Genomic DNA, 56,164 nt, shown 5'->3' with positions numbered 1-56,164 from the left:
GGGGATCGTCGTCATCGCGCCGCAGACCGCCGCCGTGGGCGCGCTGGCGAACGTGCCGTCCGACGTCCCCCTGGTCGCGGTCGGCTGCGGCACCCACACGGCGCTCGTCTCGGTCGCCGTGGACAACGAGTCGGGCGCCGAGCTGGCCACCTCCTACCTGCTCGACCTCGGCCACCCCACGGTGCACCACCTGGCCGGCCCGCGCACCTGGCTCGACGCCCAGGAACGCGAGACCGGCTGGCGCGCCACCCTGGAGAAGCGGGGGGCGCGCGTGCCCGAACCGCTGGCCGGCGCGGACTGGACGGCCCGTACCGGATACGAGCACGGCCGCCGGATCGCCGCGAACCCCGAGGTCACCGCGGTGTTCTGCGCCAACGACCACATGGCCCTCGGTCTGCTGCGGGCCCTGCAGCAGAACGGGCGCCGGGTGCCCGAGGACATCAGTGTCGTCGGCTTCGACGACATGCCGGAGACCGAGTACTTCGGCCCGTCGCTGACCACCGTCCGCCAGGACTTCGACGAACTCGGCCGCCGTGCCCTGCGCGCGCTGATCGAGATCGTCGGTGATCCGGACGCCGGGATCCCGGCGTCCGGCGAGAGACCCCACATCGTCATCCCGCCCAGTCTCGTCGTGCGGACCTCGGCGACCCGCCCGCGACCCCGAACAGAGAGCCCGACATGACAGACGCCCGGTAGTACCAGGTTCAGCAAGGCCCTGATCAGCAGGGACTGTCGTCAGCCCGTGCCGTACGGAGCACGAGGCTCGACCCCGGCCCACCGCTGCAAGCGGTCGGCGCCCCCCCGGTCCTGACAGACCGTCAGGCATACCTCCGGCGCCCCGCGCCCTCGCCGCGCTCACCCCGATGAGCCCCCCCGCCCGGCGACACCGCGCGCTCCGCCACGTACCGCTTCGAAGTGGCCCTCACCCGCACCCGTGCCCGCCTCCCCGGCACCGGCATGTCCGCGCACAGGTGTGCGTCCGGCCTCCCGGAAAACCCTCGAACTCATCGCATTCAGAAGGGCGTTGATCAGTCATGACCCGTACCAGAAGGTCCCGCGCCATCGCCGTCGCGACCGCCGTGCTCCTCTCGCTCGCCGCCGCCGGCTGCTCCAAGAACGCGGGCGGCTCCGACAGCTCGGGCTCGACAGACACGAAGGCCGCCGCCCCCGTCGCACTGGCCGGCTCGGTCACCTTCAACCAGGCGAACCTCGCCAAGCTCGACGCGTCGCTGAAGTCCGCGCTGGCCGGCAAGGACCTGTCCAAGGTCGACATCGCGATGGTCGTGAACGTGGCCGCCGACTACTGGAAGGCCGGCCAGGTCGGCTTCCTCAAGGGCTGCTCCGACCTCGGCATCGCGAAGAGCAAGTGCACCTACTTCGCCCCGCCGAACGGCAAGCTGACCGAGCAGAACTCCGAGCTGGAGACGCTGCGTTCGCAGGGCGTCACCGGCTACTCGATCTCGGCGATCGACCCGACCTCGGCCGCCGGGACCATCCACACCGACGTCCAGAAGGGCATCGGCGTCCTCGCGATCGACTCCCCGCTGCCCGGCACCGACGCCGCCTCCCTCTACCTCGGCACCCCGAACTACACGGCCGGCTTCCAGGCGGGCACCGCGATGAAGCAGGTCCTCGGCGGCAAGGGCAAGGTGGCCATCCTGGTCGGCTCGCTCACCGCGTCCAACGCCACCCAGCGCATCCAGGGCTTCGAGGACGCGCTCAAGGGCACCAAGATCACGGTCGCGCAGAAGGTCAACGACAACCTCCAGGCCAGCACGGCCACTTCGGACGCGGAGACCATCCTCGCGAACAACCCCGACGTCAACGGCCTCTACGGCGTCTACTCCTACGACGGCCCCGCGCTGGCCCAGGCGGTCACCTCGGCCGGCAAGACGGCCTCCGTGCACATCGTCTCCGACGACTCCGACGCCCAGACGCTCAAGTTCATCAAGTCCGGCGTGATCTCCGGGACGGTCGTGCAGATGCCGTACCAGCAGGGCTACACCGGGGCGTACATCCTGGCCGCGGAGAAGGTGCTGGGCAAGGACAGGACCATGGCGCTCGTCAAGCCGTACCTGGAGAAGGACGGTTCGACCCTGAGCTCCGGCGTCGGCCTGGTCACCAAGTCCGACCTGGGCGCCTACCAGGCCCTCGAGTCGCAGCTCGGGATCGGCTGAGCATGACGGCCACGAAGACCGCCCCGGACCGCGCGGTCACCGCGCGGCTGCGGGGGGTCCACAAGTCGTACGGTCCGGTACGCGTCCTCGACCTGCCCGAACTCGACCTCTACGCCGGTCAGGTGATCGGCGTGGTCGGCGAGAACGGCGCCGGTAAGTCCACGCTGATGGGCACGCTCGCCGGGTCGGTCCACCGGGACGGCGGCGAGATCCTGATCGGCGGCGAGCCCCTCGCCGCCGGGTCCACCGAGGCCGCGGGACAGCTCGGCATCGCCATGGTCTCCCAGGAGTTCCCGCTGGTCGGGCAGCTCTCGGTGGCCGAGAACCTGCTCCTCGGCCGCCGCCCGCGCGAGTCGAAGCGACGGCTCCTGGTGGACCGGGCGGCCCAGCGGGCCGAGGCGAAGGCGATGCTCGCGGAGATCGGCCTGTCCGCCGAGACCATCCCGGTGGGCAAGGAGGTCCGCACCCTCCCGGTGCCGACCCGGCAGATGATCGAGATCGCCAAGGCCTGGGGCCGGGAACCCAAGCTGCTGATCCTGGACGAGCCGACGTCCTCACTGGGCCCGGTCGAGGCCGCCATGGTGCTGGGCCTGGCCCGTCAACTCGCCGAGCGCGGTGGCACGGTGCTGTTCATCGGGCACCGCCTCGACGAGGTGCGGGACATCAGCGACCGCGTCCTGGTGCTGCGCAACGGCAGGCTCGTCGCCGACCTCGAACCGGCCGAGGCCACCGAGGAACGGCTGATCCGGGAGATGGTCGGCGGCGAGGTCGCCCAGGGCGCACCGAAGGCACCGCCCGCGACCAGCCCCGTCCTGCTCCGCGCCGAGGGCCTGACCGCGGACGGCCTCGGACCGGTCGACCTGGAGGTGCGCGAGGGCGAGATCCTGGGTGTGGCCGGGCTGATGGGCTCCGGCCGCAGCCGCCTGGTCCACACGATCGCCGGGGCACAGCCCTCCACCGGCGGCCGGATGCTGCTCGGCGGTGAGCCCTACCGGCCGCGCGGCGCGGGGGACGGCGTGGCGGCCGGGATCGCGCTGATCCCCGAGGACCGCAAGGAACAGTCGCTGGTGCTGTTCGCCTCGATCCGTTCCAACGTCGTCGTCTCGGTGCTCAAGCGGATCAGCACCCGGGGCCTGCTCGGACCGGGCCGCGAACGCGCCGAGGCACGGAAGATCACCGAGAACGTCAATGTGCGGATGCAGTCGGTGGAGCAGCCGATCGGCTCGCTGTCCGGCGGCAACCAGCAACGCGCCATCTTCGGCCGGGCGTTCGCCGCCGAACCCCGCCTGCTGCTGCTCGACGAACCGACCCGAGGCGTGGACGTCGGCGCCAAGGCGGAGATCTACAAGCTGATCGACCAGGCGGCGGAGCAGGGCATGGGGATCGTCGTGGCCTCCTCCGAACTGGAGGAACTGCTGTGGATCTGCCATCGCGTCGCCGTGATGAACCACGGGCGGGTGGTCGAGGTCATCGACCGGGCCGACGCCACCAAGGAACGGATCATGACGGCCGCGGCCGGCACCTCCGCCCTGCTTCCGCACCAGCCCGACCAGGAACACCTCACGAACGGAGCCCCAGCATGAGCGCGCAGAGCACGCTCGCCCCGAACGAGGTCGCGCCGCCGTCCCGTTCGGCCGTGTCGAACCTCGCCCGCAGACTCGCCGCCTCCCCGGAGGCCGGAGTCATCATCGCCTGCGTGGTGGTGTTCGTGGCGATCGCCGCCAACGCGGAGACGTACACGGCGGTGGGCAACCTCCAGGTGATGGGCCGCGATCTGTCCCAGGTCGGCATCCTCGCGATCGGCGAGTCGCTGGTCATCCTGACCGGTGGCATCGACCTGTCGGTGGGCGCGCTCGCCGGGCTGGCCGGCATCCTGGCCGCCTGGATGAACGTCAACGAGGGCCTGCCGGCGCCCCTCGCGATCCTGCTCACGCTGGTGATCACCGCCGGTGTCGGCCTGTGGCACGGCATCATGGTCACCCGCCTGAACGTGCCGCCCTTCGTGATCACCCTGGTCACCTACACCGTCGCGCAGGGCACCGCGCTCGCGATCACCAGCGGCTCGCCCATCAACAACCTCGACCCGATGTTCAGCAACCTGAGCCAGTACTACCTCGGCCAGGTGCCCGTCCCCGCCCTGTTCTTCGTCGGCGCGGCCGCCGTCGCCTGGTTCGTCCTGGAGCGCACCTACGTGGGCCGCCAGATCTACGCGGTCGGCGGCAACAAGGAGGCCGCCCGGCTCGCCGGCATCCCGACCGCCCGCCGGATCACCTCCACCTACGTCGCCAGCTCCGCCCTCGCCGGTCTGGTCGGCATCCTGGTGATCGGCCGTATGAACGTGGCCGACCCCTCGGTCGGCGCGGGCTGGGAACTGACCGCGATCGCCGCCGCGGTGGTCGGCGGCATGTCACTCTCGGGCGGTGAGGGCCGTATCGCGGGCATCGCGGCGGGCGCGATCCTGCTGGAGTTCATCACCAACGGTCTGCTCGCCCTCAAGGTCAGCCCCTACGACCAGCAGGTCGTGCAGGGAGCGGTCCTCGGCGTCGCCATCCTGCTCGACCGGGCGCGGGCCCGGTACTTCGGCAGGAGCCGCAGCTAGGGCACAGGGCGGGCTCGCACGCGTCCTCACACCTTCGAGTTCTCTCGAACGCCGATCGACATGTCGAACATCTCAGGAGGTCGCCGGTGAACGCCGGACACGACACAGCCGCCAACCCGGACCTTTGCGTCATCGGGGTCGACTACGGAACGCTGTCCGGCCGGGCCGTGGTGGTCCGCGTGCGGGACGGCGCGGAACTGGGCACGGCCGAGCACGCCTACCGGCACGCGGTCCTGGACCGGGAGCTGCCGGACGGCACCGGGCTGCCGCCGGACTGGGCCCTTCAGGTGCCCTCCGACTACATCGACGTGCTGCGGCACGCCGTGCCGGAGGCCCTGAGCCGGGCGGGCGTGCGGCCCGACCAGGTCATCGGCATCGGCACGGACTTCACCGCCTGCACGATGGTGCCGGTGCTGGCCGACGGCACCCCGCTGTGCGAACTGCCCGAGTACGCGGCCCGTCCGCACGCCTACGTCAAGCTGTGGCGCCACCACGCCGCCCAGGCGCAGGCCGACCGGATCACCGAACTGGCCGCCGAGCGCAAGGAGCCGTGGCTGAAGCGGTACGGCGGGAAGATCTCCTCCGAGTGGGAGTTCGCCAAGGCGCTGCAGCTGCTGGAGGAGGACCCCGAGATCTACGGCCGCACCGAGCGGTGGGTGGAGGCGGCGGACTGGATCGTGTGGCGGCTGTGCGGCACGTACGTCCGCAACGCCTGCACCGCCGGCTACAAGGGCCAGCTCCAGGACGGCACGTACCCCTCCCGCGAGTACCTCGCCGCCCTGAACCCCCGCTTCGCCGACTTCGTGAGCGACAAGCTGGAGCACCCGATCGGCCAACTCGGCTCCCGCGCAGGCGGGTTGACGGCCGAGGCGGCGGCGTGGACGGGACTGCCGGAGGGCATCGCGGTGTGCGTCGGCAACGTCGACGCGCATGTGACGGCGCCCGCGGCGGGCGCGGTGGAGCCCGGTCAGATGGTGGCCATCATGGGCACCTCGACCTGCCATGTGATGAGCTCCGACCGCGACGGCACGGTGCCGGGCATGTGCGGGGTCGTCGACGGCGGGATCCTGCCGGGCCTGTGGGGATACGAGGCCGGGCAGAGCGGCGTCGGTGACATCTTCGGCTGGTTCGTGCGCACCGGGTTCCCCGCCGCGTACGCCGAACAGGCCGCCGCCCTGGGCCGCGACGCGCACGAACACCTGACGGCCCTCGCGGCCGGGCAGCGCGTCGGCGAGCACGGGCTGATCGCCCTGGACTGGCACAGCGGCAACCGTTCCGTGCTGGTCGACCACGACCTCAGCGGTGTGATGGTGGGCCTGACCCTGTCGACCCGGCCGGAGGACGTCTACCGGGCGCTGCTGGAGGCCACCGCCTTCGGCACCCGCACCATCATCGAGGCGTTCGAGAGCTCCGGGGTGCCGGTCGACGAACTGATCATCGCGGGCGGTCTGACGAAGAACGCGCTGCTCATGCAGATCTATGCCGACGTCACCCGCCGTCCCCTCGGCGTCATCGCCTCCGCACAGGGACCCGCGCTCGGCGCGGCGATGCACGCGGCGGTCGCGGCCGGGGCCTACGCGGACATCCAGGCCGCCGCCCGGTCCATGGGCAAGGCCGACCGGGGCGTCCACCGGCCGGACCCGGAGCGGGCCGCGGCCTACGACCGCCTCTACGCCGAGTACCGGCTCCTGCACGACTACTTCGGCCGCGGCACCAACGAGGTCATGCACCGCCTGCGCGCCATCCGCGCCGACGCAGCCTGCCCTTCCTGACCCCTCCGATCCCTTCCGGCCCCTTCCGCCCCCTTCCGACCCTCCTGAGCTTCCTGATCCACCCGAGCCTCCGGATCTCCTGAAAGGCAGACCCTCATGGACACCGACGTCACCCCCTACCCCGATCAAGAGATCTGGTTCCTCACCGGCAGTCAGGGCCTGTACGGCGACGACGTGCTGCGTCAGGTGGCCGACCAGTCCAGGAGCATCTCCGAGACGCTGGGCCGGCCCGGCAAGGTCCCGGTGCGGATCGTGTGGAAGCCGGTCCTGACCGACGCCGACGCGATCCGCCGTATCTGCCAGGAAGCCAGCGCCTCCGACACCTGCGTGGGCGTCATCGCGTGGATGCACACCTTCTCCCCGGCCAAGATGTGGATCGCGGGCCTGAGCGCCCTGGACCGGCCGCTGCTGCACCTGCACACCCAGTACAACCTGTCCCTGCCCTGGCCGAGCATCGACATGGACTTCATGAACCTCAACCAGGCCGCGCACGGCGACCGGGAGTTCGGCCACATCGAGTCCCGGATCGGCGTCGAGCGCAAGATCGTCGCCGGACACGCCACCGATCCCAGAGTCGTACGACGGATCGCGGCCTGGGCCCGAGCCGCCGCCGGCCGGCACGCCGCCCGCACCCTGCGCCTGGCCCGCTTCGGCGACAACATGCGGGACGTGGCCGTCACCGAGGGCGACAAGGTCGAGGCCCAGCTGCGGTTCGGCTTCTCCGTGAACACCTACGCGGTCAACGACCTGGTCGCGGTCGTCGACGCCGTCGAGGACAAGGCCGCGGCCAAACTGGCGGACGAGTACTGCGAGTTGTACGACGTCGTCCCGTCCCTGCGCCCCGGCGGCATCCGTCACGACTCGCTCCTGTACGCCGCCCGCCAGGAACTGGGCCTGCGCGCCTTCCTCACCGAGGGCGACTTCACCGCGTTCACCACCAACTTCGAGGACCTGGGCGGCCTGCGCCAGCTGCCCGGTCTGGCCGTGCAGCGGCTGATGGCGGACGGCTACGGCTTCGGCGGCGAGGGCGACTGGAAGACCTCCGCCCTGCTGCGCACGATGAAGGTCATGGGCCAGGGACAGCCCGGCGGCACCACCTTCATGGAGGACTACACCTACCACCTCGGCCCCGGCACCCCCCGCATCCTCGGCGCCCACATGCTGGAGGTCTGCCCCTCCGTCGCCGCCGCCCGCCCGCGCTGCGAGATCCACCCCCTGTCCATCGGCGGCCGCGAGGACCCCGTCCGGCTCGTCTTCGACGCCGCCCCCGGACCCGCCGTCGTCGTCGGCCTCTCCGACCTCGGCGACCGCTTCCGGCTGACCGCCAACGAGGTCGACGTGGTCGGCCCCGGCGAGCCCCTGCCCCAGCTCCCCGTGGCCCGGGCCGTGTGGAAGCCGCGCCCCTCCCTCGCGGAGTCGGCCGAGAGCTGGCTGCTCGCCGGGGCCCCGCACCACACGGTGCTCAGCTCGGCCGTCGACCCCGAGACCCTGACCGACTACGCGTCCATGACCGGTGTCGAACTCCTCACCATCGACGAGCACACCACCACCGACCGGTTCGCCAAGGAGATCCGGTGGAACGCCGCGTATCACCGACTCGCCCAGGCCCTGTGAGCGTGACCGACGGCCGCGAAGGAGACGAGCGATGACCGTACGAGTCCGCGACGGCCTGCGGCAGGAGGTCCTCAAGGCCAACCTCGCCATCCCCCAGGTGGGCCTGGCGACCCTGACCTGGGGCAATGTGAGCGGAGTCGACCGCGAGGCCGGGGTGTTCGTCATCAAGCCGTCCGGCGTCCCCTACGAGGACCTCGCCCTGGACCACCTGGTGACGGTCCGGCTGTCCGACGGCAAGGTCGTCGACGGCGACCTGCGCCCCTCCACCGACACCGAGACCCACCGCTGCCTCTACCTGGCCTTCCCCTCCATCGGCGGCGTGACCCACACCCACTCCACCCACGCGGTCGCGTTCGCCCAGGCGCACCGGGACGTCCCCGTCCTCGGCACCACCCACGCCGACACCTTCAACGGACCCATCCCCGTCACCCGGGACCTCACCGCCGAGGAGTGCGCGAGCGACTACGAGTACAACACCGGCCGCGTCATCGTGGACCTGCTCAAGGAGGACGACCGCAGGGCGACCGAGGTGCCCGCCGCGCTGGTCGCCGGCCACGGCCCCTTCACCTGGGGCACCTCCGCCCGCAAGTCCCTGGAACACGCGATCATCTGCGAAGCCGTCGCCGACATCGCCCTGCACACCCTGTCCCTGTCCCCGGCCGCCCCACCGCCCCCGCACCTCCTCAACCGCCACTACACCCGCAAGCACGGCCCCGACGCCTACTACGGCAACCCGGAGGCGACCACGGCCTCCGGCTGACCGGGGCGTTCGGCCGGCGCCGGGCCCGGCGCCGAGGAGGTGACGGGGCCGGGTCTCACGCCACGATCGCCATCCCGCGATCCGTGCTGCCGAGCCGCCTCGCCCCGTCCTCCGTGCACGTCACGACGTCCGCGATCCGCATGCCGAAGCGGCCCGGCAGCCGCACCCCGGCGCCGATCGACAGGCACATGCCGGGAACGAGGAAGGTCTGCTCGCCCTCGGCGAGGTACGGCGGCTCGTGCGCGGTGACGCCGACGCCGTGGCCGGTGGGTTCGGCGCCGTACTCGCCGTACCCCGCGTCCTCGATCATCCGCCGGGCCCGGCGGTCGACGTCCTGGCAGGTCACGCCGGGGGCGGCCGCCTCCGAGGCCGCCTGCTGGGCCGCGAGGACGAGGTCGTGGACCGTGCGTTCGTCCTGGGTCGGTTCGCCCACGTGGAGCGTGCGGGTCGTGTGCGAGGCGTAGCCGTCCTTCAGACCGCCGAAGTCCAGGACCACCGTGTCGCCCTTCCTGAGCGTCCGGTCGCCCGCCCCGTGATGCGGGTTCGCGCTGTTCCGGCCGGACGCCACCGACGTGAAGACCTGGCTGTGGCCGCGCTCGCGCAGCAGCCGGGCGAGATCATTGGCCACGTCCGTCTCACGACGCCCGGTGAACCGTGCGGACAGGATCGCCTCGTACGCCGCGTCCCCGGCCGCTCCCGCCGCCGCGAGCCGGGCCACCTCGTGCTCGTCCTTCACCGCGTGCAGCGTCGGCAGTACGACGGTCAGGGGGCGGTAGGCCGTCAACGGCAGGGCCTCCTGCAGGCCCAGCAGGTGCAGCGCCCACGTGGTGTCGCAGACGCCGTAGCGGCCGTTCGGGAGGAGGAGCCCGGTGGCGGCGGCGTACGGGTCCTGGCCGTCGCGCCAGTCGGAGATCCGCACGGCGCCCGCGCCCGGGGCGGCCTCCGCGGCGGCACGGTCCAGGGCCGGGACCAGGAGACGGGGCTCGGAGCCGGGGGTGAGGACGAGGAGGGTCAGGCGGGTCGACGCCGGTGGGCGGTAGCCGCAGAGCCGGACCAGGTCGGGGCCGGGGGTGATGAGCAGTCCGGCCAGGCCCGCCACGGCCGCCTCTCCGGCCGCCCGGGTCATACGGGTCGCGTAGTCCTGTTCCGTGAAGGGGGCGGGGGTGTCGTTCATGGGGCTCCTCCGGCCGCTGCCGTCGTCCGGTTCATCGTCCGAGGAGCCGGGCGCGGGGTGCCCGGGGGCCTGGACCGACCGGGTGACACCTCGCCCCGCGGCACGCGGCCGGCGCGTCAGACGGCCCGGTGCCCCAGCGAACGCTCCGTCACCCGGGCCAGATGCGAGTGGAGGACCTCCCGCGTGTCCGGAGTCAGGGTGCGCAGGGCCACCAGCGCGGTGATCACCACGTCGCACAGCTCGGCCTGGACGTCCTCCCAGGTGTGGGTGACGCCCTTGCGGGGGTTCTGGCCGATCGCCCCGATGACGGCCTCGGAGACCTCTCCGACCTCCTCGGAGAGCTTCAGCATGCGCAGGAGCAGGCCCTCACGACCGCTCACCGGCTGATCCGTCTCCAGCCAGTCCCACAGGGCGTCGACGGACTTCCAGAGGTCGGGGGAGGGCGTGCCGTGATCACTCATGTGGAGGAGCTTGCCACGGCGTGGGGTCTCGCTCGCCCGCTCCGCGAACTACGCCTCTTCCTCCTCGAACAGCGACGCCTGCCCGTCGTCGCCCGCCCCCTCCTTCTCCCGCAGCCGCCGATTCCGCGCCCCCACGACCAGCGTCGTCACCAGCGCCGTCGCGCCGAGAGCCACCGGCACCATCCAGCTCCGGTCCACCGTGTGGCCGAGCGCATGGTCGAGGGAGAGCCGGCCGGGACCCGTCACCGCGAGACCCGCCGCCGTCAGGCCCAGCGACGCCGCGTACTCGTAGCCGCCGCCCGCGTTGAAGAACCCGTTGGGCGCGTGCACGGCGGACGCGCCGGCCATCGCGCCGGCCGCCGCCGCACCCGCGGCCGGGGTCGCGAGGCCCAGGGCCAGCAGGGTGCCGCCGCCCGCCTCGGCAAGGCCCGCCGCGGTGGCGCTCGCCTTGCCCGGCGCGTAGCCGACGGACTCCATGAACTGGCCGGTTCCCTCCAGACCGCCCCCGCCGAACCAGCCGAGCAGCTTCTGCGCGCCGTGGGCGGCCAGCACACCCCCGGTTCCCAGCCGGAGGAGGAGCAGGCCCAGATCACGTCGGTCGTATGCGGTCACGATGACTCCCAGCACAAGAAGTGGAATGAGACCCCCCTCGCGTTTCCACCGTCGCACCGCTCACACCCGCCCGGAAGACCCGCGCGGCCGTTCGGGTGGCGTCCCCCGTGGTGCGGTGTGAGTCCGGCTGGCATGACGATTCAGACCGCCAAGCTCAGCGACCCGGCCGTCCGCGCGTTCGTCTCCGCCGTCAACGCCCATGACCGCGAGGCCTTCCTGTCCTTGCTGGCGCCCGGCGCGACCATGGCGGACGACGGCAGCGACCGCGACCTCGACGAGTGGATCGACCGGGAGATCTTCTCCTCCCACGGCCACATCGACGTCGACAACGAGTCCAACGGCGGCCGTTCCCTCCTCGCCCACTACCGCAACGACACCTGGGGAGAGATGCGCACCCGCTGGGACTTCACGGTCGGCGAGGACGGCAGGATCTCCCGCTTCGAGACCGGCCAGGCGTAGAAATCCGCCACGGACCCTTGCCTTCGTGTGCGCTCCAACTCCTAGCGTTCTCAGGCATGGAGATCACACGCACTCTCGGCCGCTCCGGCATCGAGGTCAGCGCACTCGGCTTCGGCTGCTGGGCGATCGGCGGCGAATGGCAGGCCGCCGACGGGCAGCCGCTCGGCTGGGGCAAGGTCGACGACGACGAGTCCGTCCGGGCGGTCCGGCGCGCCCTCGACCTGGGCATCACCTTCTTCGACACGGCGGACACCTACGGCGCCGGGCACAGCGAGCGCGTCCTCGGCCGCGCCCTCGGCAAGCGGCGGGACGACATCGTGCTCGCCACCAAGTGGGGCAACGTCTTCGACGAGGACACCCGCACCCTCACCGGCGCCGACCCCACACCCGCGTACGCCCGCCGCGCTCTCACCGCGTCCCTGGCACGCCTGGGCACCGACCGCATCGACCTGTACCAGCTCCATCTGTCCGATCTCGATCCGGCACTCGCGGCCGAACTGCGGGATCTCTGCGAGGAGTTCGTGCGCGAGGGGCTCATCCGCGCCTACGCCTGGAGCACCGACGACCCGGCCCGTGCTGCCGTGTTCGCGCAGGGGGAGCACTGCGCGGCCGTGCAGCACGCGCTGAACGTCATGCAGGACGCGCCCGAAATGCTCGCCCTGTGCGAGGAGTCGGGCCTGGCGAGCATCAACCGCAGCCCGCTCGCGATGGGGTTGCTGGCCGGCAAGCGCCAGGGACCCCAGGACGCGGGGGACATCCGCAGCAAGCCCCCGGCCTGGCTCCAGGGCTTCGGTGACGGCGCGTCCGCCGACCCGGAGTGGCTGGCCCGCATCGACGCGCTGAAGGAGATCCTGACGAGCGACGGCCGTACGCTCGCACAGGGCGCGCTGGCGTGGATCTGGGCCCGCAGCCCACGGACGGTCCCGATCCCCGGCTTCCGCTCGGTGGCCCAGGCGGAGCAGAACGCGGCGGCGCTGGAGAAGGGTCCGCTCACCGCCGACCAGCTGACCGAGGTCAACCGCGTCCTGGAACGGTGAGCGGCCCGACGAGGCAGGCGGCCGATTCCTACTGGGCGTAGGACTGCTGCTGCTCGGTCAACGTGATCCGCCCGGCCTTGATGGTCGCCAGCCGGGGGGCCCGCCGGGCGATCGACGAGTCATGCGTGACCAGGACGAACGTCAACCCGTACTCGTGCCACAGCCCTTCGAGCAGCGCCATGATCTCGTCCCGCATCGACTCGTCGAGGTTCCCGGTGGGCTCGTCGGCGAGCAGGACCTTCGGCTTCTTGACCAGGGCCCGCGCGATGGCCACCCGCTGCTGCTGACCGCCGGACAGTTCGGCCGGTGCGTGGGTGAGCCGCTCGCCGAGTCCGACGGAGCGCAGCGCCTCGGCCGCCCGCTCACGCCGTTCCGCCGGCTTCACGCCCAGCGGGACCAGCGCCGTCTCCACGTTCTCCTGCGCCGTCAGCGTCGGGATGAGGTTGAAGGACTGGAAGATGATGCCGATCTTCTCGGCGCGCAGCCGGGTCAGCTTGGCCTCGCTGATCCTCGCGAGGTCGACGCCGTCCAGTTCGACGCTGCCCTCGGTGGGGCGGTCCAGGCCGCCGATCATCTGCAGCAGCGTGGACTTGCCGCCGCCGGTGGGGCCCTGGATGACCAGCTGGTCGCCGTCCTCGATGGTCAGGTCGACGCCCTGGAGGGCCTCCACCGTCTCCTTGCCGCGTGAGTAGCGCTTGGTGACGCCGGTGAGTCTGTACATGGGAGCTCCGTTGAGAAGTGCGTAGCGAGGAGGTGAGGGGGCGTCAGGACACGCTGCGCAGCGCGTCGGCGGGCCGCATCCGGGAGGCGCGCCAGCCGCCCATCGCCCCGGCGATCAGGCCACCGGTCACGGCGAGGCCCACGGCGAGCGCGATGGTGGTCATGGACACCGGCGCGGACAGCGCGATCTCCATGGTGTTCTGCGCGGACTGCTGACCCGGCCCGCCGCCACCGCCCGGTCCGCCGCCCATTCCGCCGCCACCGGTGTTCCCGAGCTGCGCGGTCAGCTTGGGGCTGATCATGGTCACGGCGTACGCGGCCGCGAGGCCCAGGCCGATCCCGAGGGCACCGCCGAGCAGACCGTTCACGATCGACTCGCCGACGACCTGCCGGGTCACCCGGCGGCTCGGCCAGCCGAGCGCCTTCAGGGTGCCGAACTCACGGACCCGGCGCGAGACCGCCGAGGAGGTCAGCAGCGCGGCCACCAGGAACGCGGCGACGAGCACGGCGATCGACAGCCACTTGCCCACGCTGGTCGCGAGGTTGGAGGCGGTCGACAGGGACCCGGACACGGTCTCCGCGAGATCCGCGGAGGTCGTGACGGTCGTACCGGAGATGTTCTTCTGGATCGCCGACTTCACGGAGTCGATCTGCTTCGAGTCGCTCGCCTTGACGTAGATCGTGGTGACCTGGTTCTTGGCGTCCGCGAGCGTCTGGGCCTGCTTCAGCGGCAGGTAGACGTCGGTGGTGGACTCGCTGCTGTCGGGCGTGGCGATGCCGATGATCGTGTACTTGGTGCCGGAGATGGTCAGGGACTTGCCGACCTTGAGGGAGTTCTCCTTGGCGTACGACTTGCTGACGACCGCGACCTTCGCGTCGGTCTGCGCGGCCGTGAAGGTCCTGCCGGTGGTGATCTTCGAACCGGCCAGCGGGCCGAGCGTCTGGTCGGTGACGTCGACGCCGGCGACGGAGTAGGAGTTCACGTCGAAGTTGGCGCCACCGCCCTGGACCTGGGGAGCCGCGGTGCTGTTGCCGCCGGAGCCGCCGCCCGGACCGCCCTGGCCGCTGTTCCCGGTGTTCCCGCCGGAACTCTGCGCCTTGCCCTGGGTGAAGGAGCCGTCGACCTTGGTGACGTTCAGGGTGAGCGCGCCCACCGCGCTCGCCACGCCGCTCTGCCGGGAGACCTTGGTGACCACACTGGACGCCAGGGCCTGACCGCCCTGGGTCATCACGCGGTCGGAACTCTGCGTGTCGTCGCTGTCGTTGGACCTGGCGTCGAACTGGAAGTTCGGTCTGCCCGAACTTCCGGACGTCGGGGCCGACCTGGCCTTGGTGACGGTCATGTCGGTGCCGAGGCCGTACAGCGACTTCAGGACCTTGTCCTGAGCCTGAGTCATACCGGCCGACACCGAGTTGACGGTGATGACCAGTGCGATACCGAGCGCCAGACCCAGAGCGATGACCAGGGCCGCCTTCTTGCGCCGGCCCAGCTCGCGCTTGAGATAGATGCCAAACATCCCGTTCCTCGAAGGTTCTTGGCGCCCGCTGTGGGCGCGGCATCAAGGTAGGGACGCAGGATTGCGGGGCCGTGAGGAAGGGATGTGCGCAGGCTGAGAAGGGCTGTGCGTGAGCTGAGAATGTGCGCGGCGGCCGTCCAAGGACCGGTGCGTACCTCGCGGTCCCACGCGAGATCCACCCCCACCCGGTCCATGGACGGCCGCCGCGCTCCCCCCTCGGGTGAGGTCGTGAGCTCGACGGAACGCCGCCCCCCAAGTGTGAAGCTCCTATGGAGAGCGTGTGATGAGCATAAGCCTCCGACCGGCCACAGGGGGGATGGAAGCGGATATTCCGCTTGTGGAAATCGACTGCTCAACCACGCCCGACATACGGCATCGTCGTCGCCAGTACGGTCGCGAACTGCACGTTCGCCGCCAGTGGCAGCTCCGCCATGTGCCGCACCGTGCGCGCCACGTCGGCCACGTCCATCACCGGTTCCGGCACCACCTGCCCGTTGGCCTGCAACGCCCCGGCCCCCATGCCCGCCGTCATGTCGGTCGCCGCGTTCCCGATGTCGATCTGCCCGACCGCGATGCCGTACGGCCGCCCGTCCAGCGACAGCGACTTGGTGAGCCCCGTCAGGGCGTGCTTGGTCGCGGTGTAGGCGACGGAGTGCGGCCGGGGCGTGTGCGCCGAGATCGAGCCGTTGTTGATGATCCGCCCACCCTGCGGATCCTGCTCCTTCATCTGCCGGTACGCCGCCTGCGCGCACAGGAACGCCCCGTTGAGATTGGTGTCCACGACGTGCCGCCAGGCGTCGTACGGCAACTCCTCCACCGGCACCCCGCCCGGCCCGAACGTCCCCGCGTTGTTGAACAGCAGATCCACCCGCCCGAACCGCTCCACGGCGGCGGCGAACAGCGCGGCCACGTCGTCGGGCCGCGAGACGTCCGTCCGCACGGCCAGGGCGGCGCCCTCGGGCACCAGGGCCGCCGTCTCCTCCAGCGTCCCGGTCCGCCGCCCGGCCAGCGCCACCGACCAGCCCGCCCGCAGCAGTTCCACGGCGACCGCACGGCCGATCCCCGAGCCCGCGCCCGTCACCACGGCGGTCTTCGCATTCTTGGTGTCCATGGGCCCGCAGCGTAGGCGAGCCCGGCCGGCCCGACGGGTCAGGCCGGCGCGACGACCTCCCCGGCCACCTCGCCCGGGTAGCGGACACCGATCCGGTCCCGTACCGCGTCGAGCGTCCGCATCACCGCGAGGGTGCCCTCCAGCGGCACCAGCGGGGACTCGGTCTCACCGGCCCGCAGCGCGCGCATCACCTCGCGGGCCTCGTGCTTGAGGCTGTTGCGGGGCCCGTCGGCGGGGTCGGCGACGAACTCCTCCGGGTCACGCCCGTCACGGTGCAGGACGAAACGGTCCGGGTGGAAGAAGCCGTTCGGGATGTCGATCCGGCCCAGCGACCCGGTGACCGAGGCGATCGTGGCGGTCCCGCCGGTCAGGGAGCAGTGCAGCGAGGCGAGCGCCCCGCTGTCCCAGGACAGCAGCGCGCCCGTCTGGAGGTCCACGCCCTCCTCGGACAGCACCGCCTTCGCCGTGACGTCCGAGGGCTCCCCGAGCAGCAGCTGTGCGAACGACACCGGGTAGACGCCCAGGTCGAGCAGCGCGCCACCGCCCTGCGCGGGGTCCCGCAGCCGGTGCGCGGGCGGGAAGGGGCCGGCCAGCCCGAAGTCCGCCTGCACGGTGCGGACCTCACCGATCGCCCCGTCGTCGACGAGCGCCTTGAGCCGCCGCACCAGCGGGTTGCAGTACATCCACATGGCCTCCATGAGGAAGCGCCCGTGGTCCTTCGCGAGCCCGACCAGCTCCTCGGCCTCCCGCACGTTGAGCGTGAAGGCCTTCTCGCACAGCACGTTCCGTCCGGCCTCCAGGCACAGCCCGGCGGCCGCGCGATGCGCCGCGTGCGGGGTCGCCACGTACACGACATCGATGTCCGCGTCCTCGGCCAGGGCGCCCCACTCGCCGTACGCCCGCTCGATCCCGAACCGCTCCGCGAACGCCTTCGCCGAGGCATCGGACCGCGAGGCCACCGCGACGACCTCGGCGTCCGGCAGATCCACCAGGTCCGCGGTGAACGCCGCCGCGATCCCGCCCGTCGCCAGAATCCCCCAGCGCACCTTCTGTTCCGTCATGCCCGGCTCCACCCTCGCTCACCTGACCCTCGCCACCCTGTACGAGCTGAGAGCATAGGTGCCGGATCACAGGGAGAGGGAGGGGCACATGCCCGAGCAGGGGGCACCGACGCAGCACCTGAAGCAGCAGGCGGCCGTACCGGACACGGAGCCGCCCGCGGCCGTGCGCCGCACCGGGCTGCTCGTCACCCTGCTCCTCGGCGGCCTCACCGCCACGCCGCCGCTGGCGATGGACATGTACCTGCCGTCGCTGCCCGAGGTCACCGGCTCCCTGCACGCGCCCGCGGCGACGGTCCAGCTCACCCTCACCGCCTGTCTGCTCGGCATGGCCCTCGGCCAGCTGGTGGTCGGCCCGATGAGCGACCGCTGGGGCCGCAGGCGCCCGCTGCTCGTGGGCCTCCTCGTGTACGTCGTCGCCACCGCACTGTGCGCCCTCGCGCCGACCGTGGAGTTCCTGGTCGGCTTCCGGCTGGCGCAGGGCCTCGCGGGCGCCGCGGGCATAGTGATCGCCCGGGCCGTGGTCCGGGACCTGTACGACGGCGTGGCCATGGCCCGGTTCTTCTCGACCCTCATGCTGATCGGCGGAGTCGCGCCGATCGTGGCGCCGCTCATCGGCGGACAGATCCTGCGGGTGACGGACTGGCGGGGCGTCTTCGTGGTCCTGACGGTCATCGGGGCGCTGCTCGCCGCCCTGGTGTGGGCGAGGCTGCCCGAGACCCTCCCGGCGGCCGAGCGGCACACCGGCGGCGTCGTCGACGCCCTGCACTCCATGCGCCGCCTCCTCGCCGACCTGCCCTTCACCGGCTACATGCTCACCGGCGGCTTCGCCTTCGCCGCGCTGTTCGCCTACATCTCGGCGTCCCCGTTCGTGGTCCAGGAGATCTACGGGGCCTCCCCGCAGACGTTCAGCCTGCTGTTCGGCGTGAACTCGGTCGGCCTGGTCGTGGTCGGCCAGATCAACGGCAAGGTGCTGGTGGGCCGGGTCGGCCTGGACCGGGTCCTGGGCGCGGGACTGCTGACCGTGACGGCGGCGGCCGCGGCCCTGCTGCTGATGACGACCGGGGTCCTCGGCGAGGTGGGCCTGTTCCCCGTGGCCGCCGGTCTCTTCGTCCTGATGTCCGCGATGGGTGTCGTCCTGCCCAACGCCCAGTCCCTCGCCCTCCTGCGCACCAGGCACTCCGCCGGTTCCGCGTCCGCCCTGCTCGGCGCGTCCTCCTTCCTCATCGGCGCGATCGCCTCGCCGCTGGTCGGGATGGCCGGGGAGGACACCGCCGTCCCGATGGCGGTCGTCCAACTGGCGGCAGCACTGGTAGCGCTCACCTGTTTCATGGCAATGTGCCGTCCTTGGAACAGGCGTGCGACTACGGAAGGGGCGGAGAGCTGAGCGCACCGAGACTGCGCACCGACACACCGGAACGGGCCGGGCTCGACCCCGGGGAACTCCGGCATCTCGTCCGGTACTTCCACACCCTCACCACCGGTGACCGCCCCTGGGCCCCCGGCGCCGTCCTGGTCGCCGGGCGCGGCCCGGTGATCGCCGTGCAGGAGGCGTCGGGCTGGGCCGTCCGCTACGCCTCCTACGACCCCGAGGCCGACGCGGGCGTGGAACTGCCCCCGCAGGCGCGCGTTCCCGTCCGGGTCGACACCCCCTTCGACCTGGCGTCCCTGACCAAGCTGTTCACGGCCGTGGCGGCGGTCCAGCAGATCGAGCGCGGCACGCTGGGCATCGACGCGCGGGTGGGCGCCTACCTGCCGGACTTCACGGCCGCCGCGACCTACGGGATCACCGTCCGCGAACTGCTCACCCACACCTCGGGACTGCGCCCCGAGCTCCCGCTCCACGACTGCGACGACGACGCGGCCCGCCTGAACCTGCTGCGGGCCGAGCCGCCCATCGGGGTTCCCGGCACCTACACCTACTCCGACCTCAACCCGCTCCTGCTCCAGCACGTCCTGGAACGCATCACAGGACGCCCCCTCGACGTCCTCGTGCACGAGGGCATCACCCGCCCGCTCGGCATGACGTCCACCCGCTTCGGCCCCTGCCCGGGGGCGGCGGCCACGGAGGACCAGCGCCGGCCGTGGGCCAAGGCGGACCGGGGGATGCTGCGGGGCGTGGTCCACGACGAGAACGCGTGGGCGCTGGGCGGGGTCGCGGGCCACGCGGGGCTCTTCTCGACCGCCCCCGACCTCGCGATCTTCTGCCGGGCCCTGCTGGCGGGCGGCGCGTACGGCCCCGCCCGCATCCTCGGCCCGGACTTCGTGGAACTGCTGCTGACCCCGCCGGGGCTGGGCTTCGCCCTCGACCAGAAGTGGTTCATGGGGGAACTGGCGGGGCGGGGAGCGGCGGGCCACACGGGCTTCACGGGCACGTCACTGGTCCTCGACCCGGCGACCGACACGTTCGTGGTCCTCCTGGCCAACACGGTCCACCCGAGAAGACGCCCCCCGGACAACCGCCCACGAGCGGAAGCGGCGACGAGGGTGGCGCGAGCAGTACGGGGGGCGTGACATGGGGGGCGAGCCTCCCGAAGCGGGCGAGAACGTGCGAGGACGGCCTTCGCACCGGCCGCCCATAGAATCTCCGGGTGACCGCCCCCGTATCCCCGGCCGAGACCCTCCGCACCACTCTCGCCGCGCTCCTCGACGGCCTCCCGCCGAAGCAGGCCGCGCAGGCGGTGGAGCGGCTGATCGCCAACTACCGCGGGGCCACCCCCACCGACGCCCCCATCCTCCGCGACCGCGCGGACGTGGCCGCCTACGCCGCCTACCGCATGCCCGCGACCTTCGAGGCGGTCCACGCGGCCCTGGAGGCCCTCGCCGGGGCCGTACCCGGCTGGACCCCCGCCGACCACACCGACATCGGCGGCGGCACCGGCGCCGCGACCTGGGCCGTCACCGCCACCTGGGCGGGCGAGCGGGCGGTCACCGTCCTCGACTGGTCCGACCCCGCGCTCGCCCTCGGCCGTGAGATCGCCGCCGCGAACCCGGCCCTGAAGGACGCCCGCTGGGAGCGCGCCAGGATCGGCAAGGACCTCGCCCTGCCCGCCACGGACCTGGTCACCGTCTCGTACGTCCTCAACGAGCTCACCCCCGCCGACCGCACCGCCCTCGTCGACACCGCGGCGGCGTCCGCGCGGACGGTCGTGATCGTCGAGGCCGGAACCCCCGCCGGGTACGCGCGCGTCATCGAGGCCCGCGACCGCTTCGTCGCCGCCGGCTTCCGGGTCGCCGCGCCCTGCCCGCACAGCGGGGCCTGCCCGATCGTGCCGGGCGAGGACTGGTGCCACTTCTCGGCGCGGGTCAGCCGATCCTCCCTCCACCGTCGGGTCAAGGGCGGCTCGCTGCCGTACGAGGACGAGAAGTTCAGCTACGTCGCCGCGACCCGCCTCCCGGCCGCCCCGGCCCCCGCCCGGGTGATCCGCCGCCCCCAGATCCGCAAGGGCCAGGTCCTCCTCGACCTCTGCGAGCCCGACGAACAGCTGACCCGTCGCACGGTCACCAAGCGCCACGGCGACCTGTACAAGGCGGCGAGGGACGCGGCCTGGGGCGACAGCTGGCCCCCCGCGGACCGCCAGGACCTGCCGGACGGGGACGGTCGTATGCGGCCGGCCGGCGCCTGAAGCCGGCGCGGCCGCCCCGTCACGACCGCTGCTCGTCGCCCTCCGCGGTGTCCGGCTCCCGCTTCTCCCGGAGTTTGCGCAGCAGCTCACGCTTCTCGGCCTGAGGGTCCCGCGCGCCGCCGACCCGGCCCTCGCGGTTGCCGCCGCGCAGCGCCTTGCGGCCGATGTTGCTGCGGGTCCCGCCGACTCCGAGCATGTTTCCCGGTCCACCTCGCGCCATGGCCTTCTCCTCTCACCCGGTCCGACCTGAACGAGACGTATCGTCTCGCAATACCTCACCCACTCTCGGCGAGACGCACCGTCTTGTCAACCTGATAAGTTCGCCCCATGGCCACCCAGAAGTCCAAGCAGCCCGCCCCCGACACCACCCGCCGCAGCGAGAAGTCGCGCCGCGCGATCTACGACGCCGCCCTCGAACTCGTCGCCGAGGTCGGCTACCCCAAGACCACGATCGAGGGCATCGCCGCCCGTGCGGGCGTCGGCAAGCAGACGATCTACCGCTGGTGGTCGTCGAAGGCGGACGTCCTGCTGGAGGCCTTCCTGGACCTGAGCGAACAGGCGGCGCGGGAGGCCGGCCCCGAGGAGACGTACGCCATCCCGGACACCGGTGACCTCGCCGCCGACCTCAAGACCGTCCTGCGCCTCACCGTGGACCAGCTCAAGGACCCCCGCTTCGAGGCCCCGTCCCGCGCCCTGGCCGCCGAGGGGGTCGTCAACGAGGAGCTCGGCCGGATCTTCATGGCCAAGCTCCTCGAACCCTCGCTCCAGCTGTACGTCGACCGGGTCCGCGCCGCCCAGGAGGCCGGCCAGGTGCGCCCCGAGATCGACCCGCGCATCGCCCTCGAACTCTGGGTCTCCCCGCTCGCCCAGCGCTGGCTCCAGTACACCGGCCCGATCTCGTACGACTACACCGACACCCTCGTCGACTACGCCCTGCACGGCCTCGCGCCCCGCTGAGCGGTCCGGGCATTGGTTCCCAACCCCTCATATCCGCTCAGGACGACCCCCGGAGCCGGCGGAGGTGGGACCATAGGGCATGCTGTTCCGCACGACAGCGAGGCGAGGGTGGTAGATGAGCGCGGAGTCGGGAGGCCGGACGGGCCTGCAGGGCAAACTCTCCCAGTGGCTGCGCGGACGCCGGCCGAAGGAGACCGCCGCCGGGGACCACGGCGGCCGTGAGGCCCTGCTGCTGGCCGCCGCCTCGGCGGGACTCCCGCTGGCCCCTGCCGCGCACCCCGCCCCCGGATACCGCTGCTCCTGCGACCGCGTCGGGTGTCCCACCCCGGCCCGCCATCCCGTGTCCTTCGCCTGGCAGACCCAGTCGACCACCGACCGCGGCCAGATCGAGCGCTGGGCCCGGCACCAGCCGCAGGCCAACTTCATCACCGCGACCGGCATGGTCCACGACGTCCTGGACGTCCCCCTGGAGGCCGGTCAGGAGGCCCTGGAGCGGCTGCTCGCCTCCGGCGTCGAGGTCGGCCCGGTCGCCGAGAGCGACGACGGCCGGCTGCTCTTCTTCACCCTCACCCGCGGCACCCCCGAGGACGAGGACGAGTGGTGGCCGTGCGAGCTGGACTGCCACCCCGAGACCGCGGACGAACACCCCGGCCTGCGCTGGCACTGCCGCGGCTCCTACGTCCTCGTGCCGCCCGCCCGGCTGCCCGGCGACCAGACCGTGCACTGGGTCCGCGGCCCCGAGCACCCGCTGCCGGACCCGCTGACCCTGCTGGAGTTCCTCACCGACGCCTGCGCCCGCCACGTGGGCGAGGAACCCGACCACACCCACGCGGCCTGGCCCCTGCGCCGGTAGCGGGCCGGACGCGGCCGGCTCCTACGAGCCCTTCGCCGACGTCAGCCCCTGGATCCGCCCGAGGACGTCGACCTTCTGGCCGCCCGTGCCCTCGGCCGGGTCGAGCGCCACCTCGTTGGAGACGAACTCCATCGTCAGCGACTGCTTGATCTCGCCGGTCGTCAGCGCGAGCACGGCGTCTCCCGGGGCGGGGACCGACGTACCGGAGTGGGCCGTCTGCTTCACGTAGTGGTGCGTGGCGAAGAACACCAGCGCCCCGCCGTCCTTGGTGCGCAACGCGAGCGGCGCGTAGGCGTCGTTCGCCAGCGGCTCGTCGATGTACTGCGTGGCCAGGCCCGGCCTGATGGCGTCCTTCGCCCGGTCCGCCCGCCACACGCTGGTGTGCGAGCCGTCCTTGAAGACGTCCCCGCCGCTCTTCAGATAGTTCGTGTAGTCCTTGCTCAGGTCCCCGGGCGCGGTGGCCAGACCGGTCGAGTCCGCCGGGACCGCCTCGGCCCAGCCGTCCGCGTCCTTCTTGAACTCCGGCACCTTGCCCTCGGCCACCAGCGTCAGATACGCCACCTGGAACGGCTCGTTCAGCCCGTCGCGGGTGAACACCAGCAACCAGCGTGCAGTGCCGCCCTTGTTGCCGGCCGCGTCGGCGACGAACCAGCGCGGCCAGCCCGCCTTCTTCGGGATGGTGTACGTCACGTCCGACAGCTTCAGCGGAGTGTGCGAGGCGTTGCCGCTCGGACTGTTGGCCTTGCCGGCCTTCAGCCGCGCCGCGTCGATGGCCCCGAGCGCGCCGGTGACATGAGCCGCGTCCAGCGAGCTGTCGTACGCCTTGTCCGCCGCGTTGTACGCGTTCGTGAACTGCTCGAGCGCCTTGGCGGCCTCCGCCTTGGTGGTCGCGGGAAGCACCTCCCGCTCGCCGTGCACCACCACGCAACCGCTCGCCGTGAACGACAAAGCGGTCACCGAGGCTGCTATCAGTGCGCTCCGGTCAAGCCTGCGGGGCCTTCGAGGGCCGCGATCCCTGCTCATCAGGTGCCTTCACCTTCCCCTTCCCGGAGGCGAACCCTACCGGGAGGAGGAACAGCACGAGCGTGGGGATCAAGTACAGCAGCCACACCGTGACCTGAAGCACCGTCGGGTCCGGCTGGAAGTTGAACACGCCCTTGAGGAGGGTGCCGTACCAGCTGTCCGGCGGGATGGTGTCGCTGATGTCGAAGAGCTTGTCGTACAGGCCCGGCAGCCAGTCCGCCTCCTGGAGGTCGTGGAAGCCGTACGCCAGCACGCCCGCGGCCACCACGACCAGCATGCCGCCGGTCCAGGTGAAGAACGTGGAGAGGTTGATGCGCAGGGCGCCGCGGTAGAACAGCCAGCCCAGGACGACCGCCGTGAGGATGCCCAGGGCCGCCCCGATCAGCGGTCGGGGGGTGCCGTCGCCGGCCGCGTGCACGGACGTCCACACGAACAAGGAGGTCTCCAGGCCCTCGCGGCCGACGGCGAGGAACGCGGTGGCGACCAGTGCGCCCGTGCCCATCTGGAGGGCCGCGTCCAGCTTGTCGTGCAGCTCGGACTTCAGGTACCGGGCGGTGCGCCGCATCCAGAAGACCATCCACGTCACCAGGGCGACCGCGAGGATCGACAGGGAGCCGCCGAGCGCCTCCTGCGCCTTGAACGTCAGCTCCTGGGAGCCGAACTCGAGCGCGCAGCCGAAGCCCAGGGCGAGCGCGACCGCGACGCCGATGCCGATCCAGATGGGCCTCAGGGCGTCCCGGCGGCCCGTCTTCACCAGGTAGGCGATGAGGATGCAGACGACCAGGCTGGCTTCCAGGCCCTCGCGCAGACCGATCAGGTAGTTGGAGAACACGGGTCAGGCCTCCTTGGAGAACAGCGTGCTGCCCCACCAGTCGTCCTGGTCGCGGACGCCGGGCGGGACGGCGAAGACCGCCGAACCCACGTGCTGGATGTACTCGTTGAGCGCGTCGGTGGCCAGATGCCGCTGGATGCGGATGAAGCCCTCCCGGACGTCCTTCATGTACGCCAGGAAGAACAGCCCGGCGTCCAGCCTGCCCAGACCGTCCGTGCCGTCGGTGAAGGAATAGCCGCGGCGCAGGATCGTCGCCCCGCCGTTGGAGTCGGGGTGCGCGAGCCGGACGTGCGCGTCGGGCTTCATCGCCGGCAGGAACGGCTTGTCGCGCTCCTTCGCCTTGCCGACCGGGGCGCCCTCGCCCTTGTCCCGGCCGAAGATGTCCTCCTGCTCCTGCAAGGAGGTGCGGTCCCAGGTCTCGATGTGCATGCGGATCCGGCGGGCGACGAGGTAGGAGCCGCCGTTCATCCAGCCAGGACCCTCGGCCCAGACGAACTTGTCGAGCCGGTCCGTCTCGGTGCCGGCGATGTTGCGGGTGCCGTCCTTGAAGCCCATCAGGTTGCGCGGGGTCTGCGCGTCGGGCGTCGTCGAGGACGTCTTGCCGAAGCCGAGCTGCGACCACTTGATGACGACCTTGCCGAAGCCGATCCGCGCGAGGTTGCGGATGGCGTGCACGGCGACCTGCGGGTCGTCCGCGCAGGCCTGGACGCACAGGTCGCCGCCGCTGCGGTTCTTGTCGAGGTTGTCCCCGGCGAACTGCGGGAGGTCGACGAGCGCCTCGGGCCGCCGGTCGGCCAGGTCGAACTTCTCGAACAGGGACGGCCCGAAGCCGATCGTCAGCGTCAGCCGCGACGGCTTCAGCCCGAGCGCCTCCCCGGTGTCGTCCGGCGGCGCCTCGGCGAGACCGCCGTACGCCCCCTCGCCGACCGCCTTGCCCGCGGACATCCGCCGGGCCGCGTCCGTCCAGTCCTTGAGCATCTGCACGAACTCGGCGCGGTCCTCGGTCGTGACGTCGAACGCGGCGAAGTGCAGCCGGTCCTGCACGGGTGTGGCGATGCCCGCCTGGTGGGCGCCGTGGAACTCCACGGCCGCTCCGGCCTCGGCGGCGGTCGGGGCGAGGTCGTCCCCGGTGCGGGTCATCGCGACCGCGCCACCGGCCGCGGCCGCGCCGAGCGCGAGCCCGGCCCCGCCCCAGCCGATGAGCGCGCGGCGCGAGGGAGCCGTGGTCTTCTCCGTGTCCGTCATGGCGCCCGCCTCAGGAGGACTTGGTGACGACGGCGGCGGCGAGCTTGGACAGCGGCTCCGCGAGCGCGTTCACACCGTCCGACAGCTGCTTGCGGTCGGCGTCGCCGACCTTGTCGTACGAGGTGAAGTCGTACGACGTCGCGTCGGCCCGGTACTTGTCCAGCAGCGTGTTCAGCGCCGCGAACTGCTTGTCGAGCTCGGTGACCAGGGCCGCGTCGTTCTCCTTGGCGACCGGCTTCAGCAGCTCGTACGACTTCTCGGCGCCCTCGACGTTGGCCTTGAAGTCGACGAGGTCGGTGTGCGAGTAGCGCTCCTCCTCGCCGGTGACCTTGCCGGTGGCGACCTCGTCGAGGAGCTCCTTGGCGCCGTTGGCCATGGATGTCGGGGTGATGTCCGCCTTGCCGACCCGCTTCTGCCAGTCGGTGAGGTCGGTGATCAGCTGGTCGGCGAGGGTCTTGTCCTCGGCGGTGATCTTCTTGTCCTGCCAGAGGGACTTCTCCAGCCGGTGCCAGCCGGTCCACTTCTGGCCGTCCTCCAGGCCGTCCTCGCGGACGTCGACCTTGGGGTCGATGTCGCCGAAGGACTCCGCGACCGGCTCGGTGCGCTCCCAGCCGATGCGGGAGGGGGCGTAGGCCTTCTTGGCGGCCTCGAGGTCACCGGCCTTGACCGCGGCGGCGAAGGTCTTCGCCAGCGGCAGGGTCGCGTCGGCCTGCTCCTGCGCGTACTTGCGGTACGAGGCGACGGCCGCGTCCAGGCGCGGGTCGCGCTGGGCGGCGGTCCCGCCGGTGGCCTTGACCTCCTGGCGGATGCCGTCGCCCTTCATCCCGGGCTTGCAGGCGATCGTGTAGGTGCCGGCCTTCACCTCGGCGGTGACCCTCTGCTTGGTGCCCGGGCCGATGTTCTCCCGCTCGGTGACGATCCGGTCGTCCGGGAAGAGGACGTAGACCTCGGTCACCTTGGAACCCTTGTTCTCGATCGCCAGCTCCAGGTGGCCGGCCGGGAACTCCTTCTTGGAGACCTCGCACTTGCTGTCCGTGGCGGTCACGTCGATCACGCGGTCGCTGTCGCCGGAGCTTGCCTTCTCCGTGCAGCCCGTGACGGCTGTCAGGGCCGCCACGGCGGTGGCGGTGAGGACGGACAGTCTGGCGGCGCGCATACGAGCTCCTGAGGGTTGGATAGGCTCGCCTAACTTATCTGAGGCTTATCTATGTATGGCTAAAAATAAACGTCAAGTGAAGGTCAAGGGAGAGTCAAAAGCCTGGCTCCGGGGGTGCCGGAGGCAAGCGCCCCTCCGCGGGCGGCCGCCCGTCGAACACCTCCGTGCTCCGGATGCTTCAATTCCCCCGTGACTGACTACGACGTGCTGCGCGTCTTCTGCGCGCCGAACGGCGGCTACGGCAATGAGCTGGGCGTCGTCCGCGAGGGATCCGTCCTGCCGGACCGGGACGAGCGACAGGCGTTCGCCGCGAAGCTCGGGTTCAGCGAGACCGTGTTCGTCGACGACCCCGAGCGGGGGGTCATCGACATCTACACCCCCTCCGTGCGGCTGCCGTTCGCCGGGTATCCGTGCGTCGGGGCCGCCTGGCTGCTCGACGTGCCCGAGCTCGTCACGCCCGCGGGCGTCGTCGGCACCCGGCTCGACGGGGAGTTCAGCTGGATCGAGGCGCGGGCCGAGTGGGCGGCGCCGCGGACCTTCCGGCAGTACGGCACCGCGGCCGAGGTGGACGATCTGACCGTTCCGCCGCCGGGGGAGTGGGTCTACGCCTGGGCCTGGGAGGACGAGGCCGCCGGACGCGTCCGGGCCCGTGGCTTTCCCGGCCGGGGCGACGGCGTCGAGGAGGACGAGGCCACCGGAGCCGCGGCCCTCCAGCTCACCGCCGCACTGGGGCGCGCCCTGAACATCGTCCAGGGCGCCGGTTCCCAGATCCTCACCGCGCCGCAGCCGGGGGACTGGGTGGAGATCGGGGGACGGGTCTTCCTGGAGCGCTGAGACGCTCACGCCGACAGCGGGAACTCCTCGCTCAGCGCCCGGAAGACGTCCGTGTTCAGCGCGAACGCCCGCTTGCACTCCGCCACGATCCGCTGCCTCTCCAGATCGTCCGCACGCACCGCGTCCAGCAGCTCCCGGTAACCCCGCTTGAAGGCGGCGGGGTTGGGGATCTCCTCGAAGACGTAGAAGCGCACGCCGTCGCCCTTCTTCGCGAAGCCCCAGGTCTTCTCCGCCCGGTCACGGATGATCTGGCCGCCGGAGAGGTCGCCCAGATAGCGCGTGTAGTGGTGCGCGACGTACCCGGCGGGCCAGGACCGCGCGCAGGTGCGCACCCGGTCCGCGTACGCCTGTGTGGCGGGCAGGGCCGACACGTCCGACCGCCAGCGCGGGCCCCGCAGGTGTGCCAGGTCCCGCTCCAGTGCCCGCAGCCGGAACAGCTCGGGCCGGACGAACGCACCCGCCACCGGGTCCGCCGCCAGCTTCTCGGCACCGGTCTCCAGTGCCTCGTAGACGAACCACAGCTGCTCGGTGTAGCGGGCGTACGCCTCGACGCCGAGCCGGCCGCCGAGCAGGTCGCTCATGAACGTGGAGGTCTCCGCCTCCTGGTGCTGCTCGTGGGACGCGGTGCGGATGAGTGTCGAGAACGAGTCCATGGGGGGAGTTTCTATGGTTAGGCTTACCTAAGTCAATGCCTTGCCGACTGCCTGTCGGTAACCTTTCCGACAGTCTGTCGGCAAAACCTCGTCCGGGCAACAAAAGGCCCGCCCTCCGAAGAGGGCGGGCGATTCAGCAGGGCGGGGAGGCTACGGCAGCGTCAGGATCTCCGCCCCCGTCTCCGTCACCACCAGCGTGTGCTCGAACTGGGCCGTGCGCTTCCGGTCCTTGGTGACGACCGTCCAGCCGTCGTCCCACATGTCGTACTCGTGCGTACCGAGCGTCAGCATCGGCTCGATCGTGAAGGTCATCCCGGGCTGGATGACCGTCGTCGCGTGCGGGCTGTCGTAGTGCGGGATGATCAGACCGCTGTGGAAGGACGAGTTGATGCCGTGGCCCGTGAAGTCCCGGACCACCCCGTACCCGAAGCGCTTGGCGTACGACTCGATGACCCGGCCGATGATGTTGATCTGGCGGCCCGGCTTGACCGCCTTGATCGCACGGGCCAGCGACTCCCGGGTGCGCTCGACCAGCAGGCGGCTCTCCTCGTCGACGTCGCCGACCAGGTACGTGGCGTTGTTGTCGCCGTGCACCCCGCCGATGTACGCCGTCACGTCGAGGTTGATGATGTCGCCGTCCCGCAGCACGGTGGAGTCCGGAATGCCGTGGCAGATCACCTCGTTGAGGCTGGTGCACAGGGACTTCGGGAAGCCGCGGTAGCCCAGCGTCGACGGATAGGCGCCGTGGTCGCACATGTACTCGTGCGCCACCTTGTCCAGTTCGTCGGTGGTCACCCCGGGAGCGATCAGCTTCGCCGCCTCCGCCATCGCCCGGGCCGCGATACGGCCGGCGACCCGCATCGCCTCGACGGTCTCCGGGGTCTGCACCTCCGGACCCTTGTACGGGGTCGGCGCGGGCTTGCCGACGTACTCGGGGCGACGGATGTTTCCGGGCACGGAACGGGTGGGGGACAGCTCCCCGGGCACGAGCAGCGACTGGCCAGACATGCCGACGAGTCTATCCAGCGGCGATGGGGGAACATGTCGGTGGCGAGAGGAGCGGGTCATGCCCTTGTTCAAGAAGCGTACGGTCGGCAAACCGGGCGAGTGGTACTACTGCCTGGAACACAAGAAGGTCGAGGAAGGGCCCGATTGCCCGGGCAAGGACCGCTTCGGCCCCTACGCGAGCCGCGCGGAGGCCGAGCACGCGATGGAGACGGCTCGCGAGCGCAACCTCGAGTGGGAGAACGACCCCAAGTGGCACGACGCCCCGACGGGCGGCCGGGACGAGGACTGATCACACCTGGGCCGCGGCTCTCTGGTCCCGCACCTGTGCCGCGTGCCGGTCCGTGCGTGCGTCGTAGGTCATCAGTTTCGGCAGGCACAGCGCCAGCAGGCCCACGGCGCCCGCGCACAGCACCCCGCCCGACCAGACGGACGTCCGCACGCCCCACCACGCGGCGAAACCACCGGCCCTGACCTGGCCGAGGGTCGGTCCCACCGAGTACGACAGCAGTTCGATCCCGGCGAGCCGCCCGCGCAGCTCGTCCGGGATCGTCTGGTTCCACATGATCCCCCGGAAGATCCCGCTGACCATGTCGCACCCTCCGGCCACGGTGAGGAACAACAGCACCAGCCAGACGTTGCTCATGGTCCCGGCCGCCGCGACGGCCAGACCCCACAGGGCCGCCGCGAGAACCACCATCCGTCCGTGCCGGTGGATCCGTGCGGTCCAGCCACTGACCAGGCTCACCAGCAGCGCGCCGAGCGGGACGCTCGCGTACATCAGGCCCAGCGACCACTGCGCGTCCAGTTCGTCCGCGAGGAACGGCAGCAGGGCCAGCGGCATCGCCAGGAACATCGCGGCGAGGTCGACGGCGTAGGTGCCGAGGAGTTCCTTGCGGCTCCAGGCGTACCGCGCGCCCTCCGCGATGGCCTTCAGCGACGGCCTGGCCGCCTCGTGGGAGGCGGGGGAGGCCGCGATACGGATGACCAGGGCCACCGAGACCACGAAGGTCAGCAGGTCCGCGCCGTACGCCCAGCCGAGCCCCGCGTAGGCCACCACCACGCCCGCCAGCGCCGGGCCCGCGACCCCGCCGACCGTCCAGCGGAAGGAGTTCAGCGAGGCCGCCGCCGGGAGGTGGTCGTGGGCCACGATCCGGGGCCAGAGCGAGTCGAGCGCCGGGCGCTGCACCGAGACCAGGGCGGAGGACAGCGCGGCGACGACGTACAGCGGCCAGACGGCCGGACGCGGGAGCAGGGCGTTGACCAGCAGGGCCGCACTCAGCAGGCCCTGACCCGCCTCGGTCCACAGGATCAGCTTGCGCTTGTCCCACGCGTCCGCGAGCGCGCCGCCGTACAGCCCGAACACCAGCAGGGGGACCAGCTCCACGGCGCCGATCGCTCCCACCGCCGCCGCCGAGTCCGTCAGGTCCTTGAGCTGGACCGGCAGCGCCACGAAGGTCAGGAAGCTGCCGAAGTTCGAGATCAGCCCCGAGTACCACAGCCGCCGGAAGTCCCGGGAGGCCCGCCACGGGGCGAGGTCGGGAAGCATCGCGCGCAGGCCGGAAGGGGGTGCGGGGGCGTCATCGGTCACGACCGGTCATGGTCGGGGGACGCCTCCCTGCCGGGCAACTGCTTTTCCCGCCGCTACCAGCGGGCGGGAGGCGGCGCCGTCAGCTGATCCGCCAGCCTCGACAGCCGGTCCCGCAGCCGCCGCCGGCCCCTGGGCGCGGGGACGGAGTTCTCCCCGGCCGCCGCGCTCACCAGGTGCTGCACGGTGTCCAGATCCAGGTCGGTGCCCTCCGGTACGGCCAGCGACTCGTGGGCCATCGCGGCGAGCTCACCCTCGCCGGGCCCCAGGGAGAGAACCGTCGCACCGGCCCGCCGGGCGTCGTGGACCTGCTCCAGAAGCGGGGCGCCCGGCCGGTCCGGGGACACCACCAGCAGCGTCTCGCCGCGCCGGGCCGCCGCGAGCCGGCCCGGCCCGACCGACAGATGCGCGGGGTCGGAGGCGCGCGCGTCATGGCGTACGAGGGTGGGGGCCAGCTCCGGTGTGCCCGACCAGGCGGCCTCGTCGACCAGATGCGCGGCCAGATGCCACGGTTCGTACTCCGGCGTGCCGACCAGGAGCAGTCCGCCGCCGTGCGAGACCACCGACCCGCGCAGCACACCCGCGAAGCGCCGGGTGGCCCCCAACCACTCGGTCCCGGCAAGCACTTCGCGCAGCAGCGCGACCCGTACGGCGTCCATGGCCCCGCATCCTGCCGCACGCGGCCGCGGGCGGCCCGGGGTTCCCCGTGGATTCCCCCGAACCGGGCAGCCGGACCCTCCCCTCGGTGACTCGACGGCCGGGGCGCGGACGTAGGGTCGGCCCCATGACCTCTACCGACAGTGCTGCACAGAAGGCTCCCGCCAAGGATCCCTGGGACCTTCCCGACGTCTCCGGACTCGTCGTCGGCGTGCTCGGCGGGACCGGGCCGCAGGGCAAGGGCCTCGCCTACCGCCTGGCCCGCGCCGGGCAGAAGGTGATCATCGGTTCCCGGGCCGCCGACCGCGCACAGGCCGCCGCCGACGAACTCGGGCACGGTGTCGAGGGCGCCGACAACGCCGAGACCGCCCGCCGCAGCGACATCGTGATCGTCGCCGTGCCGTGGGACGGCCACGGCAAGACCCTGGAGTCGCTGCGCGAGGAACTCGCCGGCAAGCTCGTCGTCGACTGCGTCAACCCGCTCGGCTTCGACAAGAAGGGCGCCTACGCGCTGAAGCCGGAGGAGGGCAGCGCCGCCGAGCAGGCCGCTTCCCTGCTGCCGGAGTCGCGGGTCACCGCAGCCTTCCACCATCTGTCGGCCGTGCTGCTCCAGGACCCGGAGGTCGAGGAGATCGACACCGACGTCATGGTGCTCGGCGAGGAGCGGGCCGACGTGGAGATCGTGCAGGCGCTGGCCGGGCGCATCCCCGGGATGCGCGGGATCTTCTCGGGGCGGCTGCGCAACGCCCACCAGGTGGAGGCGCTGGTCGCCAACCTGATCTCGGTCAACCGGCGGTACAAGGCGCACGCGGGGCTGCGGGTCACGGACGTGTGAGGCGATGGGGGACACTGGTCGTCGTAGTGCAGCAGTGTCCCCCTGACAGGAGCCCGTGGAAATGCCCCGCCTCGCCCTCTACGCCCTCGCCGTCTGTCTCCTCGCGGTCGCCGCGGCGGTCGTGTCCTTCGTGCAGGGCAGCTGGCTGGGGGTCGTGTGGGTGCTGCTGGCGGGGCTGTCGTCCAACATGTGCTGGTACTACCTCAAGCGGGGCCGTGTCGCTCAGGTCCAGAAGCGGTAGAGGCTCCAGCCGTACGACGCCTCGAAGTCGCTGACCCCGAGTCCGCGCAGGACCGCGTCGACCAGGTCGAAGAACACGCTGTTGACCTGCGGCACCCACAGCAGCGCGAACACGAACAGCAGGCCGAAGGGCGCGAACGGCTCGATCTGCCGCTTGACGCCGTGGGAGAGCCAGGGCTCGATCACGCCGTAGCCGTCCAGGCCCGGGACCGGCAGGAAGTTCAGGATCGCGGCGGACACCTGGAGCAGGGCGAGGAAGGCCAGCGCGCAGCGGAACTCCAGGGGGACGCCGTCGAGGGCGTCCAGCCAGAACGGGGCCGTGCAGGCGATCGCGAACAGGACGTTCGTCAGGGGGCCCGCCGCGGAGATCAGGCTGTGCCGCCAGCGGCCGCGGATCCTGTCGCGTTCGATGAACACCGCGCCGCCGGGGAGGCCGATGCCGCCCATGATCACGAAGAGGACGGGGAGGACGATGCTGAGCAGGGCGTGCGTGTACTTCAGCGGGTTCAGCGTGAGGTAGCCCTTCGCGCCGATCGTGATGTCGCCGCTGTGCAGGGCGGTGCGGGCGTGGGCGTACTCGTGCAGACACAGGGAGACGATCCAGGCGCCCGTCACGAACAGGAACACGGCGATGCCGGGCTTCTCGGCGAATCCGGTCCAGGTGGCCCAGCCCGTCACCGCCGTCACGGCGACGATCCCGACGAAGACGGGGCTGATCCGCCGGTCGCTGTGGCGGGTGGTGGCGGTGGTCATGGGGCTCCCTGGACTGGACGAGCAGGCGATGCGACTGCCCGACGGTACCGGGCACAGGTGAAAACGTCTCGCGGTGGGGCGGGGGTTCCGTGTAGACCGGGTTCGTGCGGGTGCCTGCGGCGCAGCTGCGGGTTCGGTGGGGGCTTGTGCAGCGCGTGCGGTTCGGTGGGTGGGTCGGGGCCGGGGTGGGGGGTGTCCGTCCTCGGTCCGGCGGCTCGGCCGATTCAGAAGGGCTCGGTAACGGACGCCGGCCGCTGCGGGCGGACACCCCCCACCCCGTCCCCTGCGCGCCGTACGCGGCTTGCGCCCCGTCGTGCCGCGCGGTCCGGCGAACGGCCCGTGGTGGCGCCGGGTCACTGCAACCCCCTAGGGGCGCGGGGAACTGCGCGACCGGCCACGACGGACCCGCAGCCGCCCGACCACCTGATCCGGCACCCCACTAGGCGACCGACACCCCTCTCCCCGAACTCCGTGACCCGTCCCGACATCACCAGAGACAATGGACCACGTGCGCTATCGCATCCTCGGCACCACGCAGGCACTCCGTCCCGACGGCATCTCCGTCCCGCTCGGCGGAGCGCGGCTGCGCGCGCTGCTGACCGTACTGGCGCTGCGCCCCGGCCGTACCGTCCCCGTGACCGTCCTGGTGGACGAGGTGTGGGACGGTGATCCGCCCGCCGATGGCACCGGGGCGGTGCAGGCGCTGGTCGGGCGGCTCAGGCGGGCGCTCGGCGCGGACGCGGTCGCCTCGGTGGAGGGCGGTTACCGACTGGCCGCCGCCCCGGACGACATCGACCTGCACCGTTTCGAGCGGCTCGTCGGCGACGGCATGCGGGCGCTGGCCGACGGCGACCCCGCGAAGGCGGCCGTGGTCCTGGACGACGCCCTGGCCCTGTGGCAGGGCCCGGCGCTGGCCGATCTCCCCGACCGCACGGCCGAGGCGGCACGCGCGCAGGCCCGTCGGCTGGACGCCCTCCGCGCCCGGCACACGGCCGCGCTCGCCCTCGGCCAGGCCGACCAGTCCCTCCCCGAACTGACCGCCCTCTGCGACACCCATCCCCTCGACGAACCCCTCCAGGCCCTGCGTCTGCGTGCCCTGCGCGACACCGGCCGCACGGCGGAGGCGCTGGCCGCGTACGAGTCCGTACGACAACTGCTCGCGGACCGGTTGGGCGCTGACCCGGGCGTCGAACTGCGAGCCCTGCACGGTGAGTTGCTGCGGCCGGAGGTGCCCTCCGCGGCCGGCCGGGGGAGCCGGAGCGGCCAGGGCGGCGCGGGGTCCGGCGGCGGCTTCGGGCGGAACGGGGTCGAGAACGGGGCTGGTGGGGCCGGATCAGCGGGTGTGGTGGGTGCGGCGCGTGGACGTCGGGATGTCGGAGAGCCCGGCCAATCCGTCGCCACCGCTCCGCCCTCCGGCAACCTCCGGGCACGGCTCACTTCCTTCGTCGGCCGGGAAGCCGACATCGAGGCCATTCGGGGGGATCTTGCCGCCGCGCGGCTGGTCACGCTGCTCGGGCCGGGCGGGGCCGGGAAGACCCGGCTCTCGCAGGAGGCCGCCGAGGCCGTGGGGGACGTGGTCCGGGACGGGGTGTGGCTGGCCGAACTAGCGCCGGTCGACGATGCGGACGCCGTGCCCGAGGCCGTGCTCACCGCCGTCGGGGCCCGGGAGACCGTGCTGTACGGCGCCGGTGCCGAGGCGATGCGGGCGGGCGCCGAGCGGCTCGACGATCCCGTGGACCGGCTCGCCGAGCACTGCGGCCGGCGCAGCATGCTGCTGATCCTCGACAACTGCGAGCACGTGGTCGACGCGGCCGCCCGGCTGGCCGAGACGCTCCTGGAGCGCTGTCCGGGGCTGACCGTGCTGGCCACCAGCCGTGAACCCCTCGGTGTCCCGGGGGAGTTGCTGCGGCCCGTGGAACCCCTGCCCGAGCCCGTCGCGCTGCGGCTGCTCGCCGACCGGGGTGCCGCGGCCCGGCCCGGGTTCCGGGTCGACGCCGACGAGGAGACCGCGGCGGCCTGCGCCGAGATCTGCCGCCGTCTCGACGGGCTCCCGCTGGGCATCGAGCTCGCCGCGGCCCGGCTGCGGATGCTGACTCCGCGTCAGATCGCGGACCGGCTCGACGACCGCTTCCGTCTGCTCACCTCCGGCAGCCGTACCGTCCTGCCCCGCCAGCAGACCCTGCGGGCCGTCGTCGACTGGTCCTGGGACCTGCTCGACGAGGAGGAACGGGACGTGCTGCGGCGCCTTTCGGTGTTCGCCGGCGGATGCGACCTGGCCGCCGCCGAGGCCGTCTGCGGGCCCGCCGCGCTGGACGCGCTCGGCTCGCTCGTCGACAAGTCCCTCGTGGTGGCGGCCCCTTCGGGGGACGGCGAGATGCGCTACCGGCTCCTGGAGACCGTCGCCGAGTACGCCGGCGAGCGTCTCGACGAGGCGGACGGCTCGCGCACCGACGCCGAGCGCGCGCATCTGACGTACTACCGCGAACTCGCCCGCACCACGGACCCGTTGCTGCGCGGCCCCGGTCAACTCGCCGCCATCGGGCGCCTGGAGCGGGAGTACGAGAACCTCCGTACCGCCCTGCGCCGGGCCGTCGCCGACCGTGACGAGCAGGAAGGGCTGTGCCTGGTCCTGTCGCTGGCCTGGTACTGGCAGATGCGCGACCTGCGCATCGAGGCCCGCAACTGGTCCCGCGAGGTGCAGGGTCTCGGCTCCGACCCCTTCACCGAGCCGGTCCGCCCCGCCGCGCCGGTGTGGGAGCGCTGCACGGACTCCCCGCCGCCGTGGACCGGCGAGGTCCTGGAGGAGGCCCGGCGGGGCGCCCACCTCGTCCATCTCGCCTGCATGGACACCGAGTTGGACGCCTGGCAGAACCAGCACGGGCAGGCGAAGCTGCGGTCCATCGCCGCCACCTACGAGCCCGGCATGGCACAGACCTGCCGGATGCCGGGCTCCCTGTGGTTCTTCGCCATCATGCTCACCGGGGACATGGACCGGCTGCGCAAGGTCATCCAGGCGACCGTCGAGACCTGCCGGGCGACCCCGGGCTACGACTGGGAGCTGGCCGCGGCCCTCCAGTGGCGGGCCAACCTGCTCGCCAACCGCTCCGACTGGGCCGGGGACGCCATCCAGGACGCCGAGGAGGCACTGGAGATCTACGAGCGGATCGGCGACCTGTGGGGCACCGCCGAGGCGCTCTCCGCGCGCGCCGAGGCCCACGAACGCAAGGGTGAGTGGCGTGCGGCCGCCGACGACTACGAGCGGGCGATCGAGCGGGCGGAACAGCTCGGCGCCCGCGCCCAGCGGTCCGTGCTCAACGCCCGGCTGGGCAGCGTGCTGCTGGAGACCGGGGAGGCCGAGCGCGGCGAGCTGCTGCTGCGTGAGGTGATCGCCGACCAGGACGGCGCCCGCAACGAGGCGATGCCCGCCTCCCGGATGTTCCTCGCGGGCCGGCTCGGCATGACCGGCCGCATCCCCGAGGCGCGTGAGCAACTGCGGCTGCTGCGCCAGCAGTTCGGCATCGCCCACTTCGTCATCTTCGACGCCTTCATCCTCGGCTCGGAGGCCTGGCTGGAGGCGATGGACGGCTGCTACGAGGAGTGCCTGAGGCTGACCCGCAGGGCGCTGGAGAAGTCCGGGGACCCGCTGGCCCTGACCATCGCCCCGCACATGCGCACGATGTACCTGCGCACCGCGGCGCTCGCCCTCGCCGGACTCGACGGCGGGGCCCGGGCCCGGGACGGCGTCCGCGCTCTCGCGGCCGGGGACGCGCTGCTGCCGTCGAGCCATGTCCCGACGAGCATCGAGCGCGAGGTGCGGACGTCGGCCGAGCGGGAGCTGCGTGCGGTGCTCGGCGACTCCGCCTACGAGTCGGCGTACGCGGAGGGCGGCGACCTCTCCCCGGAGGAGGCCGCCGCCCTGGTGTGACGCGCACCGAAGTCCGGGCGTCCGGGCCGGTCAGTTCTTCGTACGGAACTTGTGGATGGCGTACGGTGCCGCGACCGCGGTGATCGCCGCCGACCAGCCGAGCGTGACCCACAGGTCGTGGGCGACCGGGCCGCCCACCATCAGCCCGCGGGCCGCGTCGGCGAGCGTGGACAGCGGGTTGTAGTCGGTGAAGTGCTGGAGCCAGCCCGGCATCGAGTTGGTCGGCGCGAAGATCGACGAGCCGAACTGGAGCGGGAAGAGCACCAGGAAGCCCATCGCCTGCACGGACTGCGCGTTCTTCAGGACCACGCCGAGGGTGAGGAACACCCACATGATCGAGGAGGCGAACACGGCGGACAGGCCCACGGCGGCGAACAGTCCGCCCCAGTGGTCGATGTCGAAGCCGACCAGCACGGCGACGATCATCAGCACGGTCGTCGCGAACAGCATCCGCAGCAGTTCCACGGAGATCTTCGCGAAGAGCACCGAGCCGCGCCCGATGGGCAGGGACCGGAAGCGGTCCATGACACCGGAGTTGAAGTCCTGGCTGAAGCCGGTGCCGACGCCCTGGGACAGGGTCATGCTCATCATCGCGATCATGCCCGGGATGACGTACTGGACGTAGCCGTCCTGCCCGCCTCCCAGGGCCTGGCCGATCGAGCCGCCGAAGACGTAGACGAACAGCAGGGTGAAGACGACCGGCATCAGTATGGCGTCGAACATCGACTCCGGGTCCTGCCGGATCCACAGCAGGTTGCGGCGGACGAGGGCGCCGGTGTGGCGCAGGTGCCCGCGCAGCGGGATCCGGGCGTCGGCGTCGATCGTGGTGGCGGTTGCGGCGCTCATACGGCGACCTCCTCGCGGGTGTCGGTGGGGACGGTGTCCTGCGGGGCACTGGCACGGTGGCCGGTGAGCGACAGGAACACCTCGTCCAGGCTGGGCAGTTCGGTGGTGATGGAGGAGAGGGTGACCCCGCGCGCGGTGACCGCGCCGACCACGGCGGTCAGCTGCTCGTCGCTGAGGATCGGGACGATGACCGTGCCGCTCTCGGTGTCCACCGTGCTGGTGGCGAGGCCCGTGATGCCGAGTTCGTCGATCCATCCGGCGAGCGGCTGAAGCTGCAGCGGATCGACGGGCCGCACCCGCAGCGAGCGTCCGCCGACCTTCGCCTTGAGCTCCTCGATGGCGCCGTCGGCGATGACCTTGCCGTGGTCCACCACGGTCAGCTCGGAGGCGAGCTGCTCGGCCTCCTCCATGTACTGGGTGGTCAGCAGGACGGTCACGCCGTCCCCGACCATCCGCTTGACCTCGTCCCACACCTCGTTGCGGGTGCGCGGGTCGAGACCGGTGGTGGGCTCGTCGAGGAAGAGCACCTGGGGGCGCCCGATCATCGAGGCGGCGAGGTCGAGCCGGCGCCGCATACCGCCGGAGTAGGTGCTCGCGGGCCGCTTCGCGGCATCCGTCAGCGAGAACCGCTCCAGCAGCTCGTCGGCCCGGGTGCGGGCCTCCTTGCGGGGCAGGTCGAGCAGTCGCCCGATCATGTACAGGTTCTCCCAGCCGGGCAGCTTCTCGTCCACCGAGGCGTACTGCCCGGTGAGCCCGATCACCCGCCGCAGCTGCCGGGGCTGCCGTACGACGTCGTAACCGGCGACGGTCGCCGCTCCGGCGTCGGGGGAGAGGAGGGTGGAGAGAATGCGTACGAGGGTGGTCTTGCCGGCGCCGTTCGGCCCGAGCACACCCATCACGGTGCCCTCGCGCACGTCCAGGTCGACGCCGTCCAGCGCCTTGGTCTCGCCGTAGTGCTTGACCAGCCCCCGCACGGAAACGGCCGTGTCCCCGCTCTTGGGGTTCTTGTCGATTCGCGTCATGCCGAGAACGGTGTCAGCCCCCGCCGACAAACCACCGACAGTCCACCGACAGCGACCTGCAGCCCGCCGACAGACCGGAAAGAGACCAGAAAGAGGAGGGCGCCCGGTGTGCACCGGGCGCCCTCCTCGTCGTACGACTGCTCAGTACCGGACGGCTTCCGCCTGCTCCGGCAGATGGGTCGCGACCACGCGCTCCCGGCCGGTGGGGACGTCAGCGCGTCGGCGGTCCACGACCGCGGCCACCGCGGCGACCCCGAGGCCGAGCACCGCCAGGGCCGCGCCCGTCAGCGCCGGGGACGTCACGCCGAGGCCCGCGGCCAGGGCGAGGCCGCCGATCCAGGCGCCGCCGGCGTTGGCCAGGTTGAAGGCGGCCTGGTTGGCGGAGGAGGCCAGGGAGGGAGCGGCCGACGCCTTCTCCATGACCATCAGCTGGAGCGGGGACCCGGTGACGAAGGCCGCCGTGCCCAGCAGCACCACCGCCACGGCCGCGCTCCACTGCGCGGACATCAGCACCGGGAACAGCGCCAGGACCGCGACCAGCGAGGTCAGACCGCCGAACAGCGTGCCGCGCAGCGAGTGGTCGGCGAGCCGTCCGCCGAGCAGGTTGCCCACGGTCGCGCCCACGCCGAACAGCGCGAGCAGCAGCGTCACGTCGGAGTCGGTGTAGCCGGCGGCGTCCGTGAGCATCGGCGTGATGTAGCTGTACGCGGCGAACAGCGCGCCGAAGCCGGCCACCGTCGTGCCGAGCGCCAGCCAGACGGGCACCGACTTCAGCGCGACCAGTTCGCGGCGCAGGCCCACGGCGGGGGCGTGCGCGTGGTCGTGCGGGATGAGGAGCGCCAGGGAGGCTATCGCCGCCAGGCCGATCGCGCTGACGCCGAGGAAGGTCGCCCGCCAGCCGAAGTGCTGTCCCATCAGGGTGGCCACGGGCACGCCCGCGATGTTGGCGAGGGTCAGGCCGAGGAACATCAGGGACACCGAACGGGCCTTGCGCTCCGGCGCCACCATCCCGGTGGCGACGACCGCGCCGACGCCGAAGAAGGCGCCGTGCGGCAGACCGCTCACGAAACGGGCCGCGAGCAGCGTGTACTCGCCGGGGGCGAAGGCGGAGGCCGCGTTGCCGATCACGAACAGCCCCATCAGGCCGATGAGGACCTTGCGGCGGGACATCCGGGCGGTGACCGCGGCGAGCAGCGGAGCGCCGATCACCACGCCCAGCGCGTACGCCGAGACCAGGTGACCGGCGGTGGGGATCGAGATGTTCAGGTCGTCGGCGACGTCGGGCAGCAGGCCCATCATCACGAATTCCGTGGTGCCGAGACCAAAAGCGCCGACGGCCAGTGCGAGCAGGGCCAAGGGCATGGGAGAGCCGAGCCTTTCAGGGGAGAGCGGAGTTCCGTACCAGCTTAAGTTCAGTTACGGAACAAAAATCGCAGCCCCAGGCTTCCCACGGGTTACGAGGACGTGGCGATGTTCACACGGGCCGCCACCGGCAGATGGTCGCTGCCGGTCTCGGGCAGCGTCCACGAGCTGACCGGCTCCACGCCCTGCACCATGATCTGGTCGATCCGCGCCATCGGGAACGACGCCGGCCAGCTGAACCCGAAGCCGCTGCCGGCCGCGCCCTGCGTGGAGCGCATCTGGGAGGTGACGGCGTTGAGCGCGCGATCGTTCATCGTGCCGTTGAGGTCGCCGAGCAGGATCTTGCGGGGGAGCTTCTCGTCGGCGATGGCCTCGCCCAGCGCGTTGGCACTCTTGTCGCGCTGCCGGGCGGTGAACCCGGCCTCCATCTTCACCCGTACGGACGGCAGGTGGGCGACATAGACCGCGACCTGCCCGTCCGGGGCGGCCACCGTGGCCCGCATCGCCCGCGTCCAGCCCAGCTTGATGTCGACGGCCTTCACCCCGGTCAGCGGGTACTTGCTCCACAGCCCGACGGTCCCCTCGACCGCGTGGTGCTCGTACGTCGACGCCAGCGCCCTCTCGTACACCGGTACGGCCGCCGTGGTCAGCTCCTCCAGGGCCACCACGTCCGCGCCGGAGGCGGCCACGTCCCGGGCGGTGCCGGAGGGGTCGGCGTTGTCGGCGTTGACGTTGTGAGTGGCCACCGTGAGGTCGCCGCCGGTGCCGTTCTTGTCGGAGAGCAGCCCGCCGAAGAGGTTCAGCCACACGGCCGCCGGGAGCAGCACCGCGATCAGCGCGGTCGCCGACCTGCGCAGGAAGCCGAGCAGGAGCAGCACCGGGACGAACAGGCCCAGCCACGGCAGGAAGGTCTCGGTGAGACTGCCGAGGTTGCCGATGGCGTTCGGGATCTGCGCGTGCAGCAGCATCACCAGGGCGACGATCACGGCGAGGGCGGCCAGGACGATGCCGCGGCGCCAGATCCGCCGGTCACCGCGCCAGCCGGAGAGCGGGCGGCCGAGCAGACGCCGGAACCGGTCTCTCCGGCGCTCGGGTCCCGAGCCGCCGTCCGCCGTTTCCGTCACGTATGCCTGCTGCGCCATACCGTCGCCTCACTACCTGCCGTGCACACCGTTCACCCCGTTGCCGTGGGGTGTCGGACACCCCATAAGACCCTAGGGGATGATCGGCTTTCATCTCGTCGTCCCATGACGACCGTACGGGGGCGATGACGTACAAGTCGCCTTCCCGGGTTCCCCGTCGCGCCGCGGAAAGCGCCCTCTGTGACGAAACGCGCACACCAGGGCCGCGGGGTCCGGACAGGCGCTAGGAACTGACGGGGCGTAGGCCTTCGAGGACGGTGTCGACGATCTGTTCGGACAGGCCCTCGGGCAGGGCGGCGTCGGGCTGCATGATGGTGCGCAGGAGCATGGGGCCGACGAACAGGTCGTTGACGAGTTCGACGTCGATGTCGGTGCGGAGTTCGCCGTTGGCCTGTCCCCGGCGCAGGATGGCGACCTGCTTGCGGCGCCGGGGCGCGACGACGATCGCGTGGTAGGCGTCCCAGACCCGCGGGCTGCTCTTCATCTGCGCGAACACGCTGTGCAGCAGGGCCGAGGAGCGGGTCATCAGCCCGCGCTGCCGCAACTGCTCGAGCAGTGCCACGAGATCGTCGCGCATCGAGGTGCCGGGGAGTTCGGGGTCCGGGGGCTCGGCGGTGCGCACGACGTCGACGAAGAGCTCCTCCTTGCCGTTCCAGCGACGGTAGATGGTGGCCTTGCCGACGCCGGCGGTACGCGCGATGCGCTCGATGGACAGCTCCGCCAGCGGCACGCCGTCCTCCAGCAGCTTGATGACGGCCTCGATGATGGACCGCTCCACGGCCTCGCTGCGGGGCCGGCCCCGTACGGACCCCGTCTGCCTGGACTGACTCTCGGCGAGGCCGCTCACGTCGCTGGGTCCTCTCTGTGGGATGAGCTGATTCTCCCTGCTCCACGGCGGTACGGACGGGCGGGGTCCGGCCACCGCCGGGGCCGGGACGGACCCTCCGCCACGCCGGTCACCGCCTCGGTCGCCTGGCCGAGGGCCCTGCGCGGGCGGGCGCCGGGTGCCGGGGGGCGTCCGGCGCCCGCGGATGCCTTCGGCTCGCAATCGGTGCCGGTGCCAGTGCCTCGGCCGCTGGTGGCCTCCGCCCATCGCCTGCCGCCCATCGCCTGTCGGCCTGTCGGCCTCGATTCCCGCCCGGTGCGGACGGGTTCGGGGCTTCGGCATTCACCAGGCGCCATGGGTATCGGCCTCCTCGGTCTCCGGCCCGGCCCTGCGGCTCCGGTCTCCCGTCGGTGCCGCTGCTCCTTGGGCTCCGGCCCGCCGCCGGTGGTTCACTCGCTCGCGGGGACCAACTCCTTTTCCTCCTGGCCCGGCTGAGGCTCTGTCGGGCGGCCCGGGAGGTACAGGGCCACCACGAGGGCGCCGATCAGGGCCACGCCCGCTCCCCACAGCGCGGTGACGTGCATCGCGTGCAGGAAGGCGTCGTTGGCCGGACCGACCAGGGCGTCACCCCGGGGCCCGAGCTTCGCGGCGACACCGAGCGTGGCCTCGATGGACTCGCCCGCGGTGTGCCGTACGCCGGCCGGGACCGTTCCGAGATGGGACTCGATGCCGCTGCGGTAGGCCGTGGAGAGCACCGAGCCGAGGACGGCGATGCCGAGCGCGCCGCCGACCTGCCGGAAGGTGTTGCTGAGCGCGGACGCGGAGCCGGCCTTCTCGCGCGGCAGGGCCTGCATGATGACGACACTGGTCGGCGTCATGATGTGCGCCATGCCGGTGCCCATGAGGAAGAAGATCACCTCCAGGAGCCAGATCGGCGTGTCCGCCTCCAGCGCGGCGAACGCGCACAGCATCGCGGCGATCAGCAGCATCCCGCCGGTCGTCGTCGCCCGGTTGCCGAAGCGGTCCACGACCAGCCGGGCGCGCGGCGCGAAGATCAGCTGCGCGGCGGCCAGCGGCAGCATCAGCAGACCGGTCTGCAGCGGCGAGTAGCCCCGCACGCTCTGGGTGTAGAAGACCGAGAAGAAGGTCACGCCCATCAGCGCGAAGAACACCAGCCCTATGGCGCCGATCGCGGCCGAGAACACCTTGTTCTTGAAGTAGGTGACATCGATCGACGGGTGGTCGCTGCGCTTCTCGAACACCACGAAGGCGACGAGCACGGCGAGACCGGCACCGATGGTGGCCAGTACGGTCGCGTCGGTGAAGTCGGCGAGCTGGCCGCCCTTGATGATGCCGTAGACGAGCAGCACCAGGCCGATGACGGACAGCACGACACCGACGGGGTCGAGCCGGCCGGGCTTCGGGTCGCGGGAGTCCGGCACCAGCCACAGCATCAGCCCGAGGGCGAGCACCACGATCGGCACGTTGATGAGGAAGACCGAGCCCCACCAGAAGTGGTCCAGGAGCACACCGCCGGTGATCGGCCCGATGGCGATGGCGAGTCCGACGCCACCCGCCCAGATGCCGATGGCCTTGGGCTGCTCCTCGCGCTCGAAGACGTTCATCAGGACGGCGAGGGTGGCCGGCATGACGAACGCCGCGCCCAGCCCCATCAGCGCGCGGAAGGCGATCAGCTGGACCGGTGAGCCGGAGAACGCGGCGAGGGCGGAACCGGCGCCGAACACGACCAGGCCGCCCAGCAGCACCTTCTTGCGGCCGAGCCGGTCGCCGAGCAAACCCGCGGTGAACAGGAGGCCCGCGAAGACCAGGGTGTAGGCGTTGATCGCCCACTCCAGCTCGCTCTGCGTGGCCCCCAGGCCGGTCGGCGCGGGAGTCGAGATCGTCTTGATCGCGACGTTCAGGATCGAGTTGTCGAGCACCACGATCAGCAGGCTCAGCATCAGTACACCGAGGATCGCCCAGCGGCGCCGGTGCACGGTTTCCGATACCCGGGATTCAGGGACGGCGGTAGTCATGCGTCCGAGAGTAGCGGCATTACGATACGGCACCGTCTCGTATCGTAAGTCTTTACCGAGACCTTACGTGCCGGAACGGTCACACCGACCACCCCTGGCCCTGACTGGCACGAGGTGCCACCATGGAGGTGATCCGGGGACGCCGTGAGGGCGCCTCGAGATGACGTAAGGAGCCGTTGCAATGACGCAGCTTTCGGCTGCCCACAACAAGTCCTCCGACGGCAGCAAGGCGCTGTACGGAGGAAAGGGCACGCGCCGCATCACTGTCCGGGACATCGCCCTCGCCAAGGAACGCGGCGAGAAGTGGCCCATGCTCACCGCCTACGACGCCACGACCGCGTCCGTCTTCGACGAGGCGGGCATCCCGGTCATGCTCGTCGGCGACTCGGCGGGCAACTGCCATCTCGGCTACGAGACCACCGTGCCCGTCACCATGGACGAGATGACCATGCTGTCGGCGGCCGTCGTACGGGGCACCTCGCGCGCCCTGATCGTCGGCGACCTGCCCTTCGGCTCCTACCAGGAGGGCCCGGTGCAGGCGCTGCGCTCGGCGACCCGGCTGGTCAAGGAGGCGGGCGTCGGCGCCGTGAAGCTGGAGGGCGGCGAGCGCTCCCACGAGCAGATCCGTCTCCTGGTGGAGTCCGGCATCCCGGTCATGGCCCACATCGGTCTGACCCCGCAGTCCGTCAACGCCATGGGCTACCGCGTCCAGGGCCGCGGCGAGGAGGCGGCCCAGCAGCTGCTGCGCGACGCCAAGGCCGTCCAGGACGCGGGCGCGTTCGCCGTCGTGCTGGAGCTGGTTCCGGCGGAGCTCGCGGCCGAGGTCACCCGGGTCCTGCACATCCCTACGGTCGGCATCGGCGCCGGTCCCGAGACCGACGCGCAGGTCCTCGTCTGGACCGACATGCTCGGCCTCACCGGCGGGCGGGTCCCGAAGTTCGTCAAGCAGTACGCCAACCTGCGCGAGGTCATGACCGGCGCGGTGAAGGCATTCGCGGAGGACGTCGTCGGCGGCACCTTCCCGCTGGACGAGCACTCCGTCCACTAGGGCCTCCGGCCCGTCAGAGCCACAGTGGCACCAAACGCCCCGCCGATCTTCCCCCGTCGGCGGGGCGCTCTGTGTCCAGGACAGGAACAGACCTATTGGAGGCCTAGCGTCGTCCTGACAGCCGACACAGGGCGAAGGAGCCGACATGTCCGAGCAGACCAGCGCCGCACCCGAGGGCTACACCTCCGTCGCTCCCTGGGTGGTCACCGACGACACCGGGGCATTCCTCGACTTCGTCACCGAGGTGTTCGGGGGAGTGGAGCTCGCCAGGGTCGCCACCGAGTCCGGCGCGATCGGGCACGGCGAGATCCGGATCGGCGACACGGTCGTCCTGGCCTTCGACCGGAGCCCCGACTGGCCGGTCATGCCCAGCCTGCTGCGGGTGTTCGTCGAGGACGCGGACGACACGTTCGCCAAGGCCCTCAAGGCGGGCGCCCGGGTGGTCACGCCCCTGTCGGACAGCGCCTTCGGCCAGCGCGGCGGCCGGATCAGGGACCCCTTCGGCACCATCTGGTGGGTCGTCGCCCACGTCGAGGACGTCCCCGAGGAGGAGATGTGGAAGCGGCTCGGCATGCCCGTCCACGCGGAGGCGATGCGGGTGGCGCAGGAGACGTTCGACGCGGAGATGACGGGACGGAGCGGGCGCAGCAGCGCACCGGTCAGGACGGACGGCTGACCACCCGCACCCGCTCCCACGGGGCCTAGTCGAACCGCTCCAGATCGCGCAACCACGCCTTTGCCGAACCGTCCGACGGTGCCCGCCAGTCACCGCGGGGCGACAGCGAACCGCCCGCCGAGACCTTCGGCCCGTTGGGCATCGCCGACCGCTTGAACTGGGCGAACGCGAAGAAGCGCTTGCAGAACACCTCCAGCCACCGCCGGATCTCGGGCAGGTCGTACGTGCCGCGCTTGGCCTCGGGGAAGCCCGGAGGCCAGGCACCGGCGTCGACGTCGTGCCAGGCGTGCCAGGCCAGGAAGGCGATCTTCGAAGGCCGGAAGCCGTAGCGCAGCACATGGAAGAGCGTGAAGTCGTGCAGCGCGTACGGCCCGATCTTCGACTCGGTGGACTGCATCTCCTCGCCCGGCACCAGCTCCGGGCTGATCTCGGTGTCGAGGATCGCGGCGAGGACGGCACCGGTCTCCTCGTCGAACTGCCCGCTGCTGATGACCCAGCGGATCAGATGCTGGATCAGCGTCTTCGGCACGCCCGAGTTGACGTTGTAGTGGCTCATCTGGTCGCCGACGCCGTACGTGGACCAGCCCAGCGCCAGCTCCGAGAGGTCACCGGTGCCGAGCACGATGCCACCGCGCTGGTTGGCCAGCCGGAACAGGTAGTCGGTGCGCAGTCCCGCCTGGACGTTCTCGAAGGTGACGTCGTACACCGGCTCGCCGGAGGCGAAGGGATGGCCCATCTCCTGCAGCATCAGCCGCGCGGTCGGCGTGATGTCCAGCTCGGCCGCGGTGACACCGAGGGACCGCATCAGCCGGTGGGCGTTGTCCTTGGTGTGGTCGCTCGTGGCGAAGCCGGGCAGCGTCCAGGCGAGGATGTCGCTGCGCGGACGCCCGGCCCGGTCCATCGCGCGCGCGGCGACGATCAGTGCGTGCGTGGAGTCGAGGCCGCCGGACACCCCGATGACCACCTTCGGGCCGCCGATCGCCGAGAGCCGCTGCTGGAGGCCGGCGACCTGGATGTTGTAGGCCTCGTAGCAGTCCTGGGCCAGCCGGTCGGCGTCGGCCGGCACGAACGGGAAGCGCTCCAGACGGCGCCTCAGACCCAGGTCGCCGGACGGCGGGTCGAGCTCGAACGGCACCGTGCGGAAGTCACCGGTGCGCGTCCGGTGGGTACGCCGGTTCTCGTCGAACGTGCCCATCCGCATCCGCTCCTGCCGCAGCAGGTCCAGGTCCACGTCGGCCACGGCGTACTCGTCGCCCTGCGGGAAACGGTCCGTCTCGGCCAGCAGCGCGCCGTTCTCGTAGACCATCGCCTGGCCGTCCCAGGACAGGTCGGTCGTCGACTCGCCGAGTCCGGCCGCCGCGTAGACGTACGCGGCGAGGCAGCGCGAGGACGCCGAGCGGCACAGCAGCTTGCGGTCCTCGGCCCGCCCGACGGTGATCGGGCTGCCGGAGAGGTTGACCAGGACGGTCGCACCGGCGAGGGCGGCCTCCGCGCTGGGCGGCACCGGCACCCACATGTCCTCGCAGATCTCCGCGTGCAGCACGAGACCGGGGACGTCGGCCGCCTCGAACAGCAGGTCCACACCGAACGGCACGCTCGCGCCGCCGACCCGGATCGTCCCGCCGCGCTCGTCGGCGCCGTCGCCGATCTGCCGACGCTCGTAGAACTCGCGGTAGTTCGGCGGGTACGACTTCGGTACGACCCCGAGGACCCGGCCGCGGTGCACGATCACCGCGCAGTTGTAGACCCGGTTGCGGTGCCGCAGGGGAGCGCCGACCACCAGCACCGGCAGCAGCTCGGCCGACCCGGCCACGACCTCCCCGAGCGCCGTCTCGACCTCGTCGAGCAGCGCGTCCTGGAGCAGCAGGTCCTCGATGGAGTAGCCGCACAGGCCCAGCTCGGGGAAGACGGCGACCGCGACCCCTTCCTCGGAGCACCGGCGCGCGTGCCGCAGCACCGCTTCGGCGTTGGCGGGCGGGTCCGCGATGACGGTGTGACCCGTACACGCGGCGACGCGTGCGAACCCGTGCTGATAGATGGACCAGAAGTTCAAGGCAGGCACACGATCAGTGTAATCGTCAAAGCGACGCGATCGGGGTGGGGGCCCGCGCATCGCCGGACCGTCCGCCCTCGGTCGTGCCCGGTCCCACGGTCATGTCCTGGTGATGGCCGGGCAATGGTCCGCCGATGCCCATTGCCGGATTGTCATGACCTTGCCTTCAATGAGTGGCATGAGAGACATGAGCGAGGACGGTCGTGCGGCGGGATGGGGCTGGTTCCTGGCCTGGGTTCTGGTGGGAGCGTGCGCCGGCACCGGTCTCGCGGCGATCCTGACGGTGGGGGTCGCCCTGCTCGTCCTCGCCGCGGTGGCCGCGGTGTTCCTGCTCCGCGCCGGACCCGGACGCGCTGTCGTCGGCGGCGTCTCGGGGCTGGCCGCGCCGCTGTTCTACCTCGCGTACCTGAACCGTGGCGGCCCCGGAGAGGTGTGCCACGCGGTGGCGGGCGGACAGACCTGCACCGACGCGTACATGCCGGTCCCGTTCCTCGTCGCCGGACTGCTCCTGCTGGGCGCGGGTCTCGTGATCCAGGTGCTGACCGTCCGCCGCGCGAGGGCGGACCGCACACCGGCGAGGTAGCCCGGCGGGACATGCGCGAGGGCCCGGCACATGCGCGAGGGCCCGGCCCCGAAGGTTCTCGGGACCGGGCCCTGTGGACGTGCGTCCGGGTCAGCGCCGGGTGAACGACTGGACGTAGCCGTTCGCGGGCGTGCCCACGCCGGTGACGTCGTCGTAGCCCTTCACGGCGGACAGCGAGCTGTCCTTGCCGAGGGAGCGGACGGACGTGGTCACGCCGCCCGAGGCGTCATAGCCGTTCACGAAGTCGACGCGGGCCACCGCGAGGCCGGAGCCCGTCGGGTTGTCCGTGACGTCGTGGAAGGCCTTCGACCCGTACTTGGCGTAGATCGACGGGTTGGCGAACCCGAGCGCCTTGCCGCCGCCCGCCTGCTGCGCCAGCGCCTGCACGGCCGCGATCACCGGCGAGGCCAGCGAGGTGCCGCCGATGCGGTACTCGCTGTACTGCTGCGAGCCGTCGGGGAAGGTCTGCGTCTGGCCCACCAGGAAACCGGTGTTCGGGTCGGCGATCGCGGAGATGTCCGGGACCACGCGGTTGCCGGCGGCGTTGTTGGCCGTGGCGAGCGCGTTCGGGACGACACCCTTCTGGTAGAAGGGCTCGGCGACCGTCTTGCTGGTGCCGCCGCCCGCGCCGGAGGTGAACGCGCCGGGGAAGTTGGTCCAGCTCTTGCCGTCCGCGGACAGCACGGCCTTCTCGGTGCCCCAGCCGGTCTCCCACAGGTACTTGTCGCCCTTGCCGACGGCCAGCGAGGTACCGCCGACCGCCGTCACCCACGCCGAGTTGGCCGGGGTGTCGACCTGCTTCGTGCCGGTGTTGGCGACCTCGTCGCCGTTGTCGCCGGAGGAGAAGTAGAAGCCGATGCCCTCGACCGCGCCGAACTGGAAGACCTGGTCGTAGGCGGCCGCGAGGTCCGGCGTCTGGTTGGCCTCGATGTCGCCCCAGGAGTTGGAGACGATGTCGGCCAGGTGGTTGTCGACGACCTTGCTGAGCGAGTCGAGCAGATCGTCGTCGTAGCAGGACGCGGCACCCACGTACGTGATGTTCGCGTCCGGCGCCACCGCGTGCACGGCCTCGACGTCGAGGGTCTCCTCGCCGTACCAGCCGGCCGCCCCGCACTCGTCGGTCTTCGTGTAGTTCTTGGGCAGGACCTGCTTGAGCTGCCCGGTGGTGTACGCGGCGTCACCGTTCTTCTTCGCGTAGGTGGCCGCGTCGAAGGCGATGGTCGGGGAGGCGTACGCGTCGGTGATGGCGACCCGCACCCCCTTGCCGGTGTAGGTGCCCGCGCCGTAGGCGGCGCGCAGCTGCTTGCCCGTGTAGCCCTTGATCGCGTACGGGATCTTCGAGCCGTAGGCGTCGGGCAGCGTGCTCGCGGTGTTCGAGCCGTAGTACGAGGAGAACGGCCCGGCGTTCTTGAACACGGCGTCCGGCGGGGGCAGTTGGTCCTTGCTGCTGGCCTTGTGCGGCGCGTTGTCCAGGCCGGTGACGGTCAGGACGGCGCCGTCGAGACCGGCCGGCGCGGAAGCGGCCTTGGCCGGGGCGCGGTAGGTCTTCGAACCCTTGGTGTAGTTGTGCAGCTGGGTCCCGAAGGCCTTCTCGGCGGCGGCCACGTCACCGGTGACGGAGACGTAGTGCTGCGAGACGCCGGTGACCTTCAGGCCCGCCGACTCCAGCCAGGACTTCACCGCGGCGACCTGTGCCTTGGTCGCGCCGAAGCGGGCCTGCGCCTGCTTCGAGCTCAGGTACTTGCCGTACGACGCCGAGCTGGGGTCGGACACCGACTTCGCGTACGCGGCGAGGCCCTGGGCGTCCTTGCCGGCGAGGTAGACCCGGGCGGAGACCTGGGAACTGTCCGAGGTCGCGCCCTTGTCGGCCTTGGCGGTGGCCCACGCGGGCTTGGTCCCGGCCAGCGTGTCACGGTTCGGGCTGTCCGCGGCGTGGGCCGCGGGTATACCGAGCGCCAGCGCGCCCGCGAGCATCGGCAGCGTCGCCGCCATGCTCACTCCGGCGCGAAGTTTGGCGCGGTTGGATCTCATGGAACCCCCTGGATGCGGTTCGTCGCGAGTGATCACTCGACGGTGTGGCCACTCTTGCGACGAACGGTTCATGCCAGGGGAATGCGCATGCCAAGAAGAGCCCAATTAACCTAATGAAAAAGGCTGGTTAGAGGGTTAACCCTCTATCATCGCGCCTTTGCGCCCCGCTCCTTCAACATCCCCGCCATCAGGTCGATCTCCGACTGCTGCGCGTCCACCATTCCCTGCGCGAGCCGCTTCTCCACCCCCACCTCGCACTTCTCCACACAACCCTTCGCCATGTGGATTCCGCCCTGGTGATGGTCCGTCATCAACTGGAGATAGAAGATCTCGGCCTGCTTGCCGTTGAGCGTGCCCAGCTTCTTCATCTCGCTGTTGGTCGCCATGCCCGGCATCAGCGAACCCTCGCCCGCCGAGGGCATGTCACCCATGTCCATCCACGTCATCGGCGGATCCGCCGACACCTTCGGCAGCCCCCACAGATCCAGCCACCCCAGCAGCATGCCGCGCTGGTTGGCCTGCGTCTGCGCGATGTCGTAGGCGAGCCGCCGCACCTCGACGTCCTTGGTCCGGTCGCGCACGATGTACGACATCTCGACGGCCTGCTGGTGGTGCACGGCCATGTCGCGCGCGAACCCGGCGTCCGCGGACTGCGCGGACGGGGTGTCGCCCGCACCGCCGTCCTCGGCCACGGCGTAGGTGATCGCGCCGGCCGCGACGAGCACACCCGCCACGGCCACGGCCACTCCCGCGAACCTCACTGCGACAGACCACCCGTGCACGCCGCGCCCGGCTCGGGCGTCTGCTCGCCCTGCACGAACTTCTCGAAGAACTTGTCGACGTTCGGGTCGTCGGCGCCCGTCACCGTCCGCTGGTGGCCCCACGCCGACAGCATGATCGGATCCTTCTGCTTGTCGTCCGGGCTCATCAGCGTGTACGGCGTCTTCTTCACCTTCGCCGCGAGCGCGTCCACGTCGGCCTTCTCGGCCTTGCTCGTGTACGTCACCCAGACCGCGCCGTGCTCCAGCGAGTGCACGGCGTTCATGTTGTTCAGCGCCTTGGTGTAGACGTCGCCGTTGCAGTTCATCCACACCTGGTTGTGGTCGCCGCCGACCGGGGGCTCCATCGGGTAGTTCACGGTCTTGGCGACATGGGTGCGGCCCAGCGTGCCCTTCCAGGTCTTCACGCCGTCCGAGCCCGTGACGAAGTGCCCCTTGCCCTTGCCGTCGGCCGCCGTGCTGTCGTCGGACTGCGACTTCACCAGCGCGATGGAGCCTGCGACCAGTCCGGCCACGACGACCACACTGGCGGCGATGGTGAGGATCCGGTTGCGGCGCTCTCTGGCCTGCTCGGCGCGCCGCATCTCCTCTATGCGCGCCTTGCGTGCGGCGACATTGCTCTTCTTGGCGGAACCCATGGGGTGTGTCCTTCTGGGGGAAAGGGGCGGCTCGGACGGTGACGATCGGTCCGCTGATCGTAGTGGGGCAGGGTGACTTCTCGTAGGGACCCCTGGGGAAACCGGGGCCCTGTGGTGAGACGGGGAGGGCCGGGCATTACGTATGTCAGTCCGAGCAGGCAAGATGGGCGTCGGAGCAGTACATCCGCCGGACGTGAGGCGTTCACTCCCGGGCCGCCGGGACGATCAAGGTCGGCAACGCGCACGAAACGCTGTTGTGGTGTGATGCTCAGGTGCCCGACCGCCTCCTGCGGGACACGGAGACAGGCGGCCTGACCAGCAAGGATGGGGAAGTCGAAGATGGACAAGCAGCAGGAGTTCGTGCTCCGGACCTTGGAGGAACGCGACATCCGGTTCGTACGTCTGTGGTTCACGGACGTACTGGGCTTCCTCAAGTCCGTGGCCGTGGCCCCGGCGGAGCTGGAGCAGGCCTTCGACGAGGGCATCGGTTTCGACGGCTCCGCGATCGAGGGCTTCGCCCGCGTATACGAATCCGACATGATCGCCAAGCCGGACCCCTCGACCTTCCAGGTCCTGCCCTGGCGCGCCGAGGCCCCCGGCACGGCCCGGATGTTCTGCGACATCCTCATGCCGGACGGCAGCCCGTCCTTCGCGGACCCGCGCTACGTCCTCAAGCGCGCCCTGGCCCGCACCTCCGACCTGGGCTTCACCTTCTACACCCACCCGGAGATCGAGTTCTTCCTCCTGAAGGACCGCCCGCTGGACGGCTCGCGCCCGACCCCGGCCGACAACTCCGGATACTTCGACCACACCCCGCAGAACATCGGCATGGACTTCCGCCGCCAGGCGATCACCATGCTGGAGTCGATGGGCATCTCGGTCGAGTTCTCCCACCACGAGGGCGCCCCCGGCCAGCAGGAGATCGACCTGCGCTACGCCGACGCGCTCTCCACGGCCGACAACATCATGACGTTCCGCCTGGTCATGAAGCAGGTGGCGCTCGAGCAGGGTGTCCAGGCGACGTTCATGCCGAAGCCGTTCTCGGAGCACCCGGGCTCTGGCATGCACACCCACCTGTCCCTCTTCGAGGGCGACCGGAACGCGTTCTACGAGTCGGGCGCCGAGTACCAGCTCTCCAAGGTCGGCCGTTCCTTCATCGCGGGCCTGCTGAAGCACGCGGCGGAGATCGCCGCCGTGACGAACCAGTGGGTCAACTCCTACAAGCGCATCTGGGGCGGCTCCGAGCGCACCGCCGGCGCCGGCGGCGAGGCCCCCTCCTACATCTGCTGGGGCCACAACAACCGCTCCGCCCTGGTCCGCGTCCCGATGTACAAGCCCGGCAAGACCGGCTCGGCCCGCATCGAGGTCCGCTCCCTCGACTCCGGCGCCAACCCGTACCTCGCCTACGCCCTCCTCCTGGCCGCCGGCCTCAAGGGCATCGAGGAGGGCTACGAGCTCCCTCCGGGCGCCGAGGACGACGTCTGGGCCCTGTCCAACTCCGAGCGCCGCGCCATGGGCATCGAGCCCCTGCCCCAGAACCTGGGCGAGGCCCTCACCCTGATGGAACGCAGCGACCTGGTCGCCGAGACCCTGGGCGAGCACGTCTTCGACTTCTTCCTGCGCAACAAGCGCCAGGAGTGGGAGGAGTACCGCAGCGAGGTCACGGCCTTCGAGCTGCGGAAGAACCTGCCGGTTCTGTAGGCCCTGGTCAGGGCTAGTTTTCTTTCGACATAACGAGTGGGGTTGACGGTGACTGACCGTCAGCCCCACTGCGCTTTCAGGGCTTTGGGCCGCCTGTGGGCCGTCGGAAGGGTCCTCAATGGGCTGTGCGACTCACTGCGCACGCCTGCAGCGGTGAACTTTCGCTGCATCGATCAAGGCCCGCACACGGCGCAGGCGCGCGCCGCCTCTGCGGCGCGGCCTGCCTCCTGCCTCCGCCCCGGCCACCGCGCCCGGCGACCGCTGGAATGAAGGGGGAGGCACCCTCTGTGGCTGGGGCGGTCGGCTCCACCGCTGGGGGCAGCCACTTTGGCGCGAGCCTCTAAGGTCATGGTCCCAACGTCGTGCTTTCCCGGGCAGGTTCACAGACTGCCCAACTCGCCGGAAGCTTACGGGGCCGTGATCACTCGCCCCAAAACAGCTCCAGCCCAATGCCGCTCCGCAGACCTCATTTGACCCGCCAGTGCCTTGCCGAAAGCAAGGGGAGCGCAGCGGAGTGGCAGAAGAACCCAATTGGAGTCACTATTGGGAGAGGAGTTCGAGGGATTGGGTCCGTTAACGGTCGCATGGTGTGCAAGTTTCGATCACGGGTGTCACGAAACCCGGCACAGCGCCGATTTCGGCGGGTTAGCCTCCGCACGCGCCGCAGAAAGATGCGCAACGCGACCCGTTTCGCGCTCAACCACAGGTGGGACGCGCCAGACGTCAATGACATCAGGAAGGCTGTGAGTCAGATGCCGTCTCAGGACGAAAAGCGCCACAGGCTCGAAAATGACCTCCGTCAGCACACGCATCGCGTTGAGTGCATCCAGGATGAGCTCCGGAATCTCAACAATGAGTTGAGGATTCACAACATCCTGCTATCGCTTGGTCGTAACGAGAAACTCCTGGCTTTGCTTGATCGGCTGCGCGACGATGAGGGCCTGATGCGGGAAGCACGCAAAGGTGGCCGCTCGTTCTTTGAAGAGAGGGGCGTCGAGCTACCCTCCGAGATCCAGACAGTGACCAGCGCCCCCACAAATCAGGGGACCAAGTTTCGCGGCATCTTCCTAGACGATGCTGGGCGCGAGTTCGAAGTGGCATGGGACACCCACAACGGATACGGCGGCATGCATCCCGAGCTACGCGAAGCCAGGAAGAAGCCGCTAAACCTTTCCCTCTCCTACGAGAAGGTGCGCACTCAGCTGAGCACGGACTTCACTCTAATAGGGAGTGGATATTCCCCGGGAGGGCAAGTCGCGATCGGTATCATTAAAGAACCGGGGAAATCTGTTGAGACCACTTCGCTTGGGAATGTGACCGCTCACCCAAGTGCTACCAACCCAAACATTGGCGTCTTTCGGTACTTCTATCGGGCCTGGTACCTACCGCCACCGGACCCTCAGACTAGGAGCCCTCTTTTCGCCGCCAGGGACGTGACGCACGATCAGGGTACTGTTACAGCGGTCCCCAGCTCGCTTTGGTACCCCCTGCTTTGACCCCGCGTCGTCCAGCGCCCGAGCGTACGCAGATCCTACGGATCGAAGAGTTCTGGCATCCACGTCTGACATCAACCACGCCGGACGGGGATGCGCACCAGCACCTCTACGTTGACGCCCCACAGAGCAACGGCAGTAGCCGGGAGGGGGCGTGATCGAACTCCTAATGCGGTGCTCGCACCATGCCACCAATGGCGATCGCCGCGGCCGATGCCTAGGAGCCTCCGTCGAGTTCGACTGGCGGAGGCTCCTACCCGCGGGGAGCCAGTCAGGGGACGCAGGGCGTTGAAGCATTACCTTCGTACAGGCCGTCCACGGCCTTCCGGGCCCGTGCGTCGCTACTCGGCATGAGGTGCGTGTAGACGCGGAGCGTGAACCCCGGATCGTTGTGTCCGAGGTAGTTGATCTTTGCGAGCGTCGTTGCTGCAAGGTGGTGGGTGCGGGCCGACACTGCCCAGCAGTCGCTACGGTCCGCGCCGCGCCGTGCCGCTCGCTCCTCCAGCTCTTGCGCGGTCTGGAGGAGCGCGGGAAGTGCGGCGATGACGCTGCCGAGCTGCCCGCCCTGGTAGTCGTTCCAGGCCTGCTCCACACGCACGGCCACGGGCGCCGGCGTAGGGAGTTGCACCTCAGCCTCGGGACCGAAGAGCAGACGAGACAGCCGGCGCGGGCTCA

General features: G+C 71.1%; 52 protein-coding genes (2 of these 52 running past the window's edge). 24 read left to right on the top strand and 28 right to left on the bottom strand.

The window, feature by feature from the left end:
• From IOD14_RS34825 to araD, 7 genes are all read left to right on the top strand, one after another.
• Positions 1–682 carry the 3' portion of a substrate-binding domain-containing protein gene (locus tag IOD14_RS34825; RefSeq protein ID WP_249126130.1) on the top strand. It extends 368 nt beyond the left edge of the window, so 682 of the gene's 1,050 nt are visible here — the last part of the coding sequence; its start codon lies off the left edge, out of view; the stop codon is at positions 680–682.
• A gap of 352 nt (positions 683–1,034) precedes the next feature.
• On the top strand, positions 1,035–2,177 hold the full coding sequence (locus IOD14_RS34820; RefSeq protein ID WP_212672395.1) for a substrate-binding domain-containing protein: 1,143 nt from the start codon (positions 1,035–1,037) through the stop codon (positions 2,175–2,177).
• A gap of 2 nt (positions 2,178–2,179) precedes the next feature.
• On the top strand, positions 2,180–3,760 hold the full coding sequence (locus tag IOD14_RS34815) for a sugar ABC transporter ATP-binding protein (RefSeq protein WP_212672394.1): 1,581 nt from the start codon (positions 2,180–2,182) through the stop codon (positions 3,758–3,760).
• Positions 3,757–4,776: an ABC transporter permease gene (locus IOD14_RS34810; protein WP_123988777.1), complete on the top strand. Its 1,020-nt coding sequence runs from the start codon at positions 3,757–3,759 to the stop codon at positions 4,774–4,776. Before IOD14_RS34815 ends, IOD14_RS34810 begins: the two co-directional genes overlap by 4 nt.
• Positions 4,777–4,862: 86 nt before the next feature.
• Positions 4,863–6,548, top strand: coding sequence for a ribulokinase (gene araB, locus IOD14_RS34805; RefSeq protein ID WP_212672393.1), 1,686 nt, complete (start codon positions 4,863–4,865; stop codon positions 6,546–6,548).
• Positions 6,549–6,644: 96 nt separating this feature from the next.
• A complete protein-coding gene (gene araA / locus IOD14_RS34800; protein WP_123988775.1) occupies positions 6,645–8,162 on the top strand; it encodes an L-arabinose isomerase in 1,518 nt (505 codons plus the stop codon).
• 31 nt (positions 8,163–8,193) lie between these two features.
• On the top strand, positions 8,194–8,922 hold the full coding sequence (gene araD / locus IOD14_RS34795; protein ID WP_212672392.1) for an L-ribulose-5-phosphate 4-epimerase AraD: 729 nt from the start codon (positions 8,194–8,196) through the stop codon (positions 8,920–8,922).
• A 55-nt stretch (positions 8,923–8,977) separates the two neighbouring features.
• Here araD and IOD14_RS34790 read toward each other — a convergent pair whose 3' ends face one another.
• From IOD14_RS34790 to IOD14_RS34780, 3 genes are all read right to left on the bottom strand, one after another.
• Positions 8,978–10,096, bottom strand: a complete 1,119-nt coding sequence (locus IOD14_RS34790) for a M24 family metallopeptidase (RefSeq protein WP_212672391.1) — start codon at positions 10,094–10,096, stop codon at positions 8,978–8,980.
• A 116-nt stretch (positions 10,097–10,212) separates the two neighbouring features.
• Positions 10,213–10,557: a MazG-like family protein gene (locus IOD14_RS34785; RefSeq protein ID WP_123988772.1), complete on the bottom strand. Its 345-nt coding sequence runs from the start codon at positions 10,555–10,557 to the stop codon at positions 10,213–10,215.
• A 48-nt stretch (positions 10,558–10,605) separates the two neighbouring features.
• Positions 10,606–11,169 carry a DoxX family membrane protein gene (locus tag IOD14_RS34780; protein WP_123988771.1) on the bottom strand — a complete coding sequence of 188 codons (564 nt, stop codon included), beginning with the start codon at positions 11,167–11,169 and terminating at the stop codon, positions 10,606–10,608.
• 132 nt (positions 11,170–11,301) lie between these two features.
• Between IOD14_RS34780 and IOD14_RS34775 the strand changes: the two genes are divergently transcribed.
• Positions 11,302–11,628 carry a nuclear transport factor 2 family protein gene (locus tag IOD14_RS34775; protein WP_123988770.1) on the top strand — a complete coding sequence of 109 codons (327 nt, stop codon included), beginning with the start codon at positions 11,302–11,304 and terminating at the stop codon, positions 11,626–11,628.
• 56 nt (positions 11,629–11,684) lie between these two features.
• A complete protein-coding gene (locus IOD14_RS34770) occupies positions 11,685–12,665 on the top strand; it encodes an aldo/keto reductase (RefSeq protein ID WP_212672390.1) in 981 nt (326 codons plus the stop codon).
• A gap of 28 nt (positions 12,666–12,693) precedes the next feature.
• Here IOD14_RS34770 and IOD14_RS34765 read toward each other — a convergent pair whose 3' ends face one another.
• From IOD14_RS34765 to IOD14_RS34750, 4 genes are all read right to left on the bottom strand, one after another.
• On the bottom strand, positions 12,694–13,386 hold the full coding sequence (locus tag IOD14_RS34765) for an ABC transporter ATP-binding protein (RefSeq protein WP_212672389.1): 693 nt from the start codon (positions 13,384–13,386) through the stop codon (positions 12,694–12,696).
• 43 nt (positions 13,387–13,429) lie between these two features.
• Positions 13,430–14,902 carry an ABC transporter permease gene (locus IOD14_RS34760; RefSeq protein WP_212672388.1) on the bottom strand — a complete coding sequence of 491 codons (1,473 nt, stop codon included), beginning with the start codon at positions 14,900–14,902 and terminating at the stop codon, positions 13,430–13,432.
• 352 nt (positions 14,903–15,254) lie between these two features.
• Entirely contained in the window at positions 15,255–16,013 is a 759-nt protein-coding gene (locus tag IOD14_RS34755; RefSeq protein ID WP_212672387.1) for an SDR family oxidoreductase, read from the bottom strand.
• 38 nt (positions 16,014–16,051) lie between these two features.
• Positions 16,052–17,074, bottom strand: coding sequence for a Gfo/Idh/MocA family oxidoreductase (locus IOD14_RS34750; RefSeq protein ID WP_123988765.1), 1,023 nt, complete (start codon positions 17,072–17,074; stop codon positions 16,052–16,054).
• Positions 17,075–17,162: 88 nt separating this feature from the next.
• On the opposite strand from IOD14_RS34750, the gene IOD14_RS34745 reads away from it, so the two are divergent.
• From IOD14_RS34745 to IOD14_RS34735, 3 genes are all read left to right on the top strand, one after another.
• A complete protein-coding gene (locus tag IOD14_RS34745; RefSeq protein ID WP_123988764.1) occupies positions 17,163–18,458 on the top strand; it encodes a multidrug effflux MFS transporter in 1,296 nt (431 codons plus the stop codon).
• Positions 18,410–19,585 (top strand): serine hydrolase domain-containing protein, encoded by a 1,176-nt coding sequence (locus IOD14_RS34740; protein WP_212672386.1) that lies wholly within the window; start codon positions 18,410–18,412, stop codon positions 19,583–19,585. The genes IOD14_RS34745 and IOD14_RS34740 overlap by 49 nt, the downstream gene beginning before the upstream one ends.
• 77 nt (positions 19,586–19,662) lie before the next feature.
• Positions 19,663–20,697 (top strand): small ribosomal subunit Rsm22 family protein, encoded by a 1,035-nt coding sequence (locus IOD14_RS34735; RefSeq protein WP_123988763.1) that lies wholly within the window; start codon positions 19,663–19,665, stop codon positions 20,695–20,697.
• A 19-nt stretch (positions 20,698–20,716) separates the two neighbouring features.
• Here IOD14_RS34735 and IOD14_RS34730 read toward each other — a convergent pair whose 3' ends face one another.
• A complete protein-coding gene (locus IOD14_RS34730) occupies positions 20,717–20,917 on the bottom strand; it encodes a DUF6243 family protein (protein ID WP_123988762.1) in 201 nt (66 codons plus the stop codon).
• A 107-nt stretch (positions 20,918–21,024) separates the two neighbouring features.
• Between IOD14_RS34730 and IOD14_RS34725 the strand changes: the two genes are divergently transcribed.
• Together IOD14_RS34725 and IOD14_RS34720 are read left to right on the top strand one after the other, a co-directional pair.
• Complete coding sequence (locus tag IOD14_RS34725; RefSeq protein ID WP_123988761.1) at positions 21,025–21,654, top strand: TetR/AcrR family transcriptional regulator; 630 nt, start codon at positions 21,025–21,027, stop codon at positions 21,652–21,654.
• Positions 21,655–21,769: 115 nt separating this feature from the next.
• Positions 21,770–22,507, top strand: a complete 738-nt coding sequence (locus tag IOD14_RS34720) for a bifunctional DNA primase/polymerase (protein WP_123988760.1) — start codon at positions 21,770–21,772, stop codon at positions 22,505–22,507.
• 21 nt (positions 22,508–22,528) lie between these two features.
• Here the strand turns inward: IOD14_RS34720 and IOD14_RS34715 are convergent, their stop codons facing one another.
• The 4 genes from IOD14_RS34715 to efeO are packed head-to-tail and all read right to left on the bottom strand — an operon-like array spanning position 22,529 to position 26,763.
• Entirely contained in the window at positions 22,529–23,530 is a 1,002-nt protein-coding gene (locus IOD14_RS34715) for a hypothetical protein (protein ID WP_174269106.1), read from the bottom strand.
• Entirely contained in the window at positions 23,490–24,362 is an 873-nt protein-coding gene (gene efeU / locus IOD14_RS34710) for an iron uptake transporter permease EfeU (protein ID WP_212672385.1), read from the bottom strand. The genes IOD14_RS34715 and efeU overlap by 41 nt, the downstream gene beginning before the upstream one ends.
• A 3-nt stretch (positions 24,363–24,365) precedes the next feature.
• A complete protein-coding gene (gene efeB, locus IOD14_RS34705; RefSeq protein ID WP_123988758.1) occupies positions 24,366–25,607 on the bottom strand; it encodes an iron uptake transporter deferrochelatase/peroxidase subunit in 1,242 nt (413 codons plus the stop codon).
• A gap of 10 nt (positions 25,608–25,617) precedes the next feature.
• The gene (gene efeO / locus IOD14_RS34700; RefSeq protein ID WP_212672384.1) at positions 25,618–26,763 is read right to left on the bottom strand and encodes an iron uptake system protein EfeO; all 1,146 of its coding nucleotides are present in this window, start codon (positions 26,761–26,763) and stop codon (positions 25,618–25,620) included.
• A 189-nt stretch (positions 26,764–26,952) separates the two neighbouring features.
• Here efeO and IOD14_RS34695 point away from each other — a divergent pair, with 189 nt between their 5' ends.
• Positions 26,953–27,597: a PhzF family phenazine biosynthesis protein gene (locus IOD14_RS34695; RefSeq protein WP_123988756.1), complete on the top strand. Its 645-nt coding sequence runs from the start codon at positions 26,953–26,955 to the stop codon at positions 27,595–27,597.
• Positions 27,598–27,602: 5 nt separating this feature from the next.
• On the opposite strand, the gene IOD14_RS34690 is transcribed toward IOD14_RS34695, so the two are convergent.
• Both IOD14_RS34690 and map read right to left on the bottom strand, forming a co-directional pair.
• Positions 27,603–28,250 (bottom strand): biliverdin-producing heme oxygenase, encoded by a 648-nt coding sequence (locus tag IOD14_RS34690; protein WP_212672383.1) that lies wholly within the window; start codon positions 28,248–28,250, stop codon positions 27,603–27,605.
• 150 nt (positions 28,251–28,400) lie between these two features.
• A complete protein-coding gene (gene map, locus IOD14_RS34685) occupies positions 28,401–29,258 on the bottom strand; it encodes a type I methionyl aminopeptidase (protein ID WP_123988754.1) in 858 nt (285 codons plus the stop codon).
• A gap of 58 nt (positions 29,259–29,316) precedes the next feature.
• Here map and IOD14_RS34680 point away from each other — a divergent pair, with 58 nt between their 5' ends.
• Positions 29,317–29,547 (top strand): hypothetical protein, encoded by a 231-nt coding sequence (locus IOD14_RS34680; RefSeq protein WP_123988753.1) that lies wholly within the window; start codon positions 29,317–29,319, stop codon positions 29,545–29,547.
• On the opposite strand, the gene IOD14_RS34675 is transcribed toward IOD14_RS34680, so the two are convergent.
• Both IOD14_RS34675 and IOD14_RS34670 read right to left on the bottom strand, forming a co-directional pair.
• Positions 29,548–30,846 carry an MFS transporter gene (locus IOD14_RS34675; RefSeq protein ID WP_212672382.1) on the bottom strand — a complete coding sequence of 433 codons (1,299 nt, stop codon included), beginning with the start codon at positions 30,844–30,846 and terminating at the stop codon, positions 29,548–29,550. It abuts the gene before it with no gap.
• Between the two features lie 53 nt (positions 30,847–30,899).
• Positions 30,900–31,502 (bottom strand): hypothetical protein, encoded by a 603-nt coding sequence (locus IOD14_RS34670; RefSeq protein ID WP_123988752.1) that lies wholly within the window; start codon positions 31,500–31,502, stop codon positions 30,900–30,902.
• A 125-nt stretch (positions 31,503–31,627) separates the two neighbouring features.
• On the opposite strand from IOD14_RS34670, the gene npdG reads away from it, so the two are divergent.
• On the top strand, positions 31,628–32,335 hold the full coding sequence (gene npdG / locus IOD14_RS34665; RefSeq protein ID WP_123988751.1) for an NADPH-dependent F420 reductase: 708 nt from the start codon (positions 31,628–31,630) through the stop codon (positions 32,333–32,335).
• A gap of 61 nt (positions 32,336–32,396) precedes the next feature.
• On the top strand, positions 32,397–32,576 hold the full coding sequence (locus tag IOD14_RS34660) for a hypothetical protein (protein ID WP_123988750.1): 180 nt from the start codon (positions 32,397–32,399) through the stop codon (positions 32,574–32,576).
• Here the strand turns inward: IOD14_RS34660 and IOD14_RS34655 are convergent.
• A complete protein-coding gene (locus tag IOD14_RS34655; RefSeq protein WP_123988749.1) occupies positions 32,558–33,328 on the bottom strand; it encodes a site-2 protease family protein in 771 nt (256 codons plus the stop codon). The two genes, IOD14_RS34660 and IOD14_RS34655, sit on opposite strands and share 19 nt — an antisense overlap.
• 499 nt (positions 33,329–33,827) lie before the next feature.
• Here IOD14_RS34655 and IOD14_RS34650 point away from each other — a divergent pair, with 499 nt between their 5' ends.
• The gene (locus tag IOD14_RS34650) at positions 33,828–37,253 is read left to right on the top strand and encodes a BTAD domain-containing putative transcriptional regulator (protein WP_212672381.1); all 3,426 of its coding nucleotides are present in this window, start codon (positions 33,828–33,830) and stop codon (positions 37,251–37,253) included.
• Positions 37,254–37,283: 30 nt separating this feature from the next.
• Here the strand turns inward: IOD14_RS34650 and IOD14_RS34645 are convergent, their stop codons facing one another.
• The 6 genes from IOD14_RS34645 to IOD14_RS34620 form a co-directional block, all read right to left on the bottom strand.
• Positions 37,284–38,099: an ABC transporter permease gene (locus tag IOD14_RS34645; RefSeq protein WP_123988748.1), complete on the bottom strand. Its 816-nt coding sequence runs from the start codon at positions 38,097–38,099 to the stop codon at positions 37,284–37,286.
• Positions 38,096–39,121, bottom strand: coding sequence for an ATP-binding cassette domain-containing protein (locus IOD14_RS34640; protein WP_123988747.1), 1,026 nt, complete (start codon positions 39,119–39,121; stop codon positions 38,096–38,098). Before IOD14_RS34640 ends, IOD14_RS34645 begins: the two co-directional genes overlap by 4 nt.
• A 141-nt stretch (positions 39,122–39,262) precedes the next feature.
• Entirely contained in the window at positions 39,263–40,483 is a 1,221-nt protein-coding gene (locus IOD14_RS34635; RefSeq protein ID WP_212672380.1) for an MFS transporter, read from the bottom strand.
• 92 nt (positions 40,484–40,575) lie between these two features.
• Complete coding sequence (locus IOD14_RS34630; protein WP_212672379.1) at positions 40,576–41,625, bottom strand: endonuclease/exonuclease/phosphatase family protein; 1,050 nt, start codon at positions 41,623–41,625, stop codon at positions 40,576–40,578.
• Between the two features lie 223 nt (positions 41,626–41,848).
• Entirely contained in the window at positions 41,849–42,472 is a 624-nt protein-coding gene (locus tag IOD14_RS34625; RefSeq protein ID WP_123988744.1) for a TetR/AcrR family transcriptional regulator, read from the bottom strand.
• Positions 42,473–42,900: 428 nt separating this feature from the next.
• The gene (locus IOD14_RS34620) at positions 42,901–44,487 is read right to left on the bottom strand and encodes an MFS transporter (RefSeq protein WP_123988743.1); all 1,587 of its coding nucleotides are present in this window, start codon (positions 44,485–44,487) and stop codon (positions 42,901–42,903) included.
• A 181-nt stretch (positions 44,488–44,668) separates the two neighbouring features.
• Here IOD14_RS34620 and panB point away from each other — a divergent pair, with 181 nt between their 5' ends.
• The gene (gene panB, locus IOD14_RS34615) at positions 44,669–45,535 is read left to right on the top strand and encodes a 3-methyl-2-oxobutanoate hydroxymethyltransferase (RefSeq protein ID WP_123988742.1); all 867 of its coding nucleotides are present in this window, start codon (positions 44,669–44,671) and stop codon (positions 45,533–45,535) included.
• A 145-nt stretch (positions 45,536–45,680) separates the two neighbouring features.
• The gene (locus IOD14_RS34610) at positions 45,681–46,211 is read left to right on the top strand and encodes a VOC family protein (RefSeq protein WP_123988741.1); all 531 of its coding nucleotides are present in this window, start codon (positions 45,681–45,683) and stop codon (positions 46,209–46,211) included.
• Positions 46,212–46,236: 25 nt separating this feature from the next.
• Here the strand turns inward: IOD14_RS34610 and IOD14_RS34605 are convergent, their stop codons facing one another.
• Positions 46,237–48,264 (bottom strand): NAD(+) synthase, encoded by a 2,028-nt coding sequence (locus IOD14_RS34605; protein WP_123992595.1) that lies wholly within the window; start codon positions 48,262–48,264, stop codon positions 46,237–46,239.
• 178 nt (positions 48,265–48,442) lie between these two features.
• Here IOD14_RS34605 and IOD14_RS34600 point away from each other — a divergent pair, with 178 nt between their 5' ends.
• Positions 48,443–48,847, top strand: a complete 405-nt coding sequence (locus IOD14_RS34600) for a hypothetical protein (RefSeq protein WP_249126129.1) — start codon at positions 48,443–48,445, stop codon at positions 48,845–48,847.
• A gap of 90 nt (positions 48,848–48,937) precedes the next feature.
• Here the strand turns inward: IOD14_RS34600 and IOD14_RS34595 are convergent, their stop codons facing one another.
• The 3 genes from IOD14_RS34595 to IOD14_RS34585 all read right to left on the bottom strand — a co-directional run bounded on the left by IOD14_RS34595 (position 48,938) and on the right by IOD14_RS34585 (position 52,295).
• Positions 48,938–50,878 (bottom strand): S53 family peptidase, encoded by a 1,941-nt coding sequence (locus IOD14_RS34595; RefSeq protein ID WP_212672377.1) that lies wholly within the window; start codon positions 50,876–50,878, stop codon positions 48,938–48,940.
• 146 nt (positions 50,879–51,024) lie between these two features.
• Entirely contained in the window at positions 51,025–51,624 is a 600-nt protein-coding gene (locus tag IOD14_RS34590; protein ID WP_212673452.1) for a DUF305 domain-containing protein, read from the bottom strand.
• A gap of 11 nt (positions 51,625–51,635) precedes the next feature.
• A complete protein-coding gene (locus tag IOD14_RS34585) occupies positions 51,636–52,295 on the bottom strand; it encodes a DUF3105 domain-containing protein (RefSeq protein ID WP_123988737.1) in 660 nt (219 codons plus the stop codon).
• A gap of 339 nt (positions 52,296–52,634) precedes the next feature.
• Here IOD14_RS34585 and glnA point away from each other — a divergent pair, with 339 nt between their 5' ends.
• Both glnA and IOD14_RS34575 read left to right on the top strand, forming a co-directional pair.
• Positions 52,635–53,996, top strand: a complete 1,362-nt coding sequence (gene glnA / locus IOD14_RS34580; RefSeq protein WP_123988736.1) for a type I glutamate--ammonia ligase — start codon at positions 52,635–52,637, stop codon at positions 53,994–53,996.
• A 671-nt stretch (positions 53,997–54,667) separates the two neighbouring features.
• The gene (locus IOD14_RS34575; RefSeq protein ID WP_212672376.1) at positions 54,668–55,492 is read left to right on the top strand and encodes a hypothetical protein; all 825 of its coding nucleotides are present in this window, start codon (positions 54,668–54,670) and stop codon (positions 55,490–55,492) included.
• Positions 55,493–55,760: 268 nt separating this feature from the next.
• Here the strand turns inward: IOD14_RS34575 and IOD14_RS34570 are convergent, their stop codons facing one another.
• Positions 55,761–56,164 carry the 3' portion of a helix-turn-helix domain-containing protein gene (locus tag IOD14_RS34570; RefSeq protein WP_249126128.1) on the bottom strand. Its footprint extends 277 nt past the window's final position, so 404 of the gene's 681 nt are visible here — the last part of the coding sequence; the start codon falls outside the window, past its right edge; its stop codon occupies positions 55,761–55,763.

It is taken from the genome of Streptomyces sp. A2-16 (genome assembly GCF_018128905.1).
Lineage (GTDB): Bacteria > Actinomycetota > Actinomycetes > Streptomycetales > Streptomycetaceae > Streptomyces.
The sequence above is the reverse complement of the archived record's forward strand: the minus strand, read 5'-3'. Positions and strand labels throughout refer to the sequence as shown.

Bases quoted from the DNA above. Each gene is read 5' to 3' on its own strand.
- IOD14_RS34820 (WP_212672395.1), top strand. From the start codon at position 1,035: ATGACCCGTACCAGAAGGTCCCGCGCCATCGCCGTCGCGACCGCCGTG.
- IOD14_RS34815 (WP_212672394.1), top strand. From the start codon at position 2,180: ATGACGGCCACGAAGACCGCCCCGGACCGCGCGGTCACCGCGCGGCTG.
- IOD14_RS34810 (WP_123988777.1), top strand. From the start codon at position 3,757: ATGAGCGCGCAGAGCACGCTCGCCCCGAACGAGGTCGCGCCGCCGTCC.
- araA (WP_123988775.1), top strand. From the start codon at position 6,645: ATGGACACCGACGTCACCCCCTACCCCGATCAAGAGATCTGGTTCCTC.
- araD (WP_212672392.1), top strand. From the start codon at position 8,194: ATGACCGTACGAGTCCGCGACGGCCTGCGGCAGGAGGTCCTCAAGGCC.
- IOD14_RS34790 (WP_212672391.1), bottom strand. From the start codon at position 10,096: ATGAACGACACCCCCGCCCCCTTCACGGAACAGGACTACGCGACCCGT.
- IOD14_RS34785 (WP_123988772.1), bottom strand. From the start codon at position 10,557: ATGAGTGATCACGGCACGCCCTCCCCCGACCTCTGGAAGTCCGTCGAC.
- IOD14_RS34775 (WP_123988770.1), top strand. From the start codon at position 11,302: ATGACGATTCAGACCGCCAAGCTCAGCGACCCGGCCGTCCGCGCGTTC.
- IOD14_RS34770 (WP_212672390.1), top strand. From the start codon at position 11,685: ATGGAGATCACACGCACTCTCGGCCGCTCCGGCATCGAGGTCAGCGCA.
- IOD14_RS34765 (WP_212672389.1), bottom strand. From the start codon at position 13,386: ATGTACAGACTCACCGGCGTCACCAAGCGCTACTCACGCGGCAAGGAG.
- IOD14_RS34760 (WP_212672388.1), bottom strand. From the start codon at position 14,902: ATGTTTGGCATCTATCTCAAGCGCGAGCTGGGCCGGCGCAAGAAGGCG.
- IOD14_RS34755 (WP_212672387.1), bottom strand. From the start codon at position 16,013: ATGGACACCAAGAATGCGAAGACCGCCGTGGTGACGGGCGCGGGCTCG.
- IOD14_RS34750 (WP_123988765.1), bottom strand. From the start codon at position 17,074: ATGACGGAACAGAAGGTGCGCTGGGGGATTCTGGCGACGGGCGGGATC.
- IOD14_RS34745 (WP_123988764.1), top strand. From the start codon at position 17,163: ATGCCCGAGCAGGGGGCACCGACGCAGCACCTGAAGCAGCAGGCGGCC.
- IOD14_RS34730 (WP_123988762.1), bottom strand. From the start codon at position 20,917: ATGGCGCGAGGTGGACCGGGAAACATGCTCGGAGTCGGCGGGACCCGC.
- IOD14_RS34725 (WP_123988761.1), top strand. From the start codon at position 21,025: ATGGCCACCCAGAAGTCCAAGCAGCCCGCCCCCGACACCACCCGCCGC.
- IOD14_RS34720 (WP_123988760.1), top strand. From the start codon at position 21,770: ATGAGCGCGGAGTCGGGAGGCCGGACGGGCCTGCAGGGCAAACTCTCC.
- IOD14_RS34715 (WP_174269106.1), bottom strand. From the start codon at position 23,530: ATGAGCAGGGATCGCGGCCCTCGAAGGCCCCGCAGGCTTGACCGGAGC.
- efeB (WP_123988758.1), bottom strand. From the start codon at position 25,607: ATGACGGACACGGAGAAGACCACGGCTCCCTCGCGCCGCGCGCTCATC.
- efeO (WP_212672384.1), bottom strand. From the start codon at position 26,763: ATGCGCGCCGCCAGACTGTCCGTCCTCACCGCCACCGCCGTGGCGGCC.
- IOD14_RS34690 (WP_212672383.1), bottom strand. From the start codon at position 28,250: ATGGACTCGTTCTCGACACTCATCCGCACCGCGTCCCACGAGCAGCAC.
- map (WP_123988754.1), bottom strand. From the start codon at position 29,258: ATGTCTGGCCAGTCGCTGCTCGTGCCCGGGGAGCTGTCCCCCACCCGT.
- IOD14_RS34680 (WP_123988753.1), top strand. From the start codon at position 29,317: ATGCCCTTGTTCAAGAAGCGTACGGTCGGCAAACCGGGCGAGTGGTAC.
- IOD14_RS34670 (WP_123988752.1), bottom strand. From the start codon at position 31,502: ATGGACGCCGTACGGGTCGCGCTGCTGCGCGAAGTGCTTGCCGGGACC.
- npdG (WP_123988751.1), top strand. From the start codon at position 31,628: ATGACCTCTACCGACAGTGCTGCACAGAAGGCTCCCGCCAAGGATCCC.
- IOD14_RS34660 (WP_123988750.1), top strand. From the start codon at position 32,397: ATGCCCCGCCTCGCCCTCTACGCCCTCGCCGTCTGTCTCCTCGCGGTC.
- IOD14_RS34655 (WP_123988749.1), bottom strand. From the start codon at position 33,328: ATGACCACCGCCACCACCCGCCACAGCGACCGGCGGATCAGCCCCGTC.
- IOD14_RS34650 (WP_212672381.1), top strand. From the start codon at position 33,828: ATGGACCACGTGCGCTATCGCATCCTCGGCACCACGCAGGCACTCCGT.
- IOD14_RS34645 (WP_123988748.1), bottom strand. From the start codon at position 38,099: ATGAGCGCCGCAACCGCCACCACGATCGACGCCGACGCCCGGATCCCG.
- IOD14_RS34640 (WP_123988747.1), bottom strand. From the start codon at position 39,121: ATGACGCGAATCGACAAGAACCCCAAGAGCGGGGACACGGCCGTTTCC.
- IOD14_RS34635 (WP_212672380.1), bottom strand. From the start codon at position 40,483: ATGCCCTTGGCCCTGCTCGCACTGGCCGTCGGCGCTTTTGGTCTCGGC.
- IOD14_RS34630 (WP_212672379.1), bottom strand. From the start codon at position 41,625: ATGGCGCAGCAGGCATACGTGACGGAAACGGCGGACGGCGGCTCGGGA.
- IOD14_RS34620 (WP_123988743.1), bottom strand. From the start codon at position 44,487: ATGACTACCGCCGTCCCTGAATCCCGGGTATCGGAAACCGTGCACCGG.
- panB (WP_123988742.1), top strand. From the start codon at position 44,669: ATGACGCAGCTTTCGGCTGCCCACAACAAGTCCTCCGACGGCAGCAAG.
- IOD14_RS34610 (WP_123988741.1), top strand. From the start codon at position 45,681: ATGTCCGAGCAGACCAGCGCCGCACCCGAGGGCTACACCTCCGTCGCT.
- IOD14_RS34600 (WP_249126129.1), top strand. From the start codon at position 48,443: ATGAGAGACATGAGCGAGGACGGTCGTGCGGCGGGATGGGGCTGGTTC.
- IOD14_RS34595 (WP_212672377.1), bottom strand. From the start codon at position 50,878: ATGAGATCCAACCGCGCCAAACTTCGCGCCGGAGTGAGCATGGCGGCG.
- IOD14_RS34585 (WP_123988737.1), bottom strand. From the start codon at position 52,295: ATGGGTTCCGCCAAGAAGAGCAATGTCGCCGCACGCAAGGCGCGCATA.
- glnA (WP_123988736.1), top strand. From the start codon at position 52,635: ATGGACAAGCAGCAGGAGTTCGTGCTCCGGACCTTGGAGGAACGCGAC.
- IOD14_RS34575 (WP_212672376.1), top strand. From the start codon at position 54,668: ATGCGCAACGCGACCCGTTTCGCGCTCAACCACAGGTGGGACGCGCCA.